Origin of the sequence: Phyllobacterium calauticae (genome assembly GCF_019991125.1) — a bacterium.
GTDB lineage: Bacteria > Pseudomonadota > Alphaproteobacteria > Rhizobiales > Rhizobiaceae > Phyllobacterium > Phyllobacterium calauticae.
Window position 1 is genome coordinate 111,979 of sequence record NZ_JAGENB010000006.1, and the last position, 57,671, is coordinate 169,649.

General features: G+C 61.0%; 48 protein-coding genes (1 of these 48 running past the window's edge). 18 read left to right on the forward strand and 30 right to left on the reverse strand.

Annotation, left to right across the window (positions count from 1 at the left end; translation table 11 throughout):
- The 3 genes from clpA to J1W56_RS19960 all read right to left on the reverse strand — a co-directional run.
- On the reverse strand, positions 1–2,344 hold the 5' portion of the coding sequence (gene clpA / locus J1W56_RS19950) for an ATP-dependent Clp protease ATP-binding subunit ClpA (protein ID WP_223615044.1). Its footprint begins 131 nt before the window's first position; the window shows 2,344 of its 2,475 coding nt (coding positions 1–2,344); its start codon is at positions 2,342–2,344; its stop codon lies beyond the left edge, outside the window.
- Positions 2,345–2,350: 6 nt separating this feature from the next.
- Complete coding sequence (clpS, locus tag J1W56_RS19955; protein ID WP_105733146.1) at positions 2,351–2,704, reverse strand: ATP-dependent Clp protease adapter ClpS; 354 nt, start codon at positions 2,702–2,704, stop codon at positions 2,351–2,353.
- Positions 2,705–2,890: 186 nt separating this feature from the next.
- Positions 2,891–3,223, reverse strand: a complete 333-nt coding sequence (locus J1W56_RS19960; RefSeq protein WP_223615045.1) for a phasin family protein — start codon at positions 3,221–3,223, stop codon at positions 2,891–2,893.
- A gap of 172 nt (positions 3,224–3,395) precedes the next feature.
- Here J1W56_RS19960 and J1W56_RS19965 point away from each other — a divergent pair, with 172 nt between their 5' ends.
- Together J1W56_RS19965 and J1W56_RS19970 are read left to right on the forward strand one after the other, a co-directional pair.
- Positions 3,396–4,856 (forward strand): SPOR domain-containing protein, encoded by a 1,461-nt coding sequence (locus J1W56_RS19965; RefSeq protein WP_404928575.1) that lies wholly within the window; start codon positions 3,396–3,398, stop codon positions 4,854–4,856.
- A gap of 48 nt (positions 4,857–4,904) precedes the next feature.
- Positions 4,905–5,174 (forward strand): hypothetical protein, encoded by a 270-nt coding sequence (locus tag J1W56_RS19970; protein WP_223615046.1) that lies wholly within the window; start codon positions 4,905–4,907, stop codon positions 5,172–5,174.
- A 10-nt stretch (positions 5,175–5,184) separates the two neighbouring features.
- Here the strand turns inward: J1W56_RS19970 and J1W56_RS19975 are convergent, their stop codons facing one another.
- The 3 genes from J1W56_RS19975 to J1W56_RS19985 all read right to left on the reverse strand — a co-directional run bounded on the left by J1W56_RS19975 (position 5,185) and on the right by J1W56_RS19985 (position 8,808).
- The gene (locus J1W56_RS19975) at positions 5,185–5,619 is read right to left on the reverse strand and encodes a DUF1489 family protein (protein ID WP_105732907.1); all 435 of its coding nucleotides are present in this window, start codon (positions 5,617–5,619) and stop codon (positions 5,185–5,187) included.
- 103 nt (positions 5,620–5,722) lie between these two features.
- Positions 5,723–7,252 (reverse strand): nucleobase:cation symporter-2 family protein, encoded by a 1,530-nt coding sequence (locus tag J1W56_RS19980; protein WP_404928505.1) that lies wholly within the window; start codon positions 7,250–7,252, stop codon positions 5,723–5,725.
- Between the two features lie 155 nt (positions 7,253–7,407).
- Complete coding sequence (locus J1W56_RS19985; protein ID WP_223615047.1) at positions 7,408–8,808, reverse strand: L-serine ammonia-lyase; 1,401 nt, start codon at positions 8,806–8,808, stop codon at positions 7,408–7,410.
- 584 nt (positions 8,809–9,392) lie between these two features.
- Here J1W56_RS19985 and J1W56_RS19990 point away from each other — a divergent pair.
- Positions 9,393–10,112 carry a DUF599 domain-containing protein gene (locus tag J1W56_RS19990; protein ID WP_223615048.1) on the forward strand — a complete coding sequence of 240 codons (720 nt, stop codon included), beginning with the start codon at positions 9,393–9,395 and terminating at the stop codon, positions 10,110–10,112.
- Here the strand turns inward: J1W56_RS19990 and J1W56_RS19995 are convergent.
- The gene (locus J1W56_RS19995) at positions 10,107–11,306 is read right to left on the reverse strand and encodes an MFS transporter (protein ID WP_223615049.1); all 1,200 of its coding nucleotides are present in this window, start codon (positions 11,304–11,306) and stop codon (positions 10,107–10,109) included. The two genes, J1W56_RS19990 and J1W56_RS19995, sit on opposite strands and share 6 nt — an antisense overlap.
- A gap of 214 nt (positions 11,307–11,520) precedes the next feature.
- Between J1W56_RS19995 and J1W56_RS20000 the strand changes: the two genes are divergently transcribed.
- Positions 11,521–12,495 carry a heparan-alpha-glucosaminide N-acetyltransferase gene (locus J1W56_RS20000; RefSeq protein ID WP_223615050.1) on the forward strand — a complete coding sequence of 325 codons (975 nt, stop codon included), beginning with the start codon at positions 11,521–11,523 and terminating at the stop codon, positions 12,493–12,495.
- Positions 12,496–12,566: 71 nt separating this feature from the next.
- Here the strand turns inward: J1W56_RS20000 and J1W56_RS20005 are convergent, their stop codons facing one another.
- The 6 genes from J1W56_RS20005 to J1W56_RS20030 all read right to left on the reverse strand — a co-directional run bounded on the left by J1W56_RS20005 (position 12,567) and on the right by J1W56_RS20030 (position 18,673).
- A complete protein-coding gene (locus tag J1W56_RS20005; RefSeq protein WP_105733149.1) occupies positions 12,567–12,953 on the reverse strand; it encodes a MerR family transcriptional regulator in 387 nt (128 codons plus the stop codon).
- 125 nt (positions 12,954–13,078) lie between these two features.
- Positions 13,079–14,491: a magnesium transporter gene (gene mgtE, locus J1W56_RS20010; RefSeq protein WP_223615051.1), complete on the reverse strand. Its 1,413-nt coding sequence runs from the start codon at positions 14,489–14,491 to the stop codon at positions 13,079–13,081.
- Positions 14,492–14,638: 147 nt separating this feature from the next.
- Entirely contained in the window at positions 14,639–16,087 is a 1,449-nt protein-coding gene (locus J1W56_RS20015; protein WP_223615052.1) for an aldehyde dehydrogenase family protein, read from the reverse strand.
- Between the two features lie 149 nt (positions 16,088–16,236).
- Positions 16,237–16,827, reverse strand: a complete 591-nt coding sequence (locus J1W56_RS20020; RefSeq protein ID WP_223615053.1) for an anthranilate synthase component II — start codon at positions 16,825–16,827, stop codon at positions 16,237–16,239.
- Entirely contained in the window at positions 16,824–18,218 is a 1,395-nt protein-coding gene (gene pabB, locus J1W56_RS20025) for an aminodeoxychorismate synthase component I (RefSeq protein ID WP_223615054.1), read from the reverse strand. Before pabB ends, J1W56_RS20020 begins: the two co-directional genes overlap by 4 nt.
- A gap of 29 nt (positions 18,219–18,247) precedes the next feature.
- Positions 18,248–18,673: an Lrp/AsnC family transcriptional regulator gene (locus J1W56_RS20030; RefSeq protein ID WP_105732917.1), complete on the reverse strand. Its 426-nt coding sequence runs from the start codon at positions 18,671–18,673 to the stop codon at positions 18,248–18,250.
- 176 nt (positions 18,674–18,849) lie between these two features.
- Here J1W56_RS20030 and rocF point away from each other — a divergent pair, with 176 nt between their 5' ends.
- Entirely contained in the window at positions 18,850–19,833 is a 984-nt protein-coding gene (rocF, locus tag J1W56_RS20035; protein WP_404928577.1) for an arginase, read from the forward strand.
- 28 nt (positions 19,834–19,861) lie between these two features.
- Entirely contained in the window at positions 19,862–21,070 is a 1,209-nt protein-coding gene (gene rocD / locus J1W56_RS20040; protein WP_223615216.1) for an ornithine--oxo-acid transaminase, read from the forward strand.
- Between the two features lie 18 nt (positions 21,071–21,088).
- On the opposite strand, the gene J1W56_RS20045 is transcribed toward rocD, so the two are convergent.
- Genes J1W56_RS20045 through J1W56_RS20055 form a run of 3 tightly spaced genes read right to left on the reverse strand, consistent with a single transcriptional unit; the run spans position 21,089 to position 27,252 of the window.
- A complete protein-coding gene (locus J1W56_RS20045) occupies positions 21,089–23,533 on the reverse strand; it encodes a GcvT family protein (RefSeq protein WP_223615056.1) in 2,445 nt (814 codons plus the stop codon).
- Positions 23,530–25,977 (reverse strand): GcvT family protein, encoded by a 2,448-nt coding sequence (locus J1W56_RS20050; protein ID WP_223615057.1) that lies wholly within the window; start codon positions 25,975–25,977, stop codon positions 23,530–23,532. Before J1W56_RS20050 ends, J1W56_RS20045 begins: the two co-directional genes overlap by 4 nt.
- 42 nt (positions 25,978–26,019) lie before the next feature.
- Positions 26,020–27,252, reverse strand: coding sequence for an aromatic ring-hydroxylating oxygenase subunit alpha (locus tag J1W56_RS20055; protein ID WP_223615217.1), 1,233 nt, complete (start codon positions 27,250–27,252; stop codon positions 26,020–26,022).
- 160 nt (positions 27,253–27,412) lie between these two features.
- Between J1W56_RS20055 and J1W56_RS20060 the strand changes: the two genes are divergently transcribed.
- Complete coding sequence (locus J1W56_RS20060; protein ID WP_223615058.1) at positions 27,413–28,306, forward strand: LysR substrate-binding domain-containing protein; 894 nt, start codon at positions 27,413–27,415, stop codon at positions 28,304–28,306.
- Between the two features lie 185 nt (positions 28,307–28,491).
- On the opposite strand, the gene J1W56_RS20065 is transcribed toward J1W56_RS20060, so the two are convergent.
- On the reverse strand, positions 28,492–28,971 hold the full coding sequence (locus J1W56_RS20065; RefSeq protein ID WP_223615059.1) for a thioesterase family protein: 480 nt from the start codon (positions 28,969–28,971) through the stop codon (positions 28,492–28,494).
- Between the two features lie 93 nt (positions 28,972–29,064).
- On the reverse strand, positions 29,065–30,051 hold the full coding sequence (locus J1W56_RS20070; RefSeq protein ID WP_223615060.1) for a GlxA family transcriptional regulator: 987 nt from the start codon (positions 30,049–30,051) through the stop codon (positions 29,065–29,067).
- 79 nt (positions 30,052–30,130) lie between these two features.
- Here J1W56_RS20070 and J1W56_RS20075 point away from each other — a divergent pair, with 79 nt between their 5' ends.
- Genes J1W56_RS20075 through J1W56_RS20100 form a run of 6 tightly spaced genes read left to right on the forward strand, consistent with a single transcriptional unit; the run spans position 30,131 to position 37,072 of the window.
- Positions 30,131–31,036 carry a BKACE family enzyme gene (locus tag J1W56_RS20075; protein ID WP_105732925.1) on the forward strand — a complete coding sequence of 302 codons (906 nt, stop codon included), beginning with the start codon at positions 30,131–30,133 and terminating at the stop codon, positions 31,034–31,036.
- A gap of 4 nt (positions 31,037–31,040) precedes the next feature.
- On the forward strand, positions 31,041–32,102 hold the full coding sequence (locus J1W56_RS20080) for a carnitine 3-dehydrogenase (protein ID WP_223615061.1): 1,062 nt from the start codon (positions 31,041–31,043) through the stop codon (positions 32,100–32,102).
- A 3-nt stretch (positions 32,103–32,105) separates the two neighbouring features.
- Positions 32,106–33,269: an acyl-CoA dehydrogenase family protein gene (locus tag J1W56_RS20085; protein ID WP_223615062.1), complete on the forward strand. Its 1,164-nt coding sequence runs from the start codon at positions 32,106–32,108 to the stop codon at positions 33,267–33,269.
- Positions 33,270–33,277: 8 nt separating this feature from the next.
- The gene (locus J1W56_RS20090) at positions 33,278–35,350 is read left to right on the forward strand and encodes an acetate--CoA ligase family protein (protein ID WP_223615063.1); all 2,073 of its coding nucleotides are present in this window, start codon (positions 33,278–33,280) and stop codon (positions 35,348–35,350) included.
- Positions 35,343–36,125, forward strand: a complete 783-nt coding sequence (locus tag J1W56_RS20095) for a carnitinyl-CoA dehydratase (protein WP_223615064.1) — start codon at positions 35,343–35,345, stop codon at positions 36,123–36,125. Before J1W56_RS20090 ends, J1W56_RS20095 begins: the two co-directional genes overlap by 8 nt.
- Complete coding sequence (locus J1W56_RS20100) at positions 36,122–37,072, forward strand: alpha/beta hydrolase (protein WP_223615065.1); 951 nt, start codon at positions 36,122–36,124, stop codon at positions 37,070–37,072. The genes J1W56_RS20095 and J1W56_RS20100 overlap by 4 nt, the downstream gene beginning before the upstream one ends.
- A 28-nt stretch (positions 37,073–37,100) precedes the next feature.
- Here J1W56_RS20100 and J1W56_RS20105 read toward each other — a convergent pair whose 3' ends face one another.
- The 9 genes from J1W56_RS20105 to J1W56_RS20145 all read right to left on the reverse strand — a co-directional run bounded on the left by J1W56_RS20105 (position 37,101) and on the right by J1W56_RS20145 (position 47,815).
- Entirely contained in the window at positions 37,101–38,762 is a 1,662-nt protein-coding gene (locus J1W56_RS20105; RefSeq protein WP_223615066.1) for an ABC transporter ATP-binding protein, read from the reverse strand.
- Positions 38,755–39,585, reverse strand: coding sequence for an ABC transporter permease (locus J1W56_RS20110; RefSeq protein WP_223615067.1), 831 nt, complete (start codon positions 39,583–39,585; stop codon positions 38,755–38,757). The genes J1W56_RS20105 and J1W56_RS20110 overlap by 8 nt, the downstream gene beginning before the upstream one ends.
- A gap of 9 nt (positions 39,586–39,594) precedes the next feature.
- Positions 39,595–40,554, reverse strand: a complete 960-nt coding sequence (locus J1W56_RS20115) for an ABC transporter permease (RefSeq protein WP_223615068.1) — start codon at positions 40,552–40,554, stop codon at positions 39,595–39,597.
- A gap of 11 nt (positions 40,555–40,565) precedes the next feature.
- Entirely contained in the window at positions 40,566–42,155 is a 1,590-nt protein-coding gene (locus J1W56_RS20120) for an ABC transporter substrate-binding protein (RefSeq protein WP_223615069.1), read from the reverse strand.
- A gap of 121 nt (positions 42,156–42,276) precedes the next feature.
- Positions 42,277–44,283: a CocE/NonD family hydrolase gene (locus J1W56_RS20125; RefSeq protein WP_223615070.1), complete on the reverse strand. Its 2,007-nt coding sequence runs from the start codon at positions 44,281–44,283 to the stop codon at positions 42,277–42,279.
- 194 nt (positions 44,284–44,477) lie between these two features.
- Positions 44,478–45,317, reverse strand: coding sequence for an ABC transporter permease (locus J1W56_RS20130; RefSeq protein ID WP_223615071.1), 840 nt, complete (start codon positions 45,315–45,317; stop codon positions 44,478–44,480).
- A complete protein-coding gene (locus J1W56_RS20135) occupies positions 45,317–46,030 on the reverse strand; it encodes an ABC transporter permease (RefSeq protein WP_223615218.1) in 714 nt (237 codons plus the stop codon). The genes J1W56_RS20130 and J1W56_RS20135 overlap by 1 nt, the downstream gene beginning before the upstream one ends.
- Positions 46,031–46,150: 120 nt before the next feature.
- Positions 46,151–46,930, reverse strand: a complete 780-nt coding sequence (locus tag J1W56_RS20140; protein WP_223615072.1) for a transporter substrate-binding domain-containing protein — start codon at positions 46,928–46,930, stop codon at positions 46,151–46,153.
- Positions 46,931–46,990: 60 nt separating this feature from the next.
- Complete coding sequence (locus J1W56_RS20145; RefSeq protein ID WP_223615073.1) at positions 46,991–47,815, reverse strand: ABC transporter ATP-binding protein; 825 nt, start codon at positions 47,813–47,815, stop codon at positions 46,991–46,993.
- A 170-nt stretch (positions 47,816–47,985) separates the two neighbouring features.
- Between J1W56_RS20145 and J1W56_RS20150 the strand changes: the two genes are divergently transcribed.
- Genes J1W56_RS20150 through J1W56_RS20165 form a run of 4 tightly spaced genes read left to right on the forward strand, consistent with a single transcriptional unit; the run spans position 47,986 to position 52,281 of the window.
- A complete protein-coding gene (locus tag J1W56_RS20150) occupies positions 47,986–48,858 on the forward strand; it encodes a dimethylarginine dimethylaminohydrolase family protein (protein ID WP_223615074.1) in 873 nt (290 codons plus the stop codon).
- Positions 48,855–49,511, forward strand: a complete 657-nt coding sequence (locus J1W56_RS20155; protein WP_223615075.1) for a TetR family transcriptional regulator C-terminal domain-containing protein — start codon at positions 48,855–48,857, stop codon at positions 49,509–49,511. Before J1W56_RS20150 ends, J1W56_RS20155 begins: the two co-directional genes overlap by 4 nt.
- Entirely contained in the window at positions 49,511–50,698 is a 1,188-nt protein-coding gene (locus J1W56_RS20160; RefSeq protein WP_223615219.1) for a pyridoxal phosphate-dependent aminotransferase, read from the forward strand. Before J1W56_RS20155 ends, J1W56_RS20160 begins: the two co-directional genes overlap by 1 nt.
- Positions 50,695–52,281: a 5-guanidino-2-oxopentanoate decarboxylase gene (locus J1W56_RS20165; RefSeq protein ID WP_223615076.1), complete on the forward strand. Its 1,587-nt coding sequence runs from the start codon at positions 50,695–50,697 to the stop codon at positions 52,279–52,281. Before J1W56_RS20160 ends, J1W56_RS20165 begins: the two co-directional genes overlap by 4 nt.
- 30 nt (positions 52,282–52,311) lie before the next feature.
- Here J1W56_RS20165 and J1W56_RS20170 read toward each other — a convergent pair whose 3' ends face one another.
- The 3 genes from J1W56_RS20170 to J1W56_RS20180 form a co-directional block, all read right to left on the reverse strand.
- A complete protein-coding gene (locus J1W56_RS20170; RefSeq protein ID WP_223615077.1) occupies positions 52,312–53,736 on the reverse strand; it encodes an aldehyde dehydrogenase family protein in 1,425 nt (474 codons plus the stop codon).
- A 278-nt stretch (positions 53,737–54,014) separates the two neighbouring features.
- Positions 54,015–54,950, reverse strand: a complete 936-nt coding sequence (locus tag J1W56_RS20175; protein ID WP_223615078.1) for a dimethylarginine dimethylaminohydrolase family protein — start codon at positions 54,948–54,950, stop codon at positions 54,015–54,017.
- Between the two features lie 15 nt (positions 54,951–54,965).
- A complete protein-coding gene (locus J1W56_RS20180) occupies positions 54,966–56,555 on the reverse strand; it encodes a zinc-binding metallopeptidase family protein (protein WP_223615220.1) in 1,590 nt (529 codons plus the stop codon).
- 107 nt (positions 56,556–56,662) lie between these two features.
- Here J1W56_RS20180 and J1W56_RS20185 point away from each other — a divergent pair, with 107 nt between their 5' ends.
- Positions 56,663–57,553, forward strand: coding sequence for a LysR substrate-binding domain-containing protein (locus tag J1W56_RS20185; RefSeq protein WP_223615079.1), 891 nt, complete (start codon positions 56,663–56,665; stop codon positions 57,551–57,553).
- The last annotated feature ends 118 nt before the right edge of the window (positions 57,554–57,671 follow it).

The following is a 57,671-nucleotide window of genomic DNA, read 5'->3' on the forward strand; positions in this document are numbered from 1 at the left end:
CCGGCTTTTTCTCGACGGCGATTTCCTGCTTCGGCTTCACCGCCACTTCGTCGGCGATATAGTCAAGCACGAGCCCCTTGGAACCATCGGCCTTCTCGGCAACCGAGACGACAACGGTACCACCCTTCTTCAGCCTGCCAAACAGCACTTCGTCAGCCAGCGGCTTCTTGATGTGCTCCTGAATGACGCGGCCGAGCGGGCGAGCGCCCATACGGTCGTCGTAACCCTTTTCGGCCAGCCAGGCGATTGCCTCAGGCTTCAGATCAAACGTCACGCCGCGGTCGGCAAGCTGTGCCTCAAGCTGGATGACGAATTTCTGGACCACCTGATGGATAACCGGAATTGGCAGCGGACCGAACGGAATGATGGCATCGAGACGGTTGCGGAACTCCGGCGTGAACAGCCGGTTGATCGCTTCCATGTCATCGCCTTCACGACGCGAGGAGCCGAAGCCGATGGCCGAACGTGCGGCATCGGAAGCACCCGCATTGGTTGTCATGATCAGGATGACATTGCGGAAATCGATCTGCTTGCCGTTGTGATCCGTCAGCTTGCCGTGATCCATGACCTGCAACAGGATGTTGAAAAGATCCGGATGGGCCTTTTCGATTTCATCGAGCAGCAGCACGCAATGCGGGTGCTGATCGACGCCATCGGTCAGAAGGCCGCCCTGGTCGAAACCGACATAGCCGGGAGGTGCACCGAGCAGACGCGAAACCGTGTGACGCTCCATATATTCCGACATGTCGAAACGCAGGAGTTCCACGCCGAGCGACAGCGCCAGCTGCTTGGCAACTTCGGTCTTGCCGACGCCGGTCGGACCCGAGAACAGGTAGGAGCCGATCGGCTTCTCCGGTTCGCGCAGGCCGGCACGGGCCAGCTTGATCGAGGAGGACAGAGCTTCGATTGCAAGGTCCTGACCGTAAACGACGCGCTTCAGTTCGGCCTCGAGATTGGACAGAACCGCTTCGTCATCCTTGGAAACCGTCTTCGGCGGGATGCGGGCCATCGTGGCAATGGTTGCCTCGATTTCCTTCACGCCGATGGACTTCTTGCGCTTTCCTTCCGGCAGCAGCATCTGGCTGGCACCTGTCTCGTCGATCACATCGATTGCCTTGTCGGGCAATTTGCGGTCGTTGATATAGCGCGCAGACAGTTCCACCGCCGATTTGATCGCTTCCACCGTGTACTTGACCTTGTGGAAGTCCTCGAAATACGGGCGAAGACCCTTCATGATCTCGATGGCATCCGGGATGGACGGCTCATTGACGTCGATCTTCTGGAAACGCCGGACAAGCGCCCTGTCCTTCTCGAAGAACTGGCGGAATTCCTTGTACGTCGTCGAGCCGATGCAGCGGATGGCACCGGACGACAGGGCCGGCTTCAGGAGGTTCGACGCATCCATTGCGCCGCCCGACGTGGCTCCGGCACCGATGATCGTGTGAATCTCGTCGATGAACAGGATCGCACCCGGAAACTCTTCGAGCTCCTTGATGACCTGCTTCAGACGCTCTTCGAAATCACCGCGATAGCGTGTTCCGGCCAGCAATGTGCCCATATCGAGCGAAAACACCGTGGCGTCGGCCAGGACCGACGGCACCTTGCCTTCGACAATCCGCTTGGCAAGACCTTCGGCGATGGCCGTCTTGCCCACGCCGGGATCACCCACATAAAGCGGGTTGTTCTTGGAACGGCGGCACAGAATCTGGATCGTCCGGTTGATTTCCTGATCGCGGCCGATCAGCGGATCGATCTTGCCGGCTTTCGCGCGGTCGTTCAGATTGTTGCAGTAGGCCGTAAGGGCATCCTGCTTCTTCTTCGGTGCCCCCTCTTCCGACTCGGAAGCGTGGTTTTCTTCGTTGTTGCTTTCCGTACCCAGCGGGGTGCGCGGCTCGGATGCGCCGGGGCGCTTCGAGATGCCATGGGAGATGTAGTTGACCGCGTCATAACGGGTCATCTGCTGTTCCTGCAGGAAGAACGCCGCATGGCTTTCCCGCTCGGCGAAAATAGCGACGAGAACGTTGGCGCCGGTAACTTCTTCACGGTTGGAGGATTGAACGTGAATAACGGCGCGCTGGATGACGCGCTGAAACGCGGCAGTTGGTTTTGAATCCTCGTCATACCCGGTGACAAGGTTGTCCAGTTCGTGATCGACATAGTCGGTCACCGTGCGGGTCAGCTGTGCGAGGTCAACATTGCAGGCGCGCATGACACTGCTCGCGTCCTGATCATCGATGAGCGCGAGGAGCAGATGCTCCAGCGTCGCATATTCATGATGATGCTCGTTCGCGATTGTCAGCGCCTGATGGAGGGCCCGCTCCAGACTAGGTGAGAAAGATGGCATGAAACCTCACTTTTTCTCCATCACGCATTGTAGCGGATGTTGGTTTTGCCGCGCATAGTCCATGACTTGGGTCATCTTGGACTCCGCGACCTCATAGGTAAAGACGCCGCACTCTCCGACTCCATGATTATGCACATGAAGCATGATGCGTGTGGCATCTTCTTTGTTTTTCTGGAAAAAGCGTTCCAGAACATGAATGACGAATTCCATGGGGGTGTAATCGTCATTCAGGAGCAACACCCGGTAAAGACTCGGCTTCTTCAGCTTAGGCTTGGTACGTGTGATGACAGCCGTTCCCCGGCCGGGGCCATTGCCGCTGCCTTTGTCTTCATCTTGCATTGTTGGTGCAAACCGCTTCATCTCTTCCAATACCCGCATTTGGTGGTCATGTGTTGCCCTGTGTATCCTATGTAGGTCGCAACGCGCTGATTTTAAGCCCTCTCACAAAGCATGCAATATCACTCGGCCCGTTTTCGGGCGCGCAAATAAAAAAAGTCCGGTTGCGCGCGCAACCGGACCTTTCGCAAGCCGCAAATAAGGCTGGATTTATTTGGTAACCTTGGCAACTGCCGCCTCGTACGGCTTGTAGGCTTCCTTGGCGAGGTCGGCATAGAGTTCGCCGAATTTGGTTGCCTGGGCAACAAAGGCTTCATAGGCCTTCTTGGAGAATGCGGTGTGCGCCTCGTAGAGCTGCTCGACCGACTTGGTCGCGCCAAGCTTTTCAACAAGTGCCGTGCCGTCTTCGAAGGACTTCTTCGAATATTCAGCCGCTTCATTGGCGATTGTCTGCAAACCCTGCGACAGGACCGAAACGCTCTTCATCGAGTTGTTGACGAATTCCTTGCTGGATTCACTCAGAGTTTCGAATGGGTTGGCCATGATAAATCCTTCCATGGATTAAATTTCTGCGTAGCCGTATTTAGTGTGCACTGCACAAAAAGTCAATTTTTTGTGCATCGCAATAATTTCCGACAATTTTAAACAACGCAATGCCGCGGAATTCGTGAACATTCCGGTTACCATAAACAGTTTGGTAACGCTGTTGCGGGTAATGTTCGACGATCCGTACCTGACGCAACATTACGTCAGTCAAATTCCATATACGCTTCAGTATGAGCAGGTGTTGATTGTGCTTTATCCAGCCCGCCAAGGTTCCAGACTTTTTACCAGACTTACCCATACATTCCTGGCTTTGGCGCTCGCTTCCGGAATAGGCCTGACACAGACACCCAGGGCAGAAGCATCCTCGAAGGCATCGGCCATCGTGGTGGATGCCAACACCGGCAAGACGCTCTACTCGTCCAATGCCGATGCCCAGCGCTTTCCGGCGTCCCTCACCAAGATGATGACGCTGTACATGCTGTTTGAAGCGATGGAAGCCGGAAAAGTCTCGAAGTCGACACCCATTCCCGTTTCCGCCTATGCCGCCGGCCAGCCGCCGACAAAGATCGGCTTCAAGCCCGGCCAGACCATCAGTGCGGAAGCGGCCATTCTCTCCGTCATCACCAAATCGGCCAACGACTCGGCGACAGCCATCGGCGAATATCTCGGCGGTTCGGAACAGCGCTTTGCCCAGATGATGACCAACAAGGCGCGCCAGCTCGGCATGCGCAATACCACGTTCCGCAACGCCTCGGGCCTGCCCAATCCGCAACAGCGCTCGTCGGCGCGCGACCTTGCCCTGCTCGGCATCGCCCTGCGCGAGCATTTTCCGCAATATTATGATTATTTCTCCACCCGCAGCTTCAGCTATCGCGGCCGCCGCATCGCCGGTCACAACCGCCTGCTCGGCAAGGTACGCGGCGTCGACGGCATCAAGACCGGCTACACCCGCGATTCCGGCTTCAACCTCGTTTCGTCGGTGAATGTCGACGGCAAGAAGATGGTTGCGGTCGTGATGGGCGGCACCAGCGGCGGCGCCCGCGATGCGCAGATGGCCAAGCTGATCGAACAGTACCTGCCCAGCGCCTCGCGCCGTGACGGCGGCAATCTGCTGGCCTCGCGCAAGAACAGCAAGGTTCAGGTCGCAGCCGTCGAACTGCCCGAAGACGACGATGCGCCGATGCCGACACAGCGTGCCGAAGTTGTTGCGAAAACCAGCAATGTCGTGACGGCCTATGCCTCCGCCCCGGCCCAGTCGCCAGCCGCGCAGATCCTGACCGTTCCGACTCCGACCGCACGCGCTGCGGCAGCCGAATCCGACGATGAGGCAGAGGTCGATCCGGTCACCACCGCATCGGCTTCGGACAAGGGTACAGCCAGCGGCTGGATGGTGCAGATCGGCTCGATGGGCAGTGCCGACGAAGCCAAGGCGATCCTTGCCCGCGCGGCATCAGAAGTCGGCGGCTCGCTTGCCACCCTGTCGCCCTACACCGAAAAATTCCAGAAGGGTTCGGCAACCTATTACCGCGCCCGCTTTGCCGGCATTGCCTCAGCCAAGGCTGCAAACAATGCCTGCACCGCGCTGAAGCGTCAAAACTACCACTGCTTTGCAATTGCGCCCCAATCGTAAGGCAGTGATCTGAAAGACCCAGTTTGTACAGAGTTGAGGGTTTTGCGAATGTCGAGTGTCAATGATTTCCATGGTTCTGCCGGTGCTGCCGGCAAGGAATCCCGGTCGCTCTTTGGCGGTATGCACGCGTTGCAGCAGGCGGCGCAGCGCCTTGCCGATCTGCGGCGCGGCAACTCAGCGTTCAAGACGATGGACCTGGTGAACGTGCTGCTGTGCCAGGCGGCGAGAACGCGCCGTGCGGCCATGCCTCCCGTGCGCTTGCACATCCGCACCGCCGGTCACAATGGTGTTACCGCAGTCCGCCTCAAGGTTTCCTGAAGATTCGGGTCTAGAGCAGCCCCAGCGACGCCAGTTCGTTGCGCAGTTCCGGCGGCAGCTTGGCCCGGCCCTTGCCCTGCCCCTCATCCGCCGGCGCATCCTCGCTTGTCAGATAGCGCCAGCCCTGGAATGCCCGCCGTGGCTGCCATTCCGTCGCGATGATGCGCGGATCCAGCACCAGATGGCAGCGTGAAATCCCCTCGTCATCGGTGAAGGTGCGAATGTCCGTCAGTATCTGGCGGCATTGGATGTTGCCCTTGATCACCCAGTAAAGCGATCCACCGGCCAGCAATTCCTCGACGCGCTTGGGAACCATGCGTGTCGTGTGGAACTGTTCGGGCGACAGGCCGGCACGCCTGCGCTCATCCAGGCGAAAATCGATCCACGCCGCGAGATCTTCGATCGCAGTGCAGCCGACACAAAGTTTGACGAGATTGAGAGCCATGGAGGAGATTTGACGCTTTCAGGCGGCAAGGTCAACCGAAACCGGCGGGTTCTCCACAAAGCGCCGGCGGGAAGCACGGCGATGCCGCCCGCCGGTGAAAGTCTCAGTGACCGGTTGCGGGTATGGCTGCCCCGCCGCCCGATTGCCGTTTGACCGCCGGGGCATGAACGTCCGCCGCAACGACCGGCACCTCGACGCCCTTCGCGTCATAGAGCTTGCCATTGAGGAAATAGTCACCGTCGTGCAACTGCGCGATATCCTGATAGCGCAGCACCCGCTCGGTACCGGCGACGAAGACCGACTGCTGGTCCGAATTGCCCGCGGTCAGATGGTTGAACACGATGTTCAGCGCAATCGCCATGAGCGCGGCCGAACTGATGCCGGAATGGAAAATCGTGGCGAACCATGCGGGGAAATGATCGTAAAAATTCGGCGATGCAATCGGGATCATGCCGAACCCCAGCGACGTCGCGACGATGATGAGGTTCATGTTGTTGGCATAGTCGACCTTGGACAGCGTGCGGATACCGCTGGCAGCCACGGTTCCGAAGAGCACGAGGCCAGCGCCGCCGAGGACCGCACTCGGCACCGCCGCAACGATGCGTCCCATGACCGGCAGCAAACCCAGAACGACAAGGAACAGGCCGCCCGTCGCCACCACATAGCGGCTCTTGATCCCGGTTACCGCAACCAGCCCGACATTCTGGGCAAAGGCGCTCTGCGTGAATGAGCCGAACACCGGTGCGATCAGGCTCGACAGCATGTCGGCGCGCAGACCATCGCCGAGCCGGCGCGAGTCCACCTTGGTCTCGATAATCTCACCGACGGCTAGGATATCCGCCGATGTTTCGACCAGCGTGACCATGATCACGATGAACATGGAAATGATCGCCGCTACCTGGAAGGTTGGATAACCCCATTGAAAGATCGTCGGCAGGGCGATGAACGGTCCTTCGCTCACCTTGGAGAAGTCGGTCATGCCCAGTGCCAGCGCAATCAGGGTGCCGATGACGATGGCCAGCAGGATCGACAGCCGTGAAATGCGGGCACTGCCGACCTTGCTGAGCAAAAGCACGATGACAAGGGTCACCGCCGCCAGCTCGATATTGGCCATGCTGCCGAAATCCGGTGCCTTGCTGTTGCCGCCCATCGCCCAGCGCGCGGCGACCGGCATCAGGGTCAAGCCGATGGTGGTGATGACGATCCCGGTGACCAATGGCGGGAAAAACCGGGTAATTCTGGAAAAGACCGGCGTGATCAGCAGGCCGATGAACGAGGCGACCATCACGGCACCCAGCACCGCCTCGATGCCGCCATTGCCCGTGATGGCGACCATGGTCGCCACGCCGGAAAACGACACACCCTGAACGAGCGGCAGGCGGCAGCCGAAAAAGGGCAGGCCCATCGTCTGCAGGATTGTCGCCAGCCCGCCGGCAAACAGCGACGCGGTGATCAAAAGGCCGATGTCGTTCGACGACAGCCCTGCCGCCTGGCCAAGGATCAGCGGAACGGCAATGATGCCGCCATACATGGTCAGAACATGCTGAAAGCCATAGGCCATATTGGCCGCCAGCCCCAGATTCTCGTCCTCCGGACGGTCCTCTGGCGTATTTTCATTCAATCGTGATGCCAAGGTAGTGTCCTCCCAATACCTTTATGCAGCCCAACCAAACATTGCTGATCGGGCGGGAGGAAAACTATGGCAGCTTTTTGGGATTTGACTGTATCTGATTTATTGAAAGTGTTTTCGGCTGCGTGCGGGTATTGCACGCGCCGATTCAATCAATCTCAGCACTCCACGACATTGACCGCAAGACCGCCAAGGCTGGTTTCCTTGTAACGCTCGTTCATGTCGCGTCCGGTCTGGCGCATGGTTTCGATGCAGGCGTCGAGCGGCACGAAATGCGTGCCATCCCCCTTGATCGCTAGGGATGCGGCCGTCACCGCCTTGACCGCGCCCAGCGCATTGCGCTCGATGCAGGGAACCTGGACGAGGCCAGCCACGGGGTCGCAGGTCATGCCGAGATGGTGCTCGAGCGCGATTTCCGCGGCATTCTCGATCTGGGCCGCATTGCCGCCCATGACGGCAGCGAGCCCGGCCGCTGCCATCGCCGAGGCAGAGCCCACCTCACCCTGACAGCCGACTTCCGCGCCTGATATCGAGGCATTGTGCTTGATGACGCCGCCAATGGCCGCCGATGTCAGCAGGAAATCGCGAATGCCTTCGGCATCGGCATCATCATGAAAATGCAGGTAGTAGCGCAGCACGGCGGGAACCACGCCCGCAGCGCCATTGGTCGGCGCGGTCACGACCCGTCCGCCTGCAGCATTCTCCTCGTTCACCGCCATGGCGTAGACGGAGAGCCAATCATTGGCCAGCAGCGGATTCATGCGGTTCTGCCGCCATTCCTCCTGCAGTCGGTCATGCAGATAACGGGCGCGGCGCTTGACCTTGAGGCCGCCCGGCATGATGCCTTCCTGCTCCAGCCCGCGATCGATGCAGGAGCGCATGGCCGACCAGATGCGATCAAGACCGGCGTTAAGCTCATCCCGGCTCATGAAGACTTCTTCATTGCGGCGTTTCATTTCCGCGATGGAGAGCCCGCTCTCCGCGCTCATGGCCAGCATCTGGGCCGCGTTCTTGAACGGGAACGGCACGGGATGTTCGGGTTTTGGTGCAGTGCGGGTCTTTGCGCTTTCCAGCTCTTCCTCGGTGACGACGAAGCCGCCGCCGATCGAATAGAAAATGCGGCGCAGAAGCAGGCGCTCATCCGCATCATAGGCTTCGAAGGCCATGCCGTTGGCATGTCCCGGCAGCGGCGTCCTGCGGTCCATGATCAGATCGGTTGCCGGATCGAAGCGGTAGGCGGGATGCCCCTCGGGGCGAATACGTTTTTCCTGTTTGACGGTCTCAAGCAGCGCATCCATCTGGTTGGGATCGATCGTCGCTGGCAGAAGGCCGCAGAGGCCGAGAACAACCGCACGGTCCGTCGCATGACCGATGCCCGTGAACGCCAGCGATCCATGCAGATGCACGCGCAGGCGATCCACCTTCACGCCGGTCGGGCGTGGCCATTGCCCGTTCTTCAACTCTTCGAGGAACAGGCTGCCGGCGGTCATCGGGCCCATCGTATGGGAACTCGAAGGACCAATGCCGATTTTATAAAGATCGAAAACCGACAGGAACATCCGGCTACCTCAAATGGTGAAATTGCATCGCGCTATAATGGCTGCTCCGAGGCATAAGCCGAAGCCAGCCACCGACCTAGCGTTGTGTTTCTACGACATGCCGGACCAAAGAAAAAGGGTGCAGACGCACTGCACCCCTCCATCAGAAATTTATTCCGGCTCAACTGGACTGGAGCCTGATTTTTTATCAGTGCATCGCGATGAGATAGGTCACCAGCATGATCACTGCGAAACCGACAACTGCCCAGGCGGTGATGCCCCAGCAGGACTTTTGAACGCTATCGTCCATGAATTTTGTATTTCCCTGTTGCTCTCGGAAGGACACGATTCTGTCGAAACGCTCCCTCCCTGGGAACGCGGGTATATCCGTCCATGCCATCCTTCGCAACGCCAAAGATGGCAAAATCAGGGCGGCGCGGCGCATGGCTGCGTTGTGCCAGCCGCATGACTTCAATGATTTCAACATGTTAAAGAAAGCTTCAGCAGGCTGCGCCGTTTACGATTGGGGTAAATTCGTGTTGAGTGAATCTGCAAACTGAGTCATGTGTTTGTGCACGTCTTTGTCTCACACCGAGAGAGCCCGCATGGAACCCGCACGCTTTATGTCCTACTGGCTCGATGCGCTGGCCCTCGTCTATTTCTTTGGCGTGTGGGTGCTCTATTCGCGCACCACGGACAAGGGATTTCTCAACCGGCGCTCGCTGACATCGGAAATGAATCTCGCCCGGCGGCAATGGATGACCACCATGTCGAGCCGCGAACTGCGCATGATCGACACCAGCATCATGATCGGCCTGCAGCAGGGCACCGGCTTTTTTGCGTCAACATCGATTCTGGCCATTGGCGGCTGTTTCGGCCTGCTGAATTCATCCGGCCGGGTGGTCACGCTGTTCCACGATATCCCGTTTCTCGGCGAGACGACAGAGCGGCTGTTTGAAACCAAGGTTCTCGGCCTGCTGGTGCTCTTCGCCTATGCCTTTTTCAAATTCGCCTGGGCCTATCGGCTGTTCAACTACTGCTCGATCCTGATCGGCGGCGTGCCCATGGCGCGCGACAAGGCGCCGGATGATCCGCAGGTCATTTTCAGCGTCAACCGGGCGGCGGAGATCAACATCCTGGCCGGCCAGCACTTCAACAGCGGACTGCGCGGCATCTTCTTTTCCATCGGCTATCTCGGATGGTTTCTCGATCCGCTGCTGTTCATGATCACGACAAGCCTTGTGGCGGTGGTGCTGTTGCGCCGTCAGTTCTTCTCCAATGCCCGCGACGCGCTCATGCGCAACAATGCCAATGCGGATTCATAGGCCGCGCGGCAGATAGCGCCAGACGACGACAGCGGTAAAGACCATCAGCGTGCCCAGGGCGATGAAGATCGCGCCAAGGCTGAAGAATGTCAGGATGATCGAATAGAAAAACGCCGGCAGAAGCTCGGAAAAATCGAGATAGGTCCGGTAGACCGAGGTCATCTGCGCGCGCTCGTGCGGGTGAACCGCACGAATGAAGGTGGTCGAAGCCAGCGTATCCAGCGCAACACAGAAAAACGCTCCGGCGAGCAGCATGAGTGCCGCGATCATCGGAAATTTCTCACCCGCCAGCCCGGCGCCGGCCAGCGCAATGGCCAGAAGGATGAAAACGCCTGATATCGTCCGCATCAGCCCCTTGGCCATGCCGACCTTGCCCCACAGGATCGATCCCAGCAGGAAGAGGTTGCCGAGGGAGACGAGCAGGCCGCCCGCCAGCTTGCCCTGGCCTGTCGCTACCATCAGGATCGGCCCGTAGACGAAGAACGTGCTCCAGTAGCACGACCGCGAAAAAGCGATGAGCCATGCCAGCCGCAGCCGTGGCTGCGCGACAAACCGCCGGACATTGGCAATGGGATTGGCGGCCCGGCTCGGGCCCTTCTGCAGGGCGGGATTGTCGCTGAGGCGAAAGTACCAGAACAGCGTGAGAAGCAGCAGGGAAAAGCCGATCGACAACAGGAACGGCGCGATCATGCCGATGGTGCTGTAGAGAAAGACGCCGAGGAATGGCCCGGCCGTCCACGCAAAGGTCGCCGTCGCCATGCGCACGGACTCGGCGCGAACGAGTTCGCCCCGCTTGATATGGTCCATGATGTAGAGGCTGAGGGTAATGGACAGCGCGCCTGCCCCGAACGTGCGCAGGAACAGCCCCGCCGCCTGCCCCGGCACCGTGTCGAGCGCGAAGGCGCAGCAGCCCAGGATCAGCGAGGTGGCGCCGGCCGTATAGACCCAGCGGCGCGGGATGCGGACGATCAGCAACGGAATCGACAGGGTGACCATCAGCCCGAGCATCGACATGCAGGTGTAGAGGATGCTGACGCTGCGTTCACTCTGCAGCAGGTCGTAGGTCTGGATCGGCACCACGCTGGTGATGATCGCCCGGGCCATCGACTCGATGCCGAAAAGGATCGCAAACACCCGTGCTGTCGGACGTTTGGCCGTGCTGATCCAGATGGGATGGCGAACTTGATTGATCACTGGCTTGGCTATCGGGGAAATGCTGATTCGAGCGCCCCCTGACATTGGAGCGCGAAACCATGGATAGCAGTCAATCAAGCGACATTATATGTCTGTTTCGCAGAAACCTTTGAAACAAGTGCGAAATATCAGCCGTGATGCGCGCCGGAAACACATGGATTTTGTGTTGCAACTCCCCTAGCCTGTCAGGAGTTGCAATCATCGAGATTCCCGCATGAGCCAGACCGAGACGCTTGCCCCGCCCGCCAAATCCCGTCTCGGCAGGCTTGATGTGCTGCGTGGTATCGCGCTCATTGCCATGGCGACCTATCACACGGGCTGGGATTTTGAGTTTTTCGGCTACATGGAGCCCGGCACCACGGGCCATGGCGCGTGGAAACTCTATGCCCGCATCATTGCCTCGACCTTTCTGGTGCTTGTCGGTTTCAGCCTCGTGCTGGCCCATCGCAACGGTATCCGCTGGCGCTCTTTCGGCATCCGCCTGGCACAGATCGTTGCGGCATCCCTCGCCATCACGCTCGTCACCCGGTACATCACACCGGACAGTTTTGTGTTCTTTGGCATCCTGCATGAGATTGCCGCCGCCAGCGTGCTCGGTCTGTTGTTTCTGCGCCTTCCCGCCATTGTCATCGCCGTCGCAGCCGCGGCCGTTATCGCGGCGCCGCATTACCTGACCTCCGCTGCATTCGACGCACCGGCGCTCTGGCCGCTCGGCCTGTCGGAAATGCCCATCCGTTCCAATGATTACGTGCCCATTTTCCCGTGGTTCGGCCCGGTTCTGGCGGGCATGGCCCTCGCCAAGACATTGCTCCACCTCGACCGGATGCGCATTTTCGCCGGAACCGTCCATCCGGGCTGGCTCGACCGGGGATTGCGGTTCATCGGCCAGCACAGCCTGGCGTTCTATCTGATCCATCAGCCGGTGCTGATCAGCTGCGTTTTCCTGATCGCACAGGTATTTCCGCCCGCTACATCAACACCGCACGAGGTTTTCGACCGGGAATGCACCCGCAGCTGCTCGGCGGATAATGACAGGGCGTTCTGCGAACGCTTTTGCACCTGCACGGTGGGCCAGCTGGAGACCCAGAAGATTTTCGATGATGTGTATACGGGCAAGCGTAACCAGGACAATGACCCGCAGATACAGGACATCACCGGCATGTGCACGCAGGAAGCGATGCAACCCTGATCGAAATTTTCATCGTCAGTTGCAGCGCGCTTGTCGAACCACGAACCATGCAGAAGGACAGTACCAGCGCCTCAGGTATTAACGCCCAGTTCCGCCAGCCGTTCGATGCAGGCTTCTTCCACCTGATCGAGTTCAGCCAGGGTTTCCTCGATGTCACGGCGCTTCTGGCGCAGGTCGCCGCGCTTTTCCTCGACGCGCTTCATCAACAGGTGCAGTTGACCCATTTCTCCCGGTGGCTCGCGGTACATCTGCACGATCTCGTGGATTTCCGCGATGGAAAAACCGAGCCGCTTGCCGCGCAGGATCTGCTTGAGCAGATGCCGGTCCGATGGCCGGAACAGGCGTGTGCGCCCGCGACGGACGGGGTGGATCAGCCCCTCGTCCTCATAGAAGCGCAATGTCCGGGTGGAAACGCCGAACTCCCGCGTCAGCTCAGTAATAGAATAATATTCGCGCATGACAGACATTGCTCTGATTTTTCTTACTATTTCACATGGATGTTTGGCCACGCAATTACGTAAAAGTCAATTGTACCTTTGTTAGCATAAATGAACGTTAGTCTCAAATGCCGGAAAATCAGCTGTCAGGCCAGTCCGAACCACCAGGTTGCCAGTCCCAGGAACGAGAAAAACCCGACAACATCGGTCACGGTGGTGACAAAGACAGCCGACGAAATGGCGGGGTCGGCCCCGAACTTGTCGAGCAGCAGGGGAATCAGAATACCGCCGAGGGCAGCGGCCATCATGTTGATGATCATGGCCGAGGCGATGATCCCGCCCAGTTCGGCATTGTGGAACCAGAATCCGGCAACCATGCCGATCAGCACGGCGAACACCATGCCGTTGATCAAGCCGACCGAGGCCTCGCGCCGGATGATGCGGCCAGCATTGTAGATATCCATGTCGCGTGTCGCCAGCGCGCGCACGGTCACGGTCATGGTCTGGGTCGCCGCATTGCCGCCCATGGAGGCAACGATGGGCATCAGCACCGCCAGCGCCACCATCTGCTGGATGGTGCCGTCAAACAGCCCGATGATGGAGGCGGAGAGAAACGCCGTGAACAGGTTGACGACCAGCCAGGGCGTGCGCGAGCGCGAGGTGGACAGGACGGAGTCGGACAGTTCTTCGTCGCCGACGCCGCCGAGGCGCATGATGTCCTCCTCGGCCTCTTCCTGGATGACGTCGACGATGTTCTCGATGGTCAGCACGCCGACAAGCCGTTCATTCTCGTCGACAACGGCGGCGGACAGCAGGTCATACTGCTCGAAAATCTGTGCCGCCTCTTCCTGATCCATCGTCGCGGGAATGGCATGGCGCGTCTCGTGCATGATCTCGTCGATCTTGCTGTCGCGGCCCGCGCGCAGGATGCGGTCGAGATCGATGGCACCGAGCAGCCGGAACATCGGATCGATGACGAAAATCTGCGAGAAGGATTCCGGCAGGTCGGCATTGTTGCGCATGTAGTCGATGGTCTGGCCGACGGTCCAGAACGGTGGCACGGCGACGAACTCCGTCTGCATGCGGCGTCCGGCGGTTTCTTCCGGATAGCCGAGCGAACGGCGCAGGCGCACGCGCTCGGTGAATGGCAGCTGCGCCAGAATCTCGTCGCGGTCTTCCTGGTCGAGATCTTCCAGGATGTAGACGGCATCGTCGGAATCCAGGTCCTGAACCGCTTCAGCGATCTGCTGATTCGGCATGGCATCGACGATTTCGAGGCGCACGGCCTCGTCGACTTCGGTCAGCGCGGCAAAATCGAATTCATCGCCAAGCAGTTCAACGAGGGCCGCGCGCTGCTCCGATTGCAGCGCTTCAAGAACGTGGCCCAGTTCGGACTGGTGCAGTTTGCCGACATGGGAACGCAGGAACAGAACATCACGGTCCGCAATGGCGGCGCCGACACGGGCGAGATAGGACGAGCGGACGGCACCGTCTTCGCCGTAAATGTCGACGTCCCGCTCGTCATCGGCGGGCGGAGGCAATGTTTCCGTTTCGTCCATCGATCCGCACCTGCCTTCCCGACACGACTTGCACCATACAGTGTCAGTTAACGCATAACCCCCGAAATCCAAATCGATTTCTCCGGGGATTACGCGTCAATTCAGAAGGTTATTCCCCCTGCGGGACCGGGTGCGCGGCGCAGCCGGTCAGGCGGCGCTGTCTTCCCAGCCGCTGATGGCCTTGACCTCAAGGAAGTCTTCCAGCCCCCAGTGACCGCCTTCGCGGCCGATGCCGGACTGCTTGTAGCCGCCGAACGGGGCGTCCGCCTTGTGCGACGCGCCGTTGATGCGCACCATGCCCGCACGCAGCTGCTTCGACACACGCTTGATCCGCTCGCGGTCGCCCGACTGGATATAGGCGGCAAGACCGTATGGCGTATCGTTGGCGATTTCGACGGCTTCTTCTTCCGTATCGAACGGGATCATCGCCAGCACCGGCCCAAAGATTTCCTCACGGGCAATCGTCATCTCATTGTTCACATCGGCAAACACCGTGGGACGGACGAAATAGCCGCGATTGAAGCCTTCCGGGCGGCCGGTGCCACCGGCGATCAAACGTGCACCTTCCTTGATGCCCTGCTCGATCAGGCCCTGCACCTTGTTGAACTGCGCCTCGGAGACGAGCGGGCCCATATGATCGCCGTCCTGCGCGGGATCGCCGACAACGGTCGCCTTCGCCGTGGCGGCTGCAACTTCCGTTGCCTTGTCGTAGACCGAGCGCTCGACCAGCATGCGTGTCGGCGCATTGCAGGATTGGCCCGTGTTGTTGAAGACGTGCAGCACGCCGCGCGTTACCGCCGCTTCGACATCGCTGTCGGCGAAAACGATGTTGGGCGACTTGCCGCCGAGTTCCAGCGACACGCGCTTGACCGTATCGGCAGCAGCCTTGGTCACGGCAATACCGGCACGGGTCGAGCCGGTGAAGGACATCATGTCGATGCCCGGATGCGCCGACATGACAGCACCCACGGACGGACCATCGCCATTGACCATGTTGAACACACCGGCGGGAAGGCCCGATGCATCGATGATTTCAGCAAAGACAATCGACGAAATCGGTGCGATTTCCGAGGGCTTCAGCACCACCGTGCAACCGGCGGCGATGGCAGGCACGACTTTCAGCACAACCTGGTTCATCGGCCAGTTCCACGGCGTGATCAGGCCGCAGACGCCGATGGGCTCATAGGCGATCCGGACATTGGGGTTGTGCTCGTCGAGCGGACGTTCGAATTCAAAACTCTTCAGTGCCCGCATGAATGCCTTGAGGTGGCCAGTGCCCGAGGCCGCCTGCTCTTCCAGCGCCATCTTGATTGGTGCGCCCATTTCGGAGGAGATGGCCTGCGCCATGTCATTGATGCGCGTCTCGTAGACGGCGGTCAGGCGCTCGAGCCAGGCAATGCGCTCCTCGCGGCTTGTCAGGCTCCAGGTTGTGAATGCCTTGCGCGCGGCGGCAACGGCGGCATCGACATCGGCAGCAGATCCGACGGAAATGACGGCAAAGGGCTGCTCGTCCGCCGGATTGATCACTTCGAGGTCCTTTGCCACGGCCGGAGCGGTCCATTTTCCATTGATATAGAAATCGGTCTTGCGAAGCATGGTTGGTCTCCTGCCTGGTGCTGTCGGATTGGGTTGGTTCAGGGCGGATGTGCATCCGTTGGACTGCTGGTGTAGCGGATGAATGGACCGGCAGCCAACAGGAATATCGAACAAAGAGGCGAAAATAGCGGCGCGCTGACGTTTGATCGTCATTTCCTGGGTTGGTGGAAGGCACGCCCGATGCGCAGGAAATTGCCGAGCATGGCGTGGCCATATTCAGTCAGCACCGACTCCGGATGGAACTGCACCCCGAATGTCGGGTGCGCCCGGTGGGCAAGCCCCATGATCTCGCCCCTGTCGGAGCGGGCCGTTACGGTGAGCGACGCATTGTCCTCGTCCGCAACGACAATCAGCGAATGATAGCGCCCAGCCTTGAACGGGCTCGGCAATCCCTTGAAAACGCCCGTTCCGTCATGCTGGATCAGGGACGAGCGGCCATGCATGGGTTCCTGCGCCCGCAGCACCGTGCCGCCAAAGGCTTCCCCGATGCATTGGTGGCCAAGGCATATGCCGAGAATGGGAATGCTGCCGCTGAAGGCTTCGATGATGGCAAGCGACTGCCCCGCTTCATGCGGCCCGCAGGGTCCGGGCGAGATGACCAGAGCCGCGGGTTGCAGCGCTTCGATGTCGGCAACCGTGATTGCGTCGTTGCGCACGACGCGTGTTTCCTCGCCGAGCTCGGCAAAATAGCGTGCCACGGTGAAAACGAAGGAATCGTAATTGTCGATGATGAGGATCATGACCCGGCATCTCCGGCCATGTCGAACACATCGAAAATCCGCGCCGCCTTGTCCAGCGTCTCCTGATACTCCGCCGCGGGATCGGAGAGCGCCGTGATGCCGCCGCCCGCCTGAAACACCGCCTTGCCGCCCTGGAACAGCACGGTGCGGATGGCGATGTTGGTGTCCATATTGCCGTTGAAACCGAAAAAGCCGATCGAGCCGCAATAGACACCGCGCGCGACCTGTTCCATCTCGGTGATGATTTCCATCGCCCGCAGTTTCGGCGCACCGGTGATGGAGCCGCCGGGAAAAGCCGCGCGGATCAGGTCCGGCAGTGATTTTTCGTCCGCCAGACGCCCGGTGACGACCGACACCAGATGATGCACACTGGCATAGGATTCCAGCCCGCACAGCACGGGCGTGAGTACGGAATGGGGATTGCAGACCCGCGACAGATCATTGCGCATGAGGTCGACGATCATCAGGTTTTCGGCGCGATCCTTTTCAGAAGCAAGCAGGGTCTCCGCATGCCGCCGGTCGATATCCGGATCGGCCGAGCGCGGCACTGTGCCCTTGATCGGCCGTGTCTGCACGTCCCGGCCCCGAACCGAAAGAAACCGCTCCGGCGAACTCGACGCGATGACCAGATCATCGTGCTCCAGATAGGCGGCAAATGTCGCGGCATTGCGCTGGCGCAGCGCCTTGTAGAAGGCCCAGACGGGATAGTTTTCGGGAAGATCGGCGATAAAGCGTTGCGCGATATTGGCCTGGAAAATATCGCCATCGAGAATATATTCGACGACTTTCGCCACCGCCTGCATATAGGCTTCGCGCGTGAAATTGGATTGCCAGATATTGCGCGCAACGCGTGGCCGCGCGGAGTCTTGCGTGTTCACCGGCTTCTCGAGCGCCGCGAGAAAGACATGAGCGCGTTCGGCGGCACGCCTTTCGTCCGCCTGTTCGGGCAAACCGGACGAGACGAGCCAGACCCGTTGCGTCAGGTGATCAAAGGCAAGCACGACATCATGGAAATGCCAGATGGCGTCGGGCACATCGCCCTGCGACTGTTTGCGCGGTTCTGGAAGATTTTCCAGCAACCGTCCGAATTCATAGGAGAAATAGCCTATGGCCCCGCCATGGAATGGCGGAAGGCCAGCCTGATCGTCGAGGCGGAAACGTTTGAGATACTGGGAAAGAGCCTCCAGCGGGCCGAGATCCAGTGGCTGATCGTTCCAGCTGGCCGCACCATCCCGGACCGCCAGCGTGCCGAAGGGATCGGCAGCCACGTAGGAATAGCGGCCAAGCTGGTCGTGCCGCATGGCACTGTCAAGAAAGCTCAGCCCGCCGAACGGCTTCAGGCGTTCGGCAGCGTCGACTGGTTCCAGCCAGGGGATTTCACGGATGTACATCCGTTGTCAGCCTTTCCCGAACGATGGCGTTAACCGCTCTTGCGGGTGGAAAGAAGTATACTTGTCTCGGTCAGGGTGATTCCGTCAATATGCCTGATGTCGCGCAGGGTGTGATCGAACGCCTCCAGCGTCTCCACCTCGATCTCCGCAACAATATCCCAGCGGCCGTTGGTGGTATGCAGCGCGCGGATTTCGGGAAAGCCCTGCAGGCGGCGGATGACCTTTTCCGCGCCCTGCCCGGCCACTTCGATCATGGCGATGGCGCGAACGCCATAAACGCCGGCACCCGCCTTCAGCGTCACGGTAAAACCCTGAATGGTGCCGTCGGTCGTCAGCTTGTCGACGCGGGCCCGCACGGTGGCGCGCGAAATGCCGAGCAGCGTTGCCATCGACGAGACGGGCATACGGCAGTCATCGCGCAGCAGTGACAAGAGGCGGCGGTCAAGATCATCCATGTCTGTTCCAATTTGTATAATTGAGATGCGCAAACTGCGCATTAAGTAGCGCATTTCTATCAGGATGCTGTCTATTTGTCACCGTCTCGGGGTGGCAGTATACTGGCTGCGCCGGTGAATCCCCCGGCTTCATTTGATTGACCATTCAAACGCGAAAGTGGCGCTTGTTGATGAACATGCTCAGCAACTTTGAGAACGACCCCAAACAGAAATTGATGATCGTCGGCGCGCCCATCGAGGAAGGTGCCGGTCGTCTCGGCGCCCTGATGGGCCCGGCAGCGCTGCGCACCGCCGGTCTCATCCGCACGTTGGAAGAGATGGGCCATCCGGTCGACGATCATGGCGATCTTCGCCTGCCGCAGACCCTGCCAGCCGTTGCACCCGTCAGCGGCCTTGCCCATCACATCGAAAAGATCGCCGCATGGTCGCGCATGCTCTGCGTTGAAACCTATGAGGCGATGAAGGACGGCAGTTTTCCGGTCATTCTGGGCGGCGACCATTCGCTGTCCATGGGCTCGGTCGGCGGCATCGCCCGCTACTGCCAGGAAAACAACCGCGAACTGTTCGTGCTCTGGCTCGACGCCCATTCCGATTTCAACACCCCGGCAACCTCGCCGTCCGGCAACATGCACGGCATGTCGGCGGCGCTCCTGTGCAACGAGCCCGGTCTTGAAGGCGTGTTCGGCGACGAGCCGCATGGCCTGATCAAACCGGAAAACCTGCATCTCTTCGGCATCCGCTCCATCGATACGGTCGAGCGTAAGCTCCTGCGCGAACGCGGCATCGACGTCATCGACATGCGCCAGATCGACGAGTTCGGCGTGGCCAAGCTGATGCGCCGCATCATCGAGCGGGTGCAGAAGGCCAATGGAATCCTGCACGTCAGCTTTGACGTGGATTTCATCGATCCGTCGCTTGCGCCGGGTGTCGGCACGACGGTTCCCGGCGGCGCCACCTACCGCGAAGCCCATCTCGTGATGGAAATGCTGCATGATTCCGGCGTTGTCGGCTCGCTCGACATCGTCGAGCTCAATCCGTTCCTCGACGATCGCGGCAAGAGCGCCATGCTGCTCGTCGATCTCGTCGCCAGCCTGTTCGGCCGGCAGATTTATGAACGGCCCGCCGTTTCAGACCAGAGCACCACGGCGCTCAACGTATAAGAAAATTGGCAAATAGGAGGATATTTTGCTGCAAACAGCCGCCCAACTGATTTCGACCGAGTCCCGTCTTGGCGCTCACAACTACAAGCCGCTTGATGTGGTTCTGTCGCGCGGCGAAGGCGTGCATGTCTGGGATATCGATGGGAACCGCTATCTCGACTGTCTTTCAGCCTATTCCGCCGTCAACCAGGGCCATTGCCATCCCAAGATCCTGGCAGCCATGACCGAACAGGCGTCAAAGCTGACGCTGACGTCGCGCGCCTTCCGCAACGATCAGCTGGCGCTGTTCTATGAAGAGCTGGCAACCCTCACCGGCTCGCACAAGATCCTGCCGATGAACAGCGGTGCCGAAGCCGTCGAGACCGCCATCAAGGCCGTGCGCAAATGGGGCTACGAGGTCAAGGGCGTGCCGGAAAATGCTGCCGAGATCATCGTCTGCTCCGATAACTTCCACGGCCGCACCATGGGGATCGTCGGGTTCAGCACGGACCCGTCCGCCCGCGAGAATTTCGGCCCCTTTGCGCCGGGCTTCAAGGTCGTTCCCTTCGGCGATATCGATGCCTTTGCAGCGGCATTGACGCCCAATACCGTGGCGTTCCTTGTCGAGCCCATCCAGGGTGAGGCCGGCGTGAAAATCCCGCCGAAAGGCTATTTCTCCAAGGTGCGCGAGCTTTGCACGCAGAACAACATCACGCTCATCCTCGATGAAATCCAGACCGGCCTCGGCCGCACCGGCGCCCTTTTGGCGGAAGAGCATGAGGCGATCGAGGCCGACGTGACGCTGATCGGCAAGGCGCTTTCGGGCGGCTTCTATCCGGTCTCGGCCGTGCTGTCGAACAGCGATGTTCTCGGTGTTCTGAAACCCGGCCAGCACGGCAGCACGTTCGGCGGCAATCCGCTGGCCTGTGCCATCGCCCGCGCCGCGTTGCGTGTTCTCACGGAAGAGAACATGATCGAGAATTCCCGCATCGAGGGCGAATATTTCCTGCAGCAGCTCAAGGGTATCCGCAGCAATATCGTGCGCGAAGTGCGCGGTCGCGGCCTGATGCTTGCCGTCGAACTGCATCCGGAAGCCGGCGGTGCCAACCGTTTCTGCTACGAGCTGAAGGAACGCGGCATTCTCGCCAAGGACACCCATGGCGATACGATCCGCATTGCGCCGCCGCTGGTGATCAAGCGCGATCAGATCGATTGGGCGCTGGAACAGTTCAACGAAGTGCTGACCAGCATGAATTGAGGCAGAGTGAGGGCTTTGCTAAGCCCTCACCCGTTCCGCCTTGGGATCGTACATCGGCGAGAGCGATGCCACGGCTTTCACGCGCTCTCCGGCGATCTCGATCTCATAGTTCGACGCCAGCACCTGCTCCGCGCTTTCGCCCTTGCAGGCGACATAGCCAAGCCCGATCGCCCCACCGAGATAATGGCCGTAATTGCCTGAGGTGATCGTTCCAACGATTTCGCCATCGCGCACGATGGCTTCATTGTGGAACAGCAGCGGTTCGGGATCGGCAAGGCGGAACTGCACCAGCCTGCGGTCCAGTCCGCTTTCCTTCTTCTGCAACACCGCATCACGCCCAATGAAGTCGCCCTTGGTGGTTTTGACGGCAAAGCCGAGCCCTGCCTCCAGCACATGGTCTTCGTCGGTGATATCATGGCCGAAATGCCGGAAGGCCTTTTCGATCCGGCAGGAATCCAGCGTGTGCAGGCCGCATAGTTTTAGACCCAACTCCTGCCCGGCCGCTTCCAGCGCCTCGAACACATGCGCTGTCTGGTCGGACGAGACATAAAGCTCCCAGCCGAGTTCACCGACATAGGTGACGCGGTGCGCGCGGGCGAGGCCCATGCCGATCTCGATTTCCCGCGCGGTGCCGAAGGGATGACCCGCATTGGAAAAATCGTTGGGGCTGATCTTCTCGATCACGTCGCGGGATTTCGGCCCCATCAGGCACAGCACGGATTCCGCCGCCGTCACATCGGTGATGACCACGAATTCGTCCCTGAGATGCTTGCGCATCCAGGCGAGATCGCGTTGCAGGGTGGCGCCGGGAACAACGGCAAAGAATGCCGTCTCCGACAGGCGCGTGATCGTCAGGTCGCTTTCGATCCCGCCGCGATTGTTAAGCATCTGGGTGTAGACGATGCGTCCGGGCTCGACATCGAGCTGGTTGGCGCAAAGTCTTTGCAGGAAAGCCAGTGCATCGCGGCCCTCGACGCGGATCTTGCCGAACGAGGTCATGTCGAACAGGCCGACGCCATTGCGCACCGCCAGATGTTCCTCGCGCTGATTGTCGAACCAGTTCTGCCGCTTCCAGGAATAGCGGTATTCGCGCTCCTGGCCTTCCCGCGCGAACCAGTTTGCCCGTTCCCATCCGGCCACTTCGCCGAAAACGGCACCGCGTGCCTTCAGATGTTCATGGATGGGCGAACGTCGGATATTGCGGGATGTCGCCATCTGCCGATAGGGAAAATGATCGGCATAGAGCAGGCCAAGCGTCTCGGAGACGCGTTCCTTCAGATAGCGCCGGTTCTTCTGGAATGGCTGGGCCCGGCGGATATCCACTTCCCACAGGTCAAACGGCGCTTCACCGTCGTGGATCCACTGCGCCAGCGCCATGCCGGCACCGCCGGATGAAACAATACCGATGGAATTGTAGCCCGCCGCCACCCAGTAACCACCGAGTTCCGGCGCTTCGCCGAGATAATAGCGATCGTCCGGGGTAAAGCTTTCCGGCCCGTTGAAAAAAGTGTGAATCCCCGCCGTGCCGAGCATCGGCATGCGGTTGACGCCCATTTCGAGGATCGGCTCAAAGTGCTCGAAATCCTCCGGCAGTTGGTCGAAGCAGAAATCTTCGGAAATGCCGTTCATGCCCCACGGCTTGGCCACGGGCTCGAAGGCGCCGAGCATCATCTTGCCGGCATCTTCCTTGTAATAGGCGCACTCATCCGGAACGCGCAGCACCGGCAGGCGGCCGAGCCCCTCGATGGCTTCGGTGACGAGATAAAAATGCTCGCAGGCGTGCAAAGGCACCGTCACGCCCGACATGGACGCCAGATCGCGCGCCCACATGCCCGCACAGTTGATCACCACGTCGGTTTCAATCGTGCCCTGTTCCTCGCCCTTGGCCCAGGAAACGCCTGACACACGTCCGTTCTTCTTGTGAATGTCGGTGACCTTCACGTTCTCAAAGATTTTCGCGCCGCGCTGCCTCGCGCCCTTGGCCAGTGCCATGGCGATATTGGCGGGATCGCATTGCCCGTCCAGCGGAAGATGCACGGCTCCGACCACATCCGATATGTTAAGATGCGGGTACATCTCCTTGACTTCGCGCGGAGAAATCTCCCTGACATCCACATCGAAGGCACGCGCCAGAGAAGCCTGACGATAGATCTCGTGCTTGCGCTCTTCGGTCAGCGCCACGGTGATGGAGCCCACCTGGCGCATGCCCGTGGCAACCTCGGTTTCCGCCTCCAGCTTGACGTAGAGATCGGCGGAATATTTGGCGAGCCGCGTCATGTTCTGCGAGGCGCGCAACTGGCCGATCAGCCCTGCCGCATGCCACGTGGTGCCTGAGGTCAGCTGTTTGCGTTCCAAGAGAACGATGTCGGTCCAGCCCAGTTTGGCAAGGTGATAGGCGACGGAACAGCCGGAAACGCCGCCCCCGATGATGACGGCTCTGGCCTTGGCCGGAAGAGAACTCATGCGCGGATTCTTTCGTTAGCGGGATCCCATAGCGGCTGATCCGGATGCACGGTGGCCTTGAAACGCTCGCCGAAAATCTCGACCTCGATTTCCGTTCCGGGTTCGGTGAGTTCGGTCTTGAGCATGCCGAGCGCGATGGATTTATCGATCCGGTGCCCCCAGCCGCCGGAGGTGGTTTCGCCGACGATGCTGCCCTGGTGCCAGAGCGTCGACATATAGGGCGCGTCGCAATCCCCGGCGTCGACGGTCAGCGTGACGAAGCGCTTCTTCACGCCGTGCTGCTTTTCGCTTTCCAGCGCGGCCTTGCCGAGAAATTCCGGCTTTTCCCATTTGATGAAACGGTCGAGCCCGCTTTGCAGCGGTGTGTAGTCGGTGGACAGATCGCCTTTCCAGGCGCGATAGCCCTTTTCCAGCCGCAGCGAGTCCAGCGCATACATGCCGAACGGTTTTAGCCCGTATGGCTGCCCCGCCTGCCAGACCGCATCGAAAATGGCCTGGGTATCGGCGACCTTGCTGTGGATTTCCCAGCCCAGTTCCCCGGCAAACGACACACGCACAAGCTGGCAATAGCGTCCGGCGATCTGGGTCGTCTGGTGCGACAACCAGGATTTTCCGAGGTCCGCATCGCAGATGCCGGCAAAGAGATCGCGCGCCTTCGGCCCCGTGACGATCTGGCAGGAAAACTGCTCGGTGACATTGCTGATGCTGATCGCGCTGCCCTTGGGCAGGTGTTTTTGCAGCCATTCCAGATCGTGCCACTCGGCAACGCCTGCGGTTATGAGGAAAAACACATCCTCATCGATGGCCATGATCGACATTTCGGTGACGACGCGACCCTTGGCATCGGCAAAATAGCCAAGGCCGATGCGGCCGGGTTTCGGCACCAGACCAGTGATCAGGCCGGACAGCCAGTCGCGTGCCCCGGCGCCGCTCACCTTGAAGCGGGAGAAACCGGGCAGATCGAGAATGCCGACCGCGTCGCGCACCGCATGGCACTCCTCGCGGATGCGCCGTTGCCACGGCCCTTCCCGCGTGAATGTCTGTGTCGCCTCTTCCGAGGTATCGTCGCCGGCCTGCGCATACCAGTTTGCCCGCTCCCAGCCATTATAGACGCCGAACTGCGCGCCCAACCCGGTCACGCGCGCATGCAGCGGCGACAGCTTCTTGTTGCGTCCGGCAGTCCACGTATGGCGCGGGAAATGGATAGCGTATTCGTGGCCATAGACTTCCACGCCCTTGGCGACACTGTAGTCATGATCGGCAAAGGCGGTGAAGCGGCGCGGATCGCAGGACCACATGTCCCATTCGGTCGCGCCCTCCGTCACCCATTCCGCCAGTACCTTGCCTGCCCCACCCGCCTGCGCAATACCAAAGGTGAAAACACAGGCTTCGAACGCGTTGGGCACGCCGGGCATCGGCCCGATCAGCGGATTGCCATCCGGCGCATAGGGAATGGGGCCATTGATGATTTTCGACAGACCGGCCGTACCAAGGATCGGCACGCGGGCGATCGCATCGTTCAGATACCATTCGAGCCGCTCCAGATCGTCGGGAAACAGCTGGAAGGAGAAATCATCCGGCATCGGATCGTCTGAGGTGGCCCAGTGCGCCCGGCAATTGCGCTCGTAGGGACCGAGATTCATGCCGTTCTTTTCCTGCCGGAGATAGTAGGACGAATCCACGTCACGCAGCAGCGGCAGCTTGTGGCCCTGTTCGCGGCTCCATGCGGCAATTTCGGGGATTTCGTCGAACAGCAGATACTGATGGCTCATGACCATCATCGGCACATCGCGGCCGAACATCCTGCCGATTTCCTGCGCCCGGTAGCCAGCGGCATTGACCACATATTCGCAGCGGATCTCGCCCTGCGGGGTCGCGATCACCCATTCATCACCGTCGCGCCGGGCACCTGTCACCGGACAGAAACGGATGATCTTTGCGCCCATGTCGCGTGCGCCCTTGGCGAGTGCCTGCGTCAGCTGGGCGGGATCGATATCGCCATCATTGGGATCGTACAGCGCGCCCGCCAGATCATGCGTCGCGATGAAGGGATAGCGGCCATTGATTTCATCGACGCCGAGCACGTCGATATCCATGCCCTGATAGCGGCCCATGCTTTTGACGCGCTGGAACTCGCGCATGCGCTCCTTGCCATGGGCGAGCCGCAGCGATCCGGTCACGTGGTAGTTCATGGGATAGTCGACTTCCTGCGCCAGCCGCCGGTACAGCTCGGCGGAATAGCGCTGCATGTTCATCACCGACCACGAGGCGGAGAAGGTCGGCACATTGCCCGCCGCATGCCAGGTGGAGCCCGATGTCAGTTCGTTCTTCTCCAGAAGCACGCAGTCGGTCCATCCCGCCTTGGCGAGATGATACAGCGACGAGACGCCGACCGCCCCGCCGCCGATGATGACGACCCGCGCCGACGTTGGAAATTCAGACATGCATAGTCTCCCGTGGTCTCATGCTGTGGTTTTGCTGCCCGGTCATGCCCGGGCGATTTCATCGAGGTACCACTGGATGTACCGCAACTCGTTGTGTTCCATCGGTGCGATGGGCCCCGGCACGAAATAGTGCGAGCGCACGCCGCGCGCCGTGTGTTCGATGATCGTCTTGTCCTCGGCCGTGGTCACCTTCCACAGCCATGTCAGCTTTTCCAGATCGTAATCCCGGCCCTCTTGCGCATCGCCGCGCACCAGCCAGATCAGCTCCATCTCGCAGGTATCGGCTGTCTTCGGAATGAAACGATAAATCATGCCATGATCGGGGTAGCACACGAGGAAACTCGTGCCGCCAAGGTGGATGGAGGTCACGCCGCCATCGAATTCGGTGAAACGGCCCATCAGCGGGCCGACAGGCGAGCCGTCCTGGCTGCCGCTCGACACGCCGTCATAGAGCGCATAGCGGAACGTATGAATCGTTTCATTGCCCTGCGCGGAGCTCTGCCAATGGTCACCGGTCGCAATGTCGATGCCGAGCGCGCAGGTGCGCTGCTCCATCCGCGCATTCAGCTCGGTGATTTTTTCCAGCGGCTGCTCAAGCGCATGGGTCTGCGAATATTCCGGGTGCGCCGGGCCGCAGTGGTAGCACTCGACGTAATTTTCCACGGCCAGTTTCCAGTTGGCATCCACCGGATAGGTCTCGCGGTGCGCCACCTTGGCATCGGCCCAGCCATACTGCCCGCAGGTGGTGCGCAGCGACTGCTCTATAATGTCAAAATTCAGCGGTTCGTCGGCAAAGCAGATGAAGATCAGCCCTTCGGCCACGCGCACATGCAGCTTTTTCAGGCCATGGGCGCTGCGGTCGAAATCCCGCGGCATCAGCCGTGCAGCGCGCAGGCTGCCATCATTCATGTAGGTCCAGGCGTGGTAAGGACACACGAAGAAGCGGGCATTGCCCTTCTGCTGGGTGCAGACCTCGGCGCCGCGATGGCGGCAGACATTGAGGAATGCGTGGATCGCACCATCCTCGGTGCGCGAAACGATCACCGCCTCCGAATCGATCTTGAACAGCTCGAAATCGCCCGCATTGGGAATGATGCTGGCATGGCCGATACAGTGCCAATGGCGGCGGAACACGCGTTCCATGTCCCGGGCATAGACATCCGGGTCCATGTAGAAGGCGCGCGCCAGCCCATGGCCGGGCCGGTGGTCCGCAATCATGCGGTCGATCTTGTCGCCTGCCGGTGCAACGCCGGCCAATGCCTGTTCCGCGCCCATGTTAGCCTCGCTCAAAAAGAGTGGTCCCCCGACGCGCTCCCTTGTTTCCCGGATGCGTCGCAGATTAGAATGATTCCGCATTGGGCGCCGTTCAAGCGATGGTTGCTCATCAAGACATGAATTATTCTCAACAGTCTGTTTTACAGGATGCCGCCCGATGATGTCGAAGCCCCGAATACCCCCGCTCGGCTCGTTGCGCGCGTTTGAAGCCTCGGCCCGTCTCTTGAGCTTTCGCCTGGCGGGCGATGAGCTCGGCGTCACCCAATCGGCCATCAGCCACCGCATTTCCGAGCTCGAGGCGATTCTCGGGGTAAAGCTGTTCGAACGCCTGCCGCGCGGCGTGGCGCTGACCGATGCCGGCACGCTGTATTATCCCTATATGCGCGATGCCTTCGAAAAGATCGCCCGCGGCACGGCGCTGATCAACCGGCTGGGCACGACAGACGATCTGGCGCTTGAAACCTATGCGACCTTTGCCATCCGCTGGCTCATTCCGCGCCTGACCGACTTCCGCAAGGTCAATCCGAACCTTGCCATCCGCATCGGCACCAGCCAGCTCGACTGGGAACTCAACATCGACAGTTCCGATATCGGCATCATCCACACGACCCGGCCGGAGCGGATGAACCTGCATTACCGGCTGCTTGTTAAAGCCGAGATGTTTCCGGTGTGCAGCGCGGCGGTTGCGGCACGGATCGCGGGCGACACCGAGGCAAAGGCACTCAACAAGGTGCCGCGCCTGGCGCTCTATACCGCGCCGGAGGACTGGGGCACGTGGCTCGATGCCGCCGGGATTGCCGATAGCGGCCAGGCGGTGACGCTGAAATTCGACACCTACCTCGCCGCGCTGCAATCGGCTCTCGATGGTCAGGGGCTGGCCATCGCCCCGGGCTTTCTCGTCGCCGACGATCTGAAGGCGGGGCGTCTGGTGGCACCGTTTGCGCTAAGGATCCCGCAACCCGGTGCATGGTACATGATCTGCCGCAAGGAACGGGTCAATGAAGCGCGCATCCGCCAGTTCGAGAAGTGGCTGGTGGAGCAGTTCGGCGGATGAAACCAACGATTGCTGTTGTTTCACCCCCCTCTGGGCTGCCGCCCATCTCCCCCACAAGGGGGGAGATCAGCCTTCACAGCTGTTTCAGCGAATCTTCAAGGGTGAAAGTTGACCGAGATGATCGATGCCGATGCGATCTCCCCCCTTGTGGGGGAGATGTCCGGCAGGACAGAGGGGGGTACAAATCACTTCCTCTTAATCCCGATCGATTTTCCAACCCGCGCCGGAATCCCGAGTTTCGCATGGGCAGTCTTGTAAAACTCAAGCTTTGGCAGCACGTCCTCCGGGAACGGCACAACCTTCGGGCCGTTCATATCCACGTGCAGTGACAGAACTTCCGACGTCGCAGCAACCCAGCCATCGACGTGAATGATCTCGTTGTAGGTATGCAGACGCTTGCCGTCGAAATCGATGAGCTGGCTGGTGACCGTCACCAGATGGTCGAGATGGATCTCCTGCACGTAGCAGATATGAACCTCCGCCGTGTAGATCGTCAGCTTGCGTTCCGCCGCATATTTCGGGCCAAATCCCAGCTCGGCAAGGAATTCATCACCGCCCCGGTCGAACACCACGTTGTAATAGGCCATGTTCAGATGGCCGTTATAATCGATCCATTCCTTTTCCATGGCTATCGGAGCGGAGCGGTACAAATCACCTTCTGGCATGCTGGTATTCCCCTGATTGGTAAAACTCGGCGGCATTTGAACCATGGCAGCCGCCCGTCCACTGTGTCAAAAACGACTGATAATGGCGGCGGCCTAACGATTGGCTGCCGCGCGCAGGCTGCTCGGCGGCTTGCCCTCGAAGGTGCGGAACGTGCGGGCGAATGCGGCAGCGGATGAAAAACCCGTTCGCGCGGCGATATCGGCCAGCGGGGTTTTGGTATCGGTGATCAGCCGCCGCGCGATCTTCAGGCGTAGGCGCAGATAGTAGCGGCCGGGTCCTTCGCCCACGGCTTTCGCAAAAATTTTTTCCAGGCTGCGCGCACTCAGGCCGCAGCGTTTGGCAATCGCTCCGATGGTGAGCGGCGCATCGAGATGCCCCTCCATCAGCCGAATCGCCGTGGCGAGTTTCGGATGCACGCCGTCGAGCCGCCCCAGCGAGACAAGCGGCTGCGCAACGTTGGATGCATGCGCTTCGTCATAGATAAAGACGCTCGCCACATCGAGCGCCACGGACATGCCGCAGCGCGAGCGGATGAGATGCAGCATCAGGTCGAAGGTCGGCGACGCGCCGCCCGTGGTGAAGACGGGCCCGTCGATGACATAGCGGTCCGGCCGGATATCCGCCTCGGGAAATTCGGCGGTGAATTCCTCCATGTCCTCCCAGTGGGTGGTGGCACGCCGTCCCCGCAGCAGCCCCGCCCGGCCAAGCAGCCATGACCCCGCCTCGATGCCGCCGATCATCTGGTAGTGATGCATGGCGCGGCGCAGGCCGGCGGTAAAGGTGGTGCGCGAAATATCCGATGTGCCGAAGCCGCCGATCATCAGCAGCATGTCGGCCTTGTCAGCCGGATCGAACGCGCCGGAGACGGCAATCGGCAGGCCGCAGGTGGTGATCGCCGGGTTGCCATCCAGCGAAACGATCCGCCATTTGAACAGGGTGCTGCCCGAGACGCGGTTGGCGGCACGCATGGGATCGATGGTCGATGCCACGCACATCAGCGATGCGCCGCTGAAGACGAGGACCGTCACCTCAAGCGTTTTGGTGTTGGGCAAAAAGAGTGGCGACGTTTCGTTATTCATCAAATCAAGTTCGTATATTGCAAAGCATGCATTTGCAACAGCTGCATGATTTGCCCAACGAAAAAATGGGAGCAAAGCAATGGGACTCACCCCCAATCGCGACGTATTCATCACCTGTGCCGTCACCGGCGCGGGCGACACGACAGGCCGGTCCGACAAGGTTCCGGTCACCCCGCGGCAGATCGCCGACGAATGCATTTCCGCCGCCAATGCCGGTGCCGCCGTGGCGCATATCCATGTGCGCGATCCGAAAACCGGCAAGGGTTCGCGCGATGTCGCGCTTTACGCGGAAGTGGTCGAGCTGATCAAGGCATCCGGCGTCGACATGGTGCTGAACCTCACCGCCGGCATGGGCGGCGACCTGACGCTTGGCAGCACTGAACAGCCGATGCCGCCCTCGCCCGTTGGAACCGACATGGTCGGCGCCACCGAACGGCTCGTGCATGTGGCCAAGCTGCGCCCGGAAATTTGCACGCTCGACTGCGGCACGATGAATTTCGGTGAAGGCGATTATGTCATGACCAACACGCCTGCCATGCTGAAAGACATGGCAGCGCAGATCAAGGCGCTGGGCGTGCGCCCGGAAGTCGAGATTTTCGATACCGGCCATCTGCTCCTCGCCAAGTGGCTCTATGACCAGAAGCTTCTGGAAGACCCGGTCATGGTGCAGCTGTGCATGGGCATTCCATGGGGCGCGCCGGACGACATCAACACGCTTTTGGCGCTGACCAACAACCTGCCCGCCAACTGGACGTTTTCGGCCTTTTCCATCGGCCGCAACCAGCTGCCCTATGCCGCCATGGCCATGCTTGCCGGCGGCAATATCCGCGTCGGTCTCGAAGACAATATCTGGCTCGACAAGGGTGTTCTTGCCACCAACGGCCAGCTGGTCGAACGGGCCGTGAAGGTCGCCGAGGGCATCGGCGCCAGAATTCTCGGACCGGACGAGGTTCGGGCCCGCATGAAACTGACAAAGGGCTGGTAAGATCATGAGCGTCATTCGCAAAGCGGCAGCCGTCGGCGGCGGCGTCATCGGTGCGGGCTGGGTTGCCCGTCTCATTCTCAACGGCATCGATGTATCGATCTTCGATCCGGACCCGGAGGCGGAGCGCAAGGTCAGCGAGGTGATGAAGAATTCACGCCGCGCCTACAAGACCATGGTGCCCGGCGGCCTGCCCAAAGAGGGTAAGCTGACCTTTGCCAAGACAATCGCCGAGGCTGTTGCCGGTGCCAATTTCATTCAGGAAAGCGTGCCGGAACGCCTAGACCTCAAGCACAAGGTGCTGGCGGAGATCGACAAGCACGCCGCGGTTGATGCCATCATCGGCTCGTCCACGTCAGGCATCCTGCCGTCCGACATGCAGACATCGATGAAGCATCCCGAGCGCCTCGTCGTCGGCCATCCCTACAATCCGGTCTATCTCCTGCCGCTGGTTGAAATCGTCGGCGGCAAGCTGACCTCGCCGGAAGCCATCGAAACCGCGCGGGAGCTCTATGCCTCCATCGGCATGAAGCCCGTGGTCATCCGCAAGGAAATCGAAGCCTTTGTCGGCGACCGCCTGCTCGAAGCCGTCTGGCGCGAAGCGCTGTGGCTGATCAAGGACGACATCACCACCGTCGAGGAACTCGACGACATCATGCGCTATTCCTTCGGCATCCGCTGGGCGCAGATGGGCATGTTCCAGGTCTATCGCGTGGCGGGCGGCGAAGCCGGCATGCGCCATTTCATGGCCCAGTTCGGCCCCTGCCTGTCCTGGCCGTGGACCAAGCTGATGGATGTGCCTGAGCTGACCGATGAACTCGTCGACAAGATCGCTGCACAATCCGATGAACAGGCGCATGGCCTGTCCATCCGCGAGCTGGAACGCATCCGCGACGATAACCTCGTGGCGATCATGGATGCCCTGTCGCGCCAGAACAAGGGCAAGGGCTGGGGTGCCGGTGCGCTCTACAAGGATTACACCAAGCAGTTGTCGAAACTGGCAAAGAAGCCTGCGGTCTCCAAGGCGGCTGAAAAGGCCAAATCCACCAAACCCAAGAAGAAGGCTTAAATCATGGATTTCGGTCTTTCGGAGGAGCAAAGGCTGATTGTCGAAACGACACGCGCCTTTGTCGAAAACGAGCTTTACCCGCATGAAGCGGAAGTGGAGCGTACGGGTGTCCTGCGCAAGGAGCTTGCGGACGAGCTGAAGCAGAAGGCGATTGCATCAGGTCTTTATGCGGCGAACATGCCGGAATCCGTCGGCGGCGCCGGTCTCGATACCGTGACATGGCTCCTTTATGAAAAGGAGCTTGGCCGCGCCAATTATGCGCTGCACTGGTCCTGTGTCGGCCGTCCGTCCAACATCCTGCTCGCCGGTACCGACGCGCAGAAGGAAAAATACCTCTATCCCTGCATTCGCGGCGAAAAGTCCGATTGCCTCGCCATGACGGAACCGGGCGCCGGTTCCGATCTGCGCGGCATGAAGGCGACGGCCGTCGAAAAGGGCGGTGACTGGGTCGTCAACGGCACCAAGCATTTCATCAGCCATGCGCTGGAAGCGGATTTCGTCATCCTCTTCGTGGCGTCCGGCGAGGAAGATACGCCGCGCGGCAAGAAGAAGAAAATCACCGCCTTCTTCGTCGACAAGGGCCATCCCGGCATGACGATCCGCGAGGGTTATCGCAACGTCTCGCACCGGGGTTACACCAATGCCATCGTCGAATTCGACGATTGCCGCCTGCCCGCCGATGCCATTCTTGGCGAAGTGCACAAGGGTTTCGAGGTCGCCAACACGTGGCTCGGCGCGACGCGTCTGCAGGTCGCGGCGACCTGTCTCGGCCGCGCCGAACGGGCGCTTGGCCATGCCATCGAATATGCGGCGCAACGCGAACAGTTCGGCCAGCAGATCGGCAAGTTCCAGGGCGTCTCGTTCAAACTCGCCGACATGGCAACGGAGCTGAAGGCCGCTGACCTGCTGACCTTCGAGGCGGGCTGGAAGTTCGATCAGGGCACCGTCACCGATCAGGACATGGCCATGGCCAAGCTGAAGGCCACGGAAATGCTCGCCTTCGTCGCCGACGAGGCGATTCAGATTCACGGCGGCATGGGGCTGATGGACGACCTGCCGCTTGAGCGCATCTGGCGCGACGCACGCGTCGAGCGCATCTGGGAAGGCACATCCGAAATCCAGCGGCATATCATCTCACGCGCCCTGCTTCGCCCGCATGGAGCGTAAACCAGAGCATGGCAAACCTCGACCGTCTGCTCCGTCCCAAAACCATCGCTGTCTTCGGCGGCCTTCAGGCTGCCGAAGTCATCAAGCAATCGCAGAAAATGGGGTTCTCCGGCGAGATATGGCCGGTCCACCCCAAGCATGACGAAGTCCTTGGCCTCAAGGCCTATCGCTCCGTTGCGGAACTTCCCGGCAGTCCCGATGCCGCCTTTGTCGGCGTCAACCGCTTTCTGACCCTCGATATCGTCCGCCAATTGCGCGAACGCGGCGCGGGTGTTGCCGTCTGCTACGCCTCGGGGTTTCTCGAAGCGGGCGCCGACGACGCGGATGGCGCACGCCTGCAGGATGAACTGATCGCGGCGGCAGGCGACATGCCCATCATCGGGCCGAACTGCTATGGCCTGATCAATTACTGCGATGGTGCCCTGCTCTGGCCGGACCAGCATGGCGGGCGCAGGCTCGCTGCCGATGAGCGCGGTGTCGCCATCATCACCCAATCCTCCAACATCGCCATCAACATGACGATGCAGACACGCGGATTGCCGATTGCCCACGTCATGACGGCAGGCAACCAGGCACAGACCGGCCTGCCCGACATGGCCATTGCCCTGCTTGAGGATGAACGGGTCACGGCGCTGGGCCTGCACATCGAGGCGTTTCAGTCGGCAGCAAAGTTCGAAGCTTTGGCAAAGCGGGCACGCGAGCTGAACAAGCCCATTGTCGCCATGAAGGTCGGACGCTCCGCCCAGGCACGCGCCGCCACGGTGTCGCACACAGCCTCGCTGGCCGGATCGGATGCGGCGTCGGATGCATTCCTGAAACGGCTCGGCATTGCCCGTGTCAATTCCATAGCCTCGTTCCTCGAAACGCTGAAACTGCTGCATGTGCACGGACCGCTCGATGGCGATACGCTGTGTTCCATGAGCTGTTCCGGCGGCGAGGCCTCCGTCATGGCCGACAGCGCCGAGGAGCGGAGCATCCACTTTCCATCCCTCACGCCGGAGCATCGCGCCAAGGTCAAATCCACGCTGGGGCCGCTGGTCGCGGTCGCCAACCCGCTGGATTACCATACGTTCATCTGGAACAACGAACCGGCGCTGACCGAGACTTTCACCGCCATGGTATCCGGCGGTTTTGCCCTGAGCTGTCTCGTACTCGATTTTCCGCGCAAGGACCGCTGTTCCGATGTCGACTGGTGGTCGACGGTGCGCGGTCTTGAATCGGCCCTCAAAACCAACAGGGCCAAGGGCGCCATCGTCGCCTCGCTGCCGGAAAACATCCCGGAAGAGTACATGGCCGGGCTGATGGCGCAGGGCATTGCGCCGCTCTGCGGCATCACCGAGGCATTCGACGCGGCGGAGGCCGCCGCCTTCATCGGCAAGGCATGGAAAACACCTCTCGCCGCGCCAGTCGTCTCCCCGGAAATCCGTGACACGGACGAACAGGCGCCCGACGAAGCCGCCGCGAAGGCTCTTCTGGCGAAGCACGGCCTGCCCGTGCCCTTGGGCTGGCGCTGCCAGACGATCGACGCCGCGGTTGCGGCTGCGGAGGACCTGACGTTCCCGGTTGCGCTCAAGGCACTCGGCGTTGCGCACAAATCCGAGCACAATGCCGTGCGGCTCAATCTGCGCGATGTGGACGCCGTCCGCGCGGCAGCAACCGACCTGATTGCCATCGGCAGCGGCCTCTATGTCGAGCGCATGGTGACCGACGCCGTTGCGGAACTGATCGTCGGCATTGTCGATGATCCGCAGTTCGGGCCGCTGATGACCCTCGGGACCGGCGGCGTGCTGGTGGAACTGCTGCAGGATAGTGTCACGCTGCTGCTGCCCTCCAGCCGGGCGCAGATCGAAGCCGCCCTTCGCTCCCTGCGCATGTTTCCGCTGCTCGACGGTTATCGCGGCAAGCCGAAGGCTGATCTGGATGCGGCGCTGGATGCCATCCTTGGCATTGCCGGATTTGCGGTCAAGAATGCTGGCCGGATCGTTGAACTCGATATCAATCCGCTGCTTGTATGTCGCAGCGGCCAGGGCGCATGGATCGCCGATGCATTGTTGATCACCAGGGGAGAGCTGCATGAATGATGTTGTCAGGACGCGCCGCGAGGGCGGCATTCTCGAAGTCACGCTGGATCGTCCGAAGGCCAATGCCATCGACCTGAAAACCAGCCGCCTGCTCGGTGAAACGTTTCAAAAATTCCGGGACGATCCCGAGCTTCGGGTCGCGATTGTCCAGACCGAAGGTGACAAGTTCTTCTGCGCCGGCTGGGACCTCAAGGCCGCTGCGGGCGGTGATGCGGTGGACGGCGATTATGGTGTCGGCGGCTTTGGCGGCCTGCAGGAACTGCGCGACTTCAACAAACCTGTCATCGCCGCCGTCAATGGCATGGCGGTCGGCGGCGGGTTCGAGCTCGCCCTCTCCTGCGACCTCATCTATGCCTCCGACCATTCGAGTTTTGCCCTGCCGGAAATCCGCGCGGGCACGCTGGCCGACGCCGCCACGGTGAAACTGCCCAAGCGCATTCCCTACCATGTCGCCATGGACCTGCTTCTGACCGGCCGCTGGATGGATGTCGCCGAGGCGCACCGCTGGGGGCTCGTCAACGAGGTCCTGCCCAAGGACAAGCTGATGGAACGGGTGTGGGAGATCGCCCGGCTTCTGGAAAGCGGCCCGCCGCTGGTGTTCGCCGCCATCAAGGAAGTGGCGCGCGAAGCGGAAGACATGAGCTTCCAGGACGCCATGAACTGGATCACCAAGCGCAAATTCCGTACGGTTGACATGCTTTATGCTTCGGAAGACGGTCAGGAAGGCTTCAAAGCCTTTGCCGAAAAACGCGATCCCGTATGGAAGGGCAGATGAGCACGGATTATTCAGTCCTGATCGACGCGGAAACCTGGGCCTTCATCGAGCGGACGAACAGCTTTTATCCGCCCGATGCCGTCGACTATACCGTCGCGCAGCAGCGCGACGTCTATAACACCATGTGCAAAGCCTTCTTTGCCGACTACCCCGCGGGCGTCTCGGCAATGGATCGTTTCATCGAGGCCGATGGCCGCACGATTCCGGTGCGTCTCTACGACAAGGCAGGCACGAGCCCGCAAGCGGTATGCCTCTATTTCCACGGCGGCGGTTTTGTCGTCGGCGGTCTCGACAGCCATGACGATGTCTGCGCCGAGATTTGCGAGGCCACCGGCTTTCACGTCATCGCGGTCGACTACCGCCTTGCGCCGGAACATGCGCACCCCGCCTCCTTCGAGGATTGCCTTGCGGCATTCGAACACGCGGCGGCAACATCCAGCCTGCCGATTGTCCTGTGCGGTGACAGCGCCGGAGGCAATCTGGTGGCAGCCGTGTCGCACCATGTGCGCCATAGCGATCGCGCGCCGATCGGCCAGGTCATGGTCTATCCGGGATTGGGCGGCGCGCAGGACCAGGGGTCTTACCTCACCCATGCGGAAGCACCGATGCTGACGACGCGCGACACCGCCTATTATGCAAAAATCCGAAGCGGCGGCCGCGACTGGTCGACCGACCCGCGCTTTGCCCCGCTGACCGATACGGATTTTTCCGGCCTGCCCGATACCGTCGTGATCTCGGCCGAATGCGATCCGCTTTCCGACGATGGCCGGCAGTATTGTCAGCGGATCTCTGCTGCGGGCGGCAAGGCGATCTGGAACAATGAGCCCGGCCTCGTGCACGGCTATCTGCGTGCCCGCCACAGTGTTACACGCGCGCGCTCCAGTTTCCGCCGCATCTGCACCGCCGTGCATCTGCTGGGTCAGGGGCGCTGGCCGGGCCAGCTTTAGACCCGATTTTGCAGTTTGGCGGTGCAGATCAATTCCCTGCACTCGCCATGCGCCGGTTCTTGACCGCACCTTCCAGCCAGCCCAGCTCCATTTCCGGAACCGACGACAGCAGCAGGTCGGTATAGGCATCGAAGGGCGGCTTCAGCACCTGCGTTTTCGGACCGTAGCGCACCACCTCGCCGCGATACATCACGGCGATGGCGTCTGCGATGGATTTCACCGTCGCAAGATCGTGGGTGATGAAGAGATAGGCGACATGTTCGTCCGCCTGCAGGTCGAGCAGCAGTTTCAGGATACCGTCGGCCACGAGCGGATCGAGCGCGCTGGTCACCTCGTCGCAGATGATCAGTTTCGGCTTGGCGGCGAGCGCCCGGGCGATGCAGACGCGCTGCTTCTGTCCGCCGGACAGTTCGGCGGGGTAGCGGTCGGCAAAGCCTTTGCCCATCTCGATCTTGTCGAGCAGTTCGGCAATGCGTGCATCGCGCTCCTTGCCGCGCATGCCGAAATAGAATTCGAGCGGACGGCCGATGATGGTGCCGATGGTCTGACGCGGGTTCATCGCCACGTCGGCCATCTGGTAGATCATCTGCAACTCACGCAGATCGTTGCGCGTGCGGTTGGCAAGGCGCGGCGAAAGCGTGCGCCCGTCAAAGGTGATCGTGCCTTCCATCGGCGGCAGCAGACCGGTGATGGCACGCGCCAGCGTGGATTTGCCGGAGCCTGATTCGCCGACAACCGCCAGTGTCTGGCCGAGATGCAGATCCACGGAGACGTTCTTCAATACCTTGACCAGCCCGCCGCCATAGGCCGCGGTGATGTTCTTCACCGACAGGATGGGCGTGTCAGCACTTGTCTTTTCCTGATGCGGGATGTGATGCACGGACACCAGCTGGCGCGTGTAGTCCTCGCGCGGTTCCTTGATGATCTGGCGCGTATCGCCATACTCCACCATCTTGCCGTGGCGCAGTACCATGATGTCGTCGGCGACCTGCGCCACCACGGCCAGATCATGCGTGATATAAAGCGCGGCGACGTTGGTATCGCGGATGGCATCCTTGATCGAGGCAAGCACGTCGATCTGCGTGGTCACGTCGAGCGCCGTTGTCGGTTCGTCGAACACGATCAGATTCGGCTCGGAACACAGCGCCATGGCGGTCATGGCCCGCTGCAATTGCCCGCCCGAGACCTGATGCGGAAAGCGCTGCCCGAAGGTTTCAGGGTTGGGCAGACCCAGTTTTTTGAACAGGCCGATGGCGCGTTTTTCCGCCTCGGCGCGCGTGGCGATCCTGTGCTGCAGCGCCGCTTCAATCACCTGATCCATCAGCTTGCGCGCCGGATTGAAGGCGGCGGCGGCGGACTGCGCGACATAGCAGACCTCACGCCCGCGGATTTGCCGCAGGATGGTCGCACCGCCTTTGAGAATGTCGCGGCCGTTGAGCAATACCTCACCGCCGGTGATACGCACGCCGCCGCGGCCAAATCCCATGCCGGACAAGCCGATGGTGGATTTGCCGGCACCGGATTCGCCGATCAGGCCGAGCACCTTGCCGCGTTCAACCTTTACCGAGACATTGTCGACGATCACCACATTGCGCGGCGCTTCGCCGGGCGGATAGCTGGTGGCCTCGATCCGCAGATTGCGGATGTCGAGAAGAAGGCCGGTCTTGTCCTTCGCAGGTGCTTTAGCCATTGCCGCGTCCTCCCTTCAGGCTGGTGGTCCGGTTGAGAATCCAGTCGGCGACGAGATTGACCGAGATGGCGAGGATCGCGATGGCCGCCGCCGGGATCAGCGCGGCCGGAATGCCGAAGACGATGCCTTCCTTGTTTTCCTTGACCATGCCGCCCCAGTCCGCATCCGGTGGCTGGACGCCAAGGCCCAGAAAGGACAGCGCCGACAGGAACAGCACGGCAAAGATGAAACGCAGGCCAAGTTCGGCAACCAGCGGGGTCAGGGCGTTGGGCAGTATCTCGCGGAAAATGATCCAGATGCGCCCCTCGCCGCGCAGCTTTGCCGCCTCGACGAAATCCATGACATTGATGTCGACCGCCACGGCCCGCGCCAGCCGGTAGACGCGCGTGGCATCGAGCAGGCCCATGACGAGGATCAGCGTGGTGACATTGCCCGGCAGGACCGACAGCACCACAAGCGCGAAGATCAGCGTCGGGATCGCCATGATCAGATCGACGAAACGCGACATCAGCTGGTCGAACCAGCCGCCGATGACGGCGGCGGCGAAACCCAGCACCGAGCCGAGAATGAAGGACAGCGCCGTCGCCATGGAGGCGATGAAGATGGTGATGCGTGCGCCGTAGATCATGCGGGAAAGCAGGTCGCGGCCGAGATTGTCCGTGCCGAGCCAGTATTTCGCCGACATGGGCTCCCACACATCGCCGACGGTTTCGCCGACGGAATAAGGCGCAACCCACGGCGCAAAGATGGCCGCGAACAGAAAGACAGCCGTGATGATCAGGCCGATCCAGGCGCTGATGGGGATGTTCTTAACATTCAGCATGGCGCGGCCTCACTTGGGATGTCTGAGGCGGGGATTGGAAACAATCGCCACGATATCAGCAATGATGTTGAGGGTGATGTAAACAGCCGCGAAAACCAGTCCGCAGGCCTGCACGACCGGCACGTCGCGCTTGGCCACGTGGTCGACCAGATACTGCCCCATGCCGGGATAGACGAAGATCACCTCGACCACGACGACACCGACGACAAGGAAGGCCAGGTTGAGCATCACCACATTGATGATCGGGGCAATGGCATTGGGGAACGCATGGCGGGCGATGATCTGGAACGGCGTCAGCCCCTTCAGCTCAGCCGTTTCGATATAGGCCGACTGCATGACGTTGAGAATGGCCGCCCGAGTCATGCGCATCATATGCGCCAGGACGACCAGCGTCAGCACCGTCACCGGCAGGGCGATGGCGCTCAGCCTTTCGCCAAGCGGCATGCCGTCATAAACGGTCGAGACGCTCGGAAACCATTGCAGGCGCACGGCGACGAAGTAGATCAGGAGATAACCGGTAAAGAACTCCGGCAACGACGTCGATGCGAGGCCGAGGCCGGAGATGATCTTGTCCACCCAGCCGTTGCGGTAGCGCACGGCCAGCAAACCCAGTCCGATGGCGAGCGGAATGGAAACCACCGCCGCCCAGAAGGCGAGGAACAGCGTGTTCCACAACCTCCCCTTGAGCGACGATGCGATGTCCTGCCCACTGGAAAGCGCCGTGCCGAGATCACCGGTCAATATGCCGCCGAGCCAATGCAGGTAGCGGATATAGGCCGGATCGTTCAGCCCCATGTCACGCCGCAGGTTTTCCAATGCCTCCGGTGTGGCCGACTGGCCGAGAATGGATTGCGCCACGTCTCCCGGCAATATCTGGGTGCCTGCGAAAATCAGCACCGAGACGGCAAGGAGAAGGAGAAGGCCCATCGCAATGCGCTGGGCCACCAGTTTGAGGACAGGACCGCTCATTCGCCCCGGCCTTAGGCGTTCAGCCAGCAGCGGGACAAGGCATAGCCGCCACTCATTTCCTGATTGCCGTCCTTCACCCAGCCGCCAACCTTGGCGCTGGTGGCGTCGATGAAGTCGTTGAACATCGGCACGATGACACCGCCCTCGTCGCGCACCGTGACCGACATGTCACGGTACATCTGCTTGCGCTTGACGGGATCAAGTTCGGCGCGCGCTGCAATCAATGTCTTGTCGAACTTTTCATTGAAGAAGCGCGTGTCGTTCCAGTCGGCTGTGGACAGATAGGCGGTCGAATACATCTGGTCCTGGGTCGGACGGCCACCCCAATAGGATGTCGAGAACGGCTGCTTGTTCCAGACTTCCGACCAGTAGCCGTCGCCCGGTTCACGCTTGACCTCGATCTTGATGCCGGCCTTGGCCGCGCTCTGCTGGTACAGCTGGGCCGCATCGATGGCGCCGGGGAAGGCAACATCGGAGGTGCGCAGCAGTATTGCGCCGTCATGGCCGGATTTCTTGAAGTGGAAAGCCGCCTTGTCGGGATCGTAGGCGCGCTGCTCGATATCGTCCGAGAACAGCGGATAGGCCTTGTTGATCGGGAAATCATTGCCGATGGTGCCATAGCCGCGCAGGATCTTCTGCACCATGTCTTCGCGGTTCATGGCGTATTTCAGCGCCAGACGCAGATCGTTATTGTTGAACGGCGCCGTGTTGCAATGGGCGATGAAGACGTAGTGTCCCTTGCCCGCCGCGTTCTGGATGGTCACACCCGGCACGCGCTTGACCAGATCGACGATCTTCGGCTCGACGCGGTTGATCATGTGCACCTGGCCGGACTGCAGGGCAGCCGTTCGGGCGGTGGCATCGTTGATGACGATGATTTCGATCTGCGCCGCATGGCCGCGCTTGTCGCCATCCCAGTAATTGGCGAATTTTTCGCCGATATGCCGTACGCCCGGTTCGTCCTTGACCACCTTGTACGGTCCGGTGCCGATACCGGCAGTAGGCTTGTCCTTGCCGCCGTTCGGCTGGATCATCAGATGGTAGTCATCCATCAGGAACGGCAGGTCGGCATTGGCTTCTTTCAATGTGAAAACAACGGTATCGCCGTCTTTCTTCACACTGTCGATGCCCTTCATGACGCCAAGGGCGCCGGACTTCGAATTGGCGTCGGAGTGGCGCTCCATCGTGGCCACGACGTCATCGGCTGTCATGTCCTTGCCGTTGTGGAACTGCACGCCCTTGCGGATCTTGAAGGTCCAGACCTTGGCATCGGGGGTTGATCCCCATTCGGTTGCCAGTTTTGGATTGAGCGTGCCGTCTGGCTGGATTTCGACAAGCTGCTCGCCCCACTGGCGGCCGAACTTGTACGGCACCTGGCTCTGCCATGTCGCGGGGTCCATGCTGTCGGTCGAGGCACCGCCCTGCATGCCGGCTTTCAGCGTGCCGCCCTTGACTGGGCCTTCGGCGAGAGCCGCACTGGACAGAAGTGAATTGGCAAAAACGGTGGTGACACCGAGGGCTGCTGCACGGCCGAGAAAGTCACGCCGCGACAGATGTCCGCGGGCGACCTTGCGGCTCAGATAATCGAGTTCTCTTGACATACCCATTCCCCTTTTGTTGCTTGGAACGCATGGCGTCCAAATTCGGTTTTTGTGAATTATGCGACTTGATACCCGTAAATTTCAACCGTTAACGTGACTGTCTAACGTTCTCCTCCAGCAATCAGATGTATTGACGCGCGATCGTCTCGGCGAAATTCCGCTCGAAAACCAGTCCGTCATTTTCGTAGGCTTCGATCCGGCCGGTCAGATGAAAATTGGCCTTGTCCGACCGCATCGTGGTGAACGTTTCCGTACGCACGCGCCATTCGTCGCGGCCGGACAGTTCCGTCCAATGCGTCTCGCCATAGGCGGACAGCGGATCGTCCGCGTGGATTTCCCAGCGTTCGCGCGCCACGCTGCCGTGGACGAGCCCATGTTCCTTGTCCCGCGCCTCGCCAAAATCATCCTCGATCGACAGGATGATCCTGCCGCTGACCTGGTCATGTTCGATCCGGCGGCTGTTGGTGCCCTTGCGCAGGATGTCGAGCTGCCAGGGCGACGCGGCCTCGGGCTCGGGAAAGGTCCATTCATCGCCGGTGGCGAGATCGCGCGACGGCAGGTCGAGCGCGCCCGCATGCAGCGTCAGGCTGACCGCTTCCGGCGATGGCCAGACCATCGGCCAGTAGCTGGAGGAAACGGCGATGCGCAGCCGGTGCCCGGCGGGTACGCGATAGGCGATATCGTCGAGCTTGAAGCGGATTTTTACGGGTTCGCCCGGCGTGAGCGCTTGGGGTTTTTCATGGCTGTCGCGGTGACACAGGTTGAACACGCCATAGGTGATGCGCGTTGAAGCACCATCGGGATGCACGTCGCACAGGCGCACGGCAACCATGGCAACGGGCTTGTCGCTGGACACGGTCAGGCTGATTTCCGGCGCGCCGACAATATCGACCGCTTTTTCCAGGATATCGCCGTCATAGCAGACGGACAGCGCATCATCGCGGCGCTGGTCGCCTGGAAGCTCCGGGCCGAGCCAGATGGCGCAATATTCGCCGCCCATCATGCCGCAATCCTGCGGCGAGGCGACGAGATGGGAAAACGCCCCGCCCCGTCCGGCGCTCAGGGACTTGTCGGCACCGAGCTGAAGGACCTCGCTGCGGATCGTTTTGGACGGCCATTGCGGCTCGGCAATCCAGTACCCCGGACGCTCCGTGTACCAGCTTTTCGGGCGGACCGAATCCATGAGATAGCCGCGATAGGCCGGATCGTTCTCGACGCCGGTATCGATGTCCTTCAGCCAGCGGTCCCACCAGCGCAGTGCCTCCTGCAGGAAGCCGATGCGCGGTTCCGGCACGGCAAAATGCGGGTATTTGTGCACCCACGGCCCGACAATGCCTTTGACGGGTGCCTTTATGCCTTCCATCAGGCGCGGCACCGCGTTCTTGTAGGCATCGCCCCAGCCGCCGACGGCCAGCGTGGCGGCCTTGATGGCGGAAAAATCCTCGCAGACCGAGCCGCGCTTCCAATAGGCGTCGCGCGTCTGGTGCGCCAGCCAGACGGCCGGCAGGAACGGTTCATGATCGAGCCGGTCCAGCCACATGCTGCGCCACTTGTCGCCGACCAGAGCCGGATCGGGCGAGCGGGAGGAATAGGCGAGCATGGTGGCGCCCCACCCCAGATTCTCGTTGAGCAGCAGCCCACCCTTGTAATGGATGTCGTCGGCATAGCGGTCGTCGGTGGAGCAGAGCGTGATGATGGCCTTCAGCGCTTCCGGCTGCAGCGCGGCCACCTGCAATGAATTGAACCCGCCCCAGGAAATGCCCATCATGCCGACCTTGCCTGTTGACCAGGGCTGCGCCGCGATCCATTTGATCACCGCGCAGGCATCGTTCAGTTCCTGAACCGAATATTCATCCTCCATCAGCCCTTCCGAATCGCCGTTGCCGCGCATGTCGACGCGCAGGCACGCATAGCCATGCCCGGCGATATAGGGATGGGTGAGATTATCGCGCGCCGTCGTGCCGTCGCGCTTGCGATAGGGCAGAAATTCGAGAATCGCGGGAACCGGGTTTTCCATGGCGTCCTCGGGCATCCAGACCCGGGCCGACAGGCGGCAGCCATCGGGCAAGACGATGCCCAGATCGGCGGTTTCTTTCACTTGGTGCTGAAATGTTTCGACTGTCCGCATTATCATCTTTCGTCCTCACAGCGGAGCTGAAAACAGATAACGCACACCGGGCAGAATACCCGGTAAAAACATCAATCCCATTTTCTCGTCTTTTGCGAGGTGTTCCTTTTTATCCTACTATGCGCATCTGTCCGGCTAAGCGGACCAAACACTTGCGACATATGTGCGGTCATTTGCGTCACGATGAAAAAGTCTCATCCGAGCCTCGATGGTATGAGCTTTTCCAGCCGCCGGAACAGGAAAACGATGATGCCGGTGATGACGAGATACCCGGCCACCAGCAGCAGAAGCGGCTCATAGGTGATGTAGGTATCCTGCCTGACGCGCGAGGCCACGGAATAGAGATCGACGACCGTAATCGTCGCCACCAGGGGCGTGGATTTCAGCTGCAGGACCGCCTCGCCCGCCAGCGTCGGCAGAGCGCGGTGAATGGCCTGCGGCAGCCAGATGCGGCGGAAAATCGTGAAGCGGCGCATGCCGAAGGCGCGCGCGGATTCGAGCTGTCCCTTGGGCACACCGGCGAAGGCGCCGCGCATGACTTCGCCCTCATAGCCCGCATAGGACAGGGACAGCGCGAGAACGGCATAGGGCCATGCCTGCCTGAGATAAGGCCAGAGTTCAGAACTGCGTATCCACGGATATTGCGGAAACAGCGAGCCTAGCCCGTAATACAGCAGCCAGAGCTGCAGGAGCAGCGGCGTGCCGCGGATCACCGTGCAGAACACGCGCGCCGGCACCGCCACCACAGCGGGCCCGGCTGCCTGTGCCAGTCCAAGCGGAACCGCCAGCAGAAAGCCGATGATCACAGTGACGACCAGTATCCAGATCGTCCGCCACAGGCCCTGCAGGATCAGATCGCCGTAATTGGGCAGCCAGTCCCAGCGCATGAAGACAACAGCCGAGGCCACCAGCGCGAGGCCGATGAGGATGAGAACGATCCGGTGCGGTGGCAGTGCGCGCGCCTGACCGCTCGTGTCGCTGTCCTTGTGGATCTGGAATGTCTCGATCGGGGTTTCCAGCGGCGTCTCGGTCATTACCGCGCCTCCTTGACGGAAGGCATGCCGCGCCGCGCCCATTGCTCGACCTTGGCAAGGATGACATTGGAAAACAGCGTGATGGCGAGGTAGAGGATGCCGGCTGCGATGAAGAACAGGAAATACGCCTTTGTCGTGCCCGCCGCCTGCCGGGTGACGAGCGTCAACTCGCTGAAACCGACGACTGCCAGCAGCGCCGTATCCTTGGTCGAGATCAGCCAGAGATTGGCAAGGCCCGGCAGCGCATGCGGCAGCATGGCCGGCAGGGTGATGCGGCGCATCATCAGAACAGGCGACATGCCGTAGGCCCGCGCCGCCTCGATTTCCCCCTGCGGAATGGCCTTGATGGCACCGCGCAGCACCTCGGTTGCATAGGCGCCCTGCACGAAGCCGAGAACCACGATCCCCGCCACCAGTCCGCTGATGTCGACGCGCTGATAGCCGAGACTCTCGAGCACCCGGTTGATCATGTCGGTACCGGCATAATAGAGCAACAGGATCAGCACCAGTTCCGGCACGGCGCGGACGATGGTGGTGTAGATGGCGGCGATGTCGCGCACGAGCGGGCCGCCATAAAGCTTGCCATAGGCGCCGACCGTGCCGATGAGCAATCCCATGCCAAAGGCGCCGACGGCGATCTGCAGCGAATTCGCCAGACCGCGCAGGAGGTTGCCGCCCCAACCCGGCGGATTGGGCGACAGAAGGTCGAACATGCCGGCTATTGCGGCGGGAGCAATCGATGCGTCGGCCAAGCCGTCCTCGATTCAGAACAATGGAATGTGTTGCGTCAAACGGAAGGAACGGAGCAGGCAAAGCCTGCTCCGAACAGCGGCCTAGCCGCCGTAAATATCGAAGTTGAAATATTTCTTCGAAATCTCGTCGTACTTGCCGTTGGTGCGAATGTCCTTGATGGCCGCATTGATCTTGGTCTTCAGCTCCGTCTCGCCCTTGCGCAGACCGACACCGACACCGGGTCCAAGCACTTCCAGATCGGGCGCGACCTTGCCCTTGATCTCGCAGCAGGCCTTGCCCGCATCGGTCTGGGCAAAGGTCTCGAGCGCCAGCGAATCGGCCTGCGTGGCGTCGATACGTCCGGCAGCCAGATCCTGATTGGCTTCGTCCTGCGTCTGGTATTCCTTGATCTCGGCGGCGGTCGCGGCGAAATGCTTCTTCGCATAGGCCTGGTGGATGGTCGAAACCTGCACACCGAGCACCTTGCCCTTCAGGCCTTCCGGCGACGCGTCCATCTTGACGTCCTTCGAGCCGAGAATGACCGTTGGCGTGTTGTAATATTTGTCGGAGAAATCGATGGTCTTCTCGCGCTCCGGCGTGATCGACATGGAGGCGGCGATCACATCGATCTTCTTGGTGGTCAGCGCCGGAATGATGCCGTCCCACGACACGGGCGTGATGACGCAATCAAGCTTGGCCTGCGCGCAGATGGCAAGGGCGACATCGACTTCCCAGCCTTCCCACTTGCCCGAGGCATCCGGCGAGGCGAAGGGCGGATAGGGTTCGGCGGCAATGCCGACCTTGATCTGTTCGGCGCTGGCGATTCCCATTCCGGCAACCAGCACAGCGGCGGCAACCGCTGATTTCAAGAAAACTTTCATTCCTATCTCCATTTCTCTTTATTGTTCCCCAGGATTATTCCCTGTATTTTTTCATGCGACTTATGAAACAGTACGGATAAACTGCTTCAAACGTTCGGATTTTGGTGATCCGAACAATTCTTCCGGCGGCCCCTCTTCTTCGACAATGCCGTTGTGCAGATACATGACATGGCTCGCCACTTCCCGGGCGAATTTCATCTCATGCGTGACCAGGAGCATCGTCCGCCCCTCCTTGGCGAGGTCACCGATAACTTTCAGGACTTCTCCGACCAGTTCCGGATCGAGCGCGGATGTCGGCTCGTCAAACAGCATGACGCGCGGCTGGATGGCGAGCGCGCGGGCAATGGCACCGCGCTGCTGCTGGCCGCCGGAGAGAAAGGCGGGATAGACATCGCGCTTGGCCGAAAGCCCGACCCGCTCCAGCAATTGCTCGCCGATGGCCATGGCCTCGTCACGCTTCATCCCCAGCACGTGAACCGGCACTTCGATGACATTCTGGATCAGGGTCATGTGCTGCCAGAGATTGAAATTCTGGAACACCATGCCAAGCCGGCTGCGGATACGCTCGATCTGGCGCCGGTTGGCGGGATACTGGCCGCCCTCGCCGTCGCTGACCATCTGCACGTCCTCGCCATTGATGCGGATGACGCCGCTCGTCGGGTTTTCGAGGAAATTGATGCAGCGCAGGAAGGTGGACTTGCCCGAGCCGCTGCCGCCGATCATGGCAACCACGTCGCCGTCTTTGGCTGTCAGCGAAACGCCCTTGAGAACCTCAAGGGCGCCGAACTTCTTGTGCAGGTTCCAGACGTGGATGGCTTCGGCCCGTTCGGCCGCACCGGGTTGGAGCGGGTCCGTGGCAACGGATGCGCGCAACGCCTCCGTCATTGCTGGGTTCCCATGGGTTGTCTTGCACCTGCTGTCATGACACCGTTCATTTCTGCCTGTTTTGTCAGCATGAGGCGAAACTGCCTAATTTAGGGCATCACACCACTTGCGCTCTAATTATGCAAGCGTATAAATACTCCCAGATGCAATTTTTACGAGAGAGCAGTCGCATGAGCGCATTCGGTTCCCAGTCCATGGCCCTTCCCCTGAAACGCGTCATCATGCGCATGCCTGACCGCGTCATGGCGGGCGCCGAACGCGACGTCTGGCATTACGGTCCGCAGTTCGATCCGCGCCGCGCGTCCGAACAGCACCGCGTCTTTGCCGGTCTCGTGGCCCAGTCGGGCGCCGACATCACCTGGATCAAGGACGGCAATGACGGATTGTCGGATTCCGTGTTCACCCACGATCCCTCCCTCGTCACCGACAAGGGTGCGATCCTGCTGCGCATGGGCAAATCCCTGCGCCTCGACGAGACGGACCTGCACCATGAAACCTACAGCCAGATGGATGTGCCGGTGCTTGGCCGTATCGTCGCTCCGGGTACGGTTGAAGGCGGTGACTGCGTCTGGGTCGACAGCAAGACGCTCGCCATCGGCCGCGGCGTGCGCACCAATCAGGCCGGTATCGAGCAGATGGCCGCCATCCTTGAGCCGCTTGGCGTCACCGTCCTCGGGTTCGACCTGCCGCTGTGGCAGGGCGAAGAAGCCTGCCTGCACCTGATGTCGATCATTTCGCCGCTGGCCGAAGACCTGGCGCTGGTGCACCTGCCGCTGCTGCCCGCCGCCTTCTACCAACTGCTTAAGGAGCGCGGCATCCGCCTGATCGCCGCGCCGGAAGACGAATTTGCCGCCAGCAACGGCCTCAACCTCAACGTGCTGCCGACGGCGCCCTATGAAGTCATCGCCGTGGCGGGTTTCGAAAAGACCAAGGCCGCCATGGAAGCCGCCGGCTGCACCGTCACGACCTTCGAGGCGGATGCGCTGTGCATTGCCTGCGAGGGCGGCCCGACCTGCCTCACCCGTCCGGTTTTCCGGCAATGAACGCACAATCGGCCACACGCAAAACCTTTCGCCGTGAAGGCGAGGACAAGCGCCGCGAGGATCTGATCGCCGCGACGCTTGAATGTGTGGCCGAGCGCGGTCTTGCCGGTGCGACCGTGCGCGAAATCGCCCAGCGGGCCGATGTAACCGCCGGGCTGATCCGCTATTATTTCCCGACCAAGGATGACCTGATCGGCGCCGCTTACCGCGCCGTGATGAACCGCATGACCGTGCAGGCCAGCGATGCCTTGCAGAATGCCGCTGACGATCCGCGTTCGCGCCTGCAGGCGTTCGTTACCGCCAATCTCGGCGAACCGATCATGGACCCGCACAACCTCTCGCTGTGGGCGGGTTTCATCGCGCTCGTGCATGCCGACCCGGCCATGGCCGCAGCCCACCGCGACGGCTATCTCGGCTTTCGCGACGAGCTGGAAATCCTGATCCGCGAGGCGCTGCGCGCCGCCGGCAAACCGGCGGAACCGAACCATACCCGCCGCCACGCCATCGCCATCAACGCCATCATCGACGGATTATGGCTGGAAGGCTGTCTTGCCGGCGATATTTTCGACGATGGGGAATTGGCGGAAACCGGGGTTGCCGCTATTGAAGCCGTACTGGGAATTTCATTACAAGCTGAAGGAGGCGCCCAATGATGCGCTATGCGTCTGTGACCGACCGTCTGGCCGGACTGGGATCGGATAAATGGGCCGTGCATATCCGTGCGCGCGAAATGAAGCGCGCCGGTCATGAGATCATTGAGCTCACCATCGGCGAACCGGATATTCCCACCCCCACCGACATGCTGGATGTGGCCGAACACGCCATGCGCTCCGGCCGCACCGGCTATTCCAACGGTCGGGGCGAACCCGGCGTTCTCGCGGCGCTTTCGGCAAAGTACACCGCACGCACCGGCCGGGCCATCGGTCCGGAGCATATCCTGTGCTTTCCCGGTACGCAGACCGCGCTGTCGCTCGTCATGCTCGGCCTTGCCGAGGAAGGCGACGAGATCATCACCGGCGATCCGCTCTATGCCACCTATGACGGCGTCGTCCGCGCCACCGGCGCAACGCGCGTGTCCGTTCCCCTGCGGCCGGAAAACGGTTTCCGCATGCAGGCCGCCGATCTGGAAAAGGCGATCACGCCGAAATCCCGCGTCCTCCTCCTCAACACCCCGCACAACCCGACCGGAGCGGTGCTGAGCGCCAAGGAAGTGGCCGAGATCGGTGAAGTCTGCCGCAGACACAATCTGTGGATCGTCTCCGACGAGGTCTACGAACTGCTGATCTTTGACGGCAGTTTTGCCTCGCCGCTCGACCAGCCGGAACTCGCCGACCGGACGATAGCGGTTGCTTCCATTTCCAAATCCCATGCCGCGCCGGGTTTCCGCAGCGGCTGGTGCGTCGGTCCGGCGGAGTTCACGCAGAAACTGCTGCCGTTGTCCGAATCCATGCTGTTCGGCGTCCAGCCCTTCATCGCCGACATGACCGCCTATGCCCTCGGCCAGCCATCGGCAGCCGCTGCCACGATGCGGGAGAGCTATTTCCGCCGCGCCCAGCTGATCTCCAAGCGGCTCGACGGCATTGCCGGCATCGGCGCCGACGTGCCGCAGGCGGGCATGTTCATTCTCGCCGACATCCGCGCCACCGGATTGAGCGGCAATGATTTCGCCATGCGTCTTCTCGAAGAGGAACACGTGGCCGTCATGCCCGGCGAATCCTTCGGCGACAATCTCGCCGGTTACCTGCGTCTCAGCCTCAGCGTCGCCGATGACAAGATCGATGCCGCCTGTGCCGGGATCGTCCGCCTCGCAACCCGCCTCCAGCAACGGAAATCCGCATGACCACGGTCGGTGAAGCCCTCGTCCATCTGCTTGAATCCTACGATGTCGATACCGTCTTCGGCATTCCCGGTGTCCACACCATCGAACTCTATCGCGGCCTTGCCGCATCGAAAATACGCCACATCACGCCGCGCCACGAACAGGGCGCGGGCTTCATGGCCGACGGCTATGCGCGGGCGACCGGCAAGCCCGGCGTCGCCTTCGTCATCACCGGCCCCGGCATCACCAACACGATCACCGCCATGGGACAGGCGCGCGCCGATTCCATTCCCATGCTGGTGATCTCGGGCGTCAACCAGCGGGAGTCGCTCGGCAAGGGCATGGGTTTCCTGCATGAACTGCCCAATCAGCGCGCCATGCTGCAGACGGTTGCAATGTTCTCGCATCGCATTGAAAAAGCGGACGAATTACCCATCGTGCTCGCCCGTGCCTTTGCGCTGTTCGCCTCGCGGCGTCCCGGCCCCGTGCATATCGAGATACCGCTCGACGTGATGGCGCAGCCGCTGGATGGTGCGAGCCGCCAGTTGTCCGATGCGCCGATCCCGCAGGCGTCGGCCGAAACCATGGCGGAACTCACCCGCCAGTGCCTTGCGGCGGAACGTCCGGTCATTCTCATCGGCGGCGGCGCCAAGGGCGCTGCGGCGGAACTCAGGGATTTGGCCGAAAAGCTGGATGCGCCCGTGGTGGCAACCACCAATGCGCGCGGCATCCTGCACAATCACCCGCTGCTGATCCCGGCCAGCGCCAGCCTCACCGCCGTGCGCACCCTTCTTGCGGAAAGCGATCTTGTCCTCGCCATCGGCACGGAAATGGGACCGACCGATTATGACATGTATGGCGATGGCGGTTTTCCCGAACTGAAACGCCTTGTGCGCATCGATATCGATGCCGGACAGCTCGACCGCCGTCCCGCCTTCATGCCCATCGAGGCTTCGGCCAGGGAAACCGTCGAAGCGCTCGCCGCTACCTTGCCCGCGCGGCGCAACACGAAGTCCGGCGAAGACCGGGCTCTCGCCACACGCGATGCAGCGTGGGCCGAGATTGGTCCGCGCACGCAAAGCCATGTGCGCTTTCTGAATATGCTGCGCGACACGCTGCCGGGCTCGCTGATTGTCGGGGATTCCACGCAGGCCATCTATTCCGGCAATCTCTATTACGATCATGACCGCGTCGGCGGCTGGTTCAATGCGGCGACAGGCTTTGGGGCTCTCGGCTTCGGCCCGCCCGCTGCCATCGGTGCGGCCCTCGGCCAGCCCGAGACCTCGACGATCTGCATCGTCGGCGATGGCGGGTTTCAGTTCGTGCTGGGGGAACTCGGCGCTGCGGTCGACGAGAAAGTGCCTGTTATTTTCGTGGTCTGGAACAATCAGGGCTATCAGGAAATCGAGCGCGCCATGCGCGATGTCCACATCAATCCGGTGGGCGTGCGTCCCTCGGCACCCGATTACCTGAAAATCGCCGAGGCCTATGGCGTGGCTTCGCAGAAGCTGAAAACATTGGAAGAACTGCCCGCCGCCCTGTTGAAAGCCAAGGCGAGCGGAAAGTCCTATCTGATTGAAATCGATGAAACATTGATTGGTTGATGGCGTTTCGCCATCAACCATTTCTGTCCCTTATGGCCGGTGGATCGTCTTGACCTCGAGAAAGTCTTCCAGCCCGAATTTGCCGCCCTCGCGGCCATTGCCTGACTGCTTGTAACCGCCGAACGGGCTGCCATAGCGATGCGGGCCGCCATTGATATGCACCATGCCGGCTTTCAGCCTTGATGCCACGCGCTCCGCACGCTTGGCGTCCCCCGTCTGCACATAGGCGGCAAGGCCGTAGGGCGTGTCATTGGCGATGGCGATGGCTTCTTCCTCCGTATCGAACGGAATGAGCGCGAGCACCGGCCCGAATACTTCTTCCCGCGCAATGCGCATATCGTTGCGCACATCGGCAAAGATGGTGGGGCGGACGAAATAGCCGGTCTCATAGCCCTCCGGCTTGCCCGCACCGCCGACCAGCACCCGTGCGCCCTCGGAAATTCCCGCTTCGATCAGGTTCTGCACCCGGCCATACTGGATATGACTGACGAGCGGGCCGATATGATCGCCCTCCTCCTGCGGATCACCGACCTGCGCCTGCCTGCCGGTGGCTTCGGCGATTTTCACCGCCTTGTCATAGACCGAGCGCTGTACCAGCATGCGCGTCGGCGCATCGCAGGACTGACCGCTATTGTTGAAACATTCAAGCACGCTGCCCGCGACGCGATCCTCAAGATCCGCATCCTCGAACACGATGTTGGGTGACTTGCCGCCGAGCTCCAGCGTGACGCGCTTGACCGTTTCGGCCGCATCCTTGCTGACGGCGATACCGGCGCGGGTCGAACCGGTGAACGACATCATGTCGACGTCCTTGTGTTTGGACAGGGCCGCGCCCACCGTCGCGCCATCACCATTGACGAGATTGAACACGCCGGCGGGAAAGCCCGCTTCATCAATCATCTCGGCATAGAGCAGCGCATTGAGCGGCGTGAACTCGCTCGGCTTCAGCACGCAGGTGCTGCCGGTGGCCAGCACCGGGACGACCTTCAGCGCGATCTGGTTGATCGGCCAGTTCCACGGCGTGATCAGCCCGCACACGCCGATGGGCTCGCGCACCAGAAGATCGCCATTCGGCAGTTCCTCGCGCATGTGCAGGGCTTTCAGCGCATCGATAAAGCCCTGGAGATGGCCAACGCCGACATCCGCCTGCTGCTGGGTGCTCATGGTGATCGGGGCGCCGAGTTCCAGTGTGATGGTCCGTGCCATCTCGTCGTAGCGGCGCTTGTAGATCGCGAGCAGCTTTTCCAGAAGCGCCAGCCGTTCTTCCACCGACGTCCGGCTGTAGGTCTGGAAGGCCGTTTTTGCCGCAGCCACGGCGCGGTCGATATCGGCTGCCGTGCCCATGGAGATGATGGCGACCGGCTTTTCCGTTGCCGGATTGATCACCTCGAGATCATTGGCCTTGAGAGGCGGCACCCACGCGCCATTGATGTAGAAATCCCGCTTGATGAGCATCGTCGCCTCCTTATGAATGCTGTTCGTCCCGGAAATGGTATGGGGCTTTTCATCCGGATACCAGACGCAAAAGCGACGGAAAGTTTATGTGGTGGAGGACTATTGGTATCACCCCCCTCTGGGCTGCCGCCCATCTCCCCCACAAGGGGGGAGATCAGCTTTCACAATGGTTTCAGCCAACCTTCAACGTTGAAAATGATACGGAATCATTGATGTCAATGTGATCTCCCCCCTTGTGGGGGAGATGTCCGGCAGGACAGAGGGGGGTTAAATCCCCCTCACTCCGCCGAGCGCACCAGCGCCTGTGCCATGCAGTGAATGCCGCCGCCGGTTTTGGAAATCTCGCTCATATCCACCGCCGCCACTTCAAACCCGCGCGCGCGCAGCTTGTCGATCAGCGTCTTGCTCGACGACGGCGCGATGATCCGGTCCTTGCCCAGCGCCATGAAATTGCAGCCGAGATTCATCGTGTCCTGAAACGGCACATCGATGATCTCGTGGCCCTTGGCTTTCAGCCAGTCGACAATGCCCGGCTCCGTGCAGGCGAGGCACACGGCCGTCAATTTCGGCGCAATCGGCACCACCATCAGGTCGATATGCACGTAATACTCGTCGATGAAGGCAAGGCGCGTCTCCCAACCCTCCCGCCGGAACCATTCCTCCACCTGCCGCGCGCCCTCTTCCTGCGTGCGGGCACCGCCGCAGCCGATGAGGACACAGCCCTCCTCGATCACGTTGAAATCGCCGCCCTCGAAGGTGCCGGCGGTCACCATGTCGTAGATCGGAATGCCAAGCTTTTCATAGGTGCGGATCGCGGCATAGTTTTCGCCGCGCCGCCACCAGTTGGCCATGGCGGTGATGATGGCGCCATAGGGCGTCATGACGCTGGAATCACGGGAATAGACCTGCATCGGCAGTTCCGGTTCCGGCTCATGCCAGTGGATTTTCACACCGAAATGCTCATAGGCGGCGACCAGTTCCTTGTGCTGGGCCTGTGCGGTCTGAATGTTGCACGGCGCCTCGCGCAGATGCTTGCGTGACAGCGAGCTTGTCGCCATGTGGCGCAGGAAGGCGGGCGAGCCCAAAAGTACATCGGTCAGCGGGTCGGTTTCATTGCGAAAGCCCCAGCCTTTCAGCGGCGCGGTGCCGCCGTTCGGATTGCGGCGCTTCAGCGTGAAAGCGTCGCCGTCAAAACCCTGTTCATGGCGTGTCATTGGTCCGTCTCCTCGTCAGGGGCGCGTGGGTATCCACCAGTCCCGCCCGCGTGCAGTGGTCACATATTCCGGCCAGCGGAAATGAATCGGCGGCTCGTAGTCGCACAATGGTGCGATCCAGTTTGACCCGCCAATGCCGCCGCCGGTGCGGTGAATGAATTCATCCTTTGCCTTGTCCCTCGCCCCGCCATCCTCAAGCAGGCGCAGGGCCGTCAGCGCCACCGTCTTGGCGGCGGTCAGCACCATCGGATCGATGGTCGCGGAAATACCGCCGAGCGCATTCATCACCCAGCCCGGATAGGCAAAGCCTTTCGGTGCCTTCAATGCTGGACGCGCCACGTAGAACCGCACCGTCGGCGCGTGCCATGTCATGTCGGTATAATCGTCGGAGGTGGAATTGATCTGCGACGGCGGCAGGTCGCGGCGCAGGATCGCTTCGGCCTCTACAGGCGCGATCAATGCCTCGCATTCATCGAGAAACGGGTCGTGCATCGCATCGATCCCGGCATTCACCTGAATCTCCCGCGCAACCGCCTTTGCCGCCTCGTTCCAGCGCGGTGCGCCGACAGCCTGCAGGGCATCCCACGTCACTTCGGCCATGGCATGGTTGGCAAGGCCGGGCCGCGACTTGCACACCCAGTGCCGCTCCACCCGGCAGCCGGTCATGGCGGCGGCGTGCTCGGCGTTGCGGTCGAGCACGGCGGTGACGCGCTCGGCCATGGCAATGTCAGGCACGCGCATCATGTACTGGATTTCGGCAAGCCCCGCGGGAAGATTGTCGGCGGTCGCCTGCCCCGCCGTCAGGATCGCCTCGCTGATCGACCATCCCCCCTGATGCGGCAGCATGGAATCGCGCAGCGCCTTCGAGGCCATGTACATCATCATCAGCGCGTCGTTGGCGCCGGGGGCGCGCACCGCCGAATGGGATTGCGGGATCGGCGCGCCGTCGCTGAGCCCCCAGCCCTCCGGCTGGTCGCAGACAAAGCGGTAGATCATCGAATAGGCGGCGCCGCAGTGGGTCTCCCAGCGTACCGTATTGCACAGCGGCAGCATGTAGAACGGATGGAACGAGATCATCCCGTCCAGCCCGTCATAATAGCCCTTGGCGGCATGGATGGGTTTCGAGCCCCGCACTTTTTCAGCGGGTTCGCCGGTGAAGCGCAGCGTGCCCGCAATGCCGTGCTTCTGCATGGCCGCTTTTGTTGCCAGCAGCCCGCCGAGACTGGAAATGCCGAGCCCCGAATGCGGGTCGGTGTGGCCGCCCGCATGCTCGTTCAGGCCGGTTCTTGGCCGTTTGACCGTTGCCGCATCCTGGCAGTTGCCGGGGACGGCGTCATATTCCGCATACATGCCGATGACAGGGGATTTGCCTGTCATTCCCGCCCTGTTGCTCCAGTGCGCGCAGAATGCCGTGGGCATGCCGCCCGAGCCGACCTCGACGTCGAACCCCTCGCGGCGCAGCAGCGCCACGTACCACTCGGCCGATTGATATTCGCGCCAGGCGGTTTCGCCGAAATCGAAAATGGTGCGCGTCCATGCCGACAGGTCGGCCTGATGCGCGTCGACAAAATCCAGCGCTGTGCTTCCTGCTGCCGTGATCACCATCCATCTCCCCGTTGCGGCGAGATAATCATCTGGAAGGCGGGACATAAAGTGATATGTTTTTTCAAAACGTGCAAATTCTATTCACCTCATCAACCGGAATTCCATTCATGCGCATTCCTTCCACCCAGGCCCTGCGGTCGCTCGAGAGTTTTGCAAGGCACGGCAGCGTCTGGCGTGCGGCGGAAGAGCTGCATCTCACCCGCAGTGCGGTCAGCCATCAACTGCGCCTTTTGGAGCGTGATCTCGGCTTCGAACTGCTGCAGCGCGACGGCAAGGGCGTTGCGCTCACGCCGCGCGGCCGCAAATATGCCAATGACGTGCGCAAGGCCCTGATCGTCATCGACGATGCCGGCGGCAGGCAGAGCCCGGCGGGTGTCGGCGGGTCATTGTGCGTGAGTTCGACGGCGGGCTTTGCGTCGCTGTGGCTGTGCACCCACATCGCCGAGTTTCAGGAGAAATATCCCGATGTCGCGCTGCGCATCGTCACGCCGCGCAAGCTCGACGACGTGACTGATTCCACTGTCGATATTTTTATAGCCTTCGGCGACGGCAACTGGCCGAACCGCGCGGTAGAACTGCTGTGCGAGGTGGAATTCACGCCGCTGTGCAGCCCGGTGCTGCTCAACAAGATCGGCGGCATCGCCGAGCCAAAAGACCTGTTGCGCGCGCCGCTGCTGCATCTGGGCGATTTCGAGGACTGGACCCGCTGGATGGCGCTGGCCAATGTCGAGAACCCGGATTCGGAGCGCGGCATCATCTTTTCCGACATGAACCTTGTCTACTCCGCAGCCATCACGGCGCAGGGCGTTGCCATGGGTGATGAGCTCACCTGCCGCAAAGCCATGAAGGCAGGTCAACTCATCCGTCCGTTCGACCTCAGCATCAAGTCGCCAAAATCGTATTTTCTCGTCACGGATTTCGCCAAGATCGAGCATCCGGCCCAGCTGGCGTTCACGGAATGGCTGAAATCGCGCCTGTCGCAAACGCGCAACGCATGAGGTCAGGAATAACATCTGCTCATGCTGGCGTGAATTTCATTCACGTATCGCGGCAATATATTTCAATTGTCGTCACCGGAGATTGTGCCTAGGCTTTCCCGAAAAGAAGGGGAAAGAG

Excerpts from the sequence above, each read along its gene's own strand:
- clpS (WP_105733146.1), bottom strand. The coding sequence starts at position 2,704 with ATGAAGCGGTTTGCACCAACAATGCAAGATGAAGACAAAGGCAGCGGC.
- J1W56_RS19960 (WP_223615045.1), bottom strand. The coding sequence starts at position 3,223 with ATGGCCAACCCATTCGAAACTCTGAGTGAATCCAGCAAGGAATTCGTC.
- J1W56_RS19965 (WP_404928575.1), top strand. The coding sequence starts at position 3,396 with ATGTTCGACGATCCGTACCTGACGCAACATTACGTCAGTCAAATTCCA.
- J1W56_RS19970 (WP_223615046.1), top strand. The coding sequence starts at position 4,905 with ATGTCGAGTGTCAATGATTTCCATGGTTCTGCCGGTGCTGCCGGCAAG.
- J1W56_RS19975 (WP_105732907.1), bottom strand. The coding sequence starts at position 5,619 with ATGGCTCTCAATCTCGTCAAACTTTGTGTCGGCTGCACTGCGATCGAA.
- J1W56_RS19985 (WP_223615047.1), bottom strand. The coding sequence starts at position 8,808 with ATGTTCCTGTCGGTTTTCGATCTTTATAAAATCGGCATTGGTCCTTCG.
- J1W56_RS19990 (WP_223615048.1), top strand. The coding sequence starts at position 9,393 with ATGGAACCCGCACGCTTTATGTCCTACTGGCTCGATGCGCTGGCCCTC.
- J1W56_RS20000 (WP_223615050.1), top strand. The coding sequence starts at position 11,521 with ATGAGCCAGACCGAGACGCTTGCCCCGCCCGCCAAATCCCGTCTCGGC.
- J1W56_RS20005 (WP_105733149.1), bottom strand. The coding sequence starts at position 12,953 with ATGCGCGAATATTATTCTATTACTGAGCTGACGCGGGAGTTCGGCGTT.
- mgtE (WP_223615051.1), bottom strand. The coding sequence starts at position 14,491 with ATGGACGAAACGGAAACATTGCCTCCGCCCGCCGATGACGAGCGGGAC.
- J1W56_RS20015 (WP_223615052.1), bottom strand. The coding sequence starts at position 16,087 with ATGCTTCGCAAGACCGATTTCTATATCAATGGAAAATGGACCGCTCCG.
- J1W56_RS20020 (WP_223615053.1), bottom strand. The coding sequence starts at position 16,827 with ATGATCCTCATCATCGACAATTACGATTCCTTCGTTTTCACCGTGGCA.
- pabB (WP_223615054.1), bottom strand. The coding sequence starts at position 18,218 with ATGTACATCCGTGAAATCCCCTGGCTGGAACCAGTCGACGCTGCCGAA.
- J1W56_RS20030 (WP_105732917.1), bottom strand. The coding sequence starts at position 18,673 with ATGGATGATCTTGACCGCCGCCTCTTGTCACTGCTGCGCGATGACTGC.
- rocF (WP_404928577.1), top strand. The coding sequence starts at position 18,850 with ATGCTCAGCAACTTTGAGAACGACCCCAAACAGAAATTGATGATCGTC.
- J1W56_RS20045 (WP_223615056.1), bottom strand. The coding sequence starts at position 23,533 with ATGAGTTCTCTTCCGGCCAAGGCCAGAGCCGTCATCATCGGGGGCGGC.
- J1W56_RS20050 (WP_223615057.1), bottom strand. The coding sequence starts at position 25,977 with ATGTCTGAATTTCCAACGTCGGCGCGGGTCGTCATCATCGGCGGCGGG.
- J1W56_RS20055 (WP_223615217.1), bottom strand. The coding sequence starts at position 27,252 with ATGGGCGCGGAACAGGCATTGGCCGGCGTTGCACCGGCAGGCGACAAG.
- J1W56_RS20060 (WP_223615058.1), top strand. The coding sequence starts at position 27,413 with ATGTCGAAGCCCCGAATACCCCCGCTCGGCTCGTTGCGCGCGTTTGAA.
- J1W56_RS20065 (WP_223615059.1), bottom strand. The coding sequence starts at position 28,971 with ATGCCAGAAGGTGATTTGTACCGCTCCGCTCCGATAGCCATGGAAAAG.
- J1W56_RS20070 (WP_223615060.1), bottom strand. The coding sequence starts at position 30,051 with ATGAATAACGAAACGTCGCCACTCTTTTTGCCCAACACCAAAACGCTT.
- J1W56_RS20075 (WP_105732925.1), top strand. The coding sequence starts at position 30,131 with ATGGGACTCACCCCCAATCGCGACGTATTCATCACCTGTGCCGTCACC.
- J1W56_RS20080 (WP_223615061.1), top strand. The coding sequence starts at position 31,041 with ATGAGCGTCATTCGCAAAGCGGCAGCCGTCGGCGGCGGCGTCATCGGT.
- J1W56_RS20085 (WP_223615062.1), top strand. The coding sequence starts at position 32,106 with ATGGATTTCGGTCTTTCGGAGGAGCAAAGGCTGATTGTCGAAACGACA.
- J1W56_RS20090 (WP_223615063.1), top strand. The coding sequence starts at position 33,278 with ATGGCAAACCTCGACCGTCTGCTCCGTCCCAAAACCATCGCTGTCTTC.
- J1W56_RS20095 (WP_223615064.1), top strand. The coding sequence starts at position 35,343 with ATGAATGATGTTGTCAGGACGCGCCGCGAGGGCGGCATTCTCGAAGTC.
- J1W56_RS20100 (WP_223615065.1), top strand. The coding sequence starts at position 36,122 with ATGAGCACGGATTATTCAGTCCTGATCGACGCGGAAACCTGGGCCTTC.
- J1W56_RS20105 (WP_223615066.1), bottom strand. The coding sequence starts at position 38,762 with ATGGCTAAAGCACCTGCGAAGGACAAGACCGGCCTTCTTCTCGACATC.
- J1W56_RS20110 (WP_223615067.1), bottom strand. The coding sequence starts at position 39,585 with ATGCTGAATGTTAAGAACATCCCCATCAGCGCCTGGATCGGCCTGATC.
- J1W56_RS20115 (WP_223615068.1), bottom strand. The coding sequence starts at position 40,554 with ATGAGCGGTCCTGTCCTCAAACTGGTGGCCCAGCGCATTGCGATGGGC.
- J1W56_RS20120 (WP_223615069.1), bottom strand. The coding sequence starts at position 42,155 with ATGTCAAGAGAACTCGATTATCTGAGCCGCAAGGTCGCCCGCGGACAT.
- J1W56_RS20125 (WP_223615070.1), bottom strand. The coding sequence starts at position 44,283 with ATGCGGACAGTCGAAACATTTCAGCACCAAGTGAAAGAAACCGCCGAT.
- J1W56_RS20130 (WP_223615071.1), bottom strand. The coding sequence starts at position 45,317 with ATGACCGAGACGCCGCTGGAAACCCCGATCGAGACATTCCAGATCCAC.
- J1W56_RS20135 (WP_223615218.1), bottom strand. The coding sequence starts at position 46,030 with ATGTTCGACCTTCTGTCGCCCAATCCGCCGGGTTGGGGCGGCAACCTC.
- J1W56_RS20140 (WP_223615072.1), bottom strand. The coding sequence starts at position 46,930 with ATGAAAGTTTTCTTGAAATCAGCGGTTGCCGCCGCTGTGCTGGTTGCC.
- J1W56_RS20145 (WP_223615073.1), bottom strand. The coding sequence starts at position 47,815 with ATGACGGAGGCGTTGCGCGCATCCGTTGCCACGGACCCGCTCCAACCC.
- J1W56_RS20150 (WP_223615074.1), top strand. The coding sequence starts at position 47,986 with ATGAGCGCATTCGGTTCCCAGTCCATGGCCCTTCCCCTGAAACGCGTC.
- J1W56_RS20155 (WP_223615075.1), top strand. The coding sequence starts at position 48,855 with ATGAACGCACAATCGGCCACACGCAAAACCTTTCGCCGTGAAGGCGAG.
- J1W56_RS20160 (WP_223615219.1), top strand. The coding sequence starts at position 49,511 with ATGCGCTATGCGTCTGTGACCGACCGTCTGGCCGGACTGGGATCGGAT.
- J1W56_RS20165 (WP_223615076.1), top strand. The coding sequence starts at position 50,695 with ATGACCACGGTCGGTGAAGCCCTCGTCCATCTGCTTGAATCCTACGAT.
- J1W56_RS20170 (WP_223615077.1), bottom strand. The coding sequence starts at position 53,736 with ATGCTCATCAAGCGGGATTTCTACATCAATGGCGCGTGGGTGCCGCCT.
- J1W56_RS20175 (WP_223615078.1), bottom strand. The coding sequence starts at position 54,950 with ATGACACGCCATGAACAGGGTTTTGACGGCGACGCTTTCACGCTGAAG.
- J1W56_RS20180 (WP_223615220.1), bottom strand. The coding sequence starts at position 56,555 with ATGGTGATCACGGCAGCAGGAAGCACAGCGCTGGATTTTGTCGACGCG.
- J1W56_RS20185 (WP_223615079.1), top strand. The coding sequence starts at position 56,663 with ATGCGCATTCCTTCCACCCAGGCCCTGCGGTCGCTCGAGAGTTTTGCA.